This is a genomic window from Nonomuraea turkmeniaca (genome assembly GCF_005889735.1).
Taxonomy (GTDB): Bacteria; Actinomycetota; Actinomycetes; order Streptosporangiales; family Streptosporangiaceae; genus Nonomuraea; species Nonomuraea turkmeniaca.
Genome location: NZ_VCKY01000053.1, coordinates 1 through 50,307, shown reverse-complemented (window position 1 = coordinate 50,307; position 50,307 = coordinate 1). Strand labels below are relative to the sequence as shown.

At 69.4% G+C, this 50,307-nt stretch carries 42 protein-coding genes and 1 pseudogene; 25 read left to right on the top strand and 18 right to left on the bottom strand.

The window, feature by feature from the left end:
- Positions 1-261 precede the first annotated feature (261 nt).
- The 3 genes from ETD86_RS17930 to ETD86_RS17920 all read right to left on the bottom strand — a co-directional run bounded on the left by ETD86_RS17930 (position 262) and on the right by ETD86_RS17920 (position 2,722).
- On the bottom strand, positions 262-747 hold the full coding sequence (locus ETD86_RS17930) for a hypothetical protein (RefSeq protein WP_246147976.1): 486 nt from the start codon (positions 745-747) through the stop codon (positions 262-264).
- Positions 744-1,262: an RNA polymerase sigma factor gene (locus tag ETD86_RS17925; protein WP_138667297.1), complete on the bottom strand. Its 519-nt coding sequence runs from the start codon at positions 1,260-1,262 to the stop codon at positions 744-746. Before ETD86_RS17925 ends, ETD86_RS17930 begins: the two co-directional genes overlap by 4 nt.
- 443 nt (positions 1,263-1,705) lie before the next feature.
- Positions 1,706-2,722: a calcium-binding protein gene (locus tag ETD86_RS17920; RefSeq protein ID WP_170223134.1), complete on the bottom strand. Its 1,017-nt coding sequence runs from the start codon at positions 2,720-2,722 to the stop codon at positions 1,706-1,708.
- Here ETD86_RS17920 and ETD86_RS55190 point away from each other — a divergent pair.
- Positions 2,706-3,017, top strand: coding sequence for a hypothetical protein (locus ETD86_RS55190; RefSeq protein WP_170223133.1), 312 nt, complete (start codon positions 2,706-2,708; stop codon positions 3,015-3,017). The genes ETD86_RS17920 and ETD86_RS55190 overlap by 17 nt on opposite strands.
- Before the next feature lie 74 nt (positions 3,018-3,091).
- Here the strand turns inward: ETD86_RS55190 and ETD86_RS17915 are convergent.
- Positions 3,092-3,391: pseudogene (locus tag ETD86_RS17915) on the bottom strand (VOC family protein); the annotation flags it as partial.
- 327 nt (positions 3,392-3,718) lie between these two features.
- Between ETD86_RS17915 and ETD86_RS17910 the strand changes: the two are divergent.
- The gene (locus ETD86_RS17910; protein WP_138667295.1) at positions 3,719-4,558 is read left to right on the top strand and encodes a hypothetical protein; all 840 of its coding nucleotides are present in this window, start codon (positions 3,719-3,721) and stop codon (positions 4,556-4,558) included.
- 382 nt (positions 4,559-4,940) lie between these two features.
- Positions 4,941-10,460 carry an ATP-binding protein gene (locus ETD86_RS17905; RefSeq protein ID WP_138667294.1) on the top strand — a complete coding sequence of 1,840 codons (5,520 nt, stop codon included), beginning with the start codon at positions 4,941-4,943 and terminating at the stop codon, positions 10,458-10,460.
- A 162-nt stretch (positions 10,461-10,622) separates the two neighbouring features.
- On the opposite strand, the gene ETD86_RS17900 is transcribed toward ETD86_RS17905, so the two are convergent.
- A complete protein-coding gene (locus ETD86_RS17900; protein ID WP_138667293.1) occupies positions 10,623-10,841 on the bottom strand; it encodes a helix-turn-helix domain-containing protein in 219 nt (72 codons plus the stop codon).
- On the bottom strand, positions 10,841-11,455 hold the full coding sequence (locus tag ETD86_RS17895; protein ID WP_138667292.1) for a DUF2975 domain-containing protein: 615 nt from the start codon (positions 11,453-11,455) through the stop codon (positions 10,841-10,843). Before ETD86_RS17895 ends, ETD86_RS17900 begins: the two co-directional genes overlap by 1 nt.
- A gap of 403 nt (positions 11,456-11,858) precedes the next feature.
- On the opposite strand from ETD86_RS17895, the gene ETD86_RS17890 reads away from it, so the two are divergent.
- Together ETD86_RS17890 and ETD86_RS17885 are read left to right on the top strand one after the other, a co-directional pair.
- Entirely contained in the window at positions 11,859-12,269 is a 411-nt protein-coding gene (locus ETD86_RS17890; protein ID WP_138667291.1) for a VOC family protein, read from the top strand.
- 196 nt (positions 12,270-12,465) lie between these two features.
- On the top strand, positions 12,466-12,930 hold the full coding sequence (locus ETD86_RS17885; protein ID WP_138667290.1) for a helix-turn-helix transcriptional regulator: 465 nt from the start codon (positions 12,466-12,468) through the stop codon (positions 12,928-12,930).
- Between the two features lie 12 nt (positions 12,931-12,942).
- On the opposite strand, the gene ETD86_RS57015 is transcribed toward ETD86_RS17885, so the two are convergent.
- Complete coding sequence (locus tag ETD86_RS57015; RefSeq protein ID WP_211370120.1) at positions 12,943-13,089, bottom strand: hypothetical protein; 147 nt, start codon at positions 13,087-13,089, stop codon at positions 12,943-12,945.
- Positions 13,086-13,721 carry a TetR/AcrR family transcriptional regulator gene (locus tag ETD86_RS17875; protein ID WP_138667289.1) on the bottom strand — a complete coding sequence of 212 codons (636 nt, stop codon included), beginning with the start codon at positions 13,719-13,721 and terminating at the stop codon, positions 13,086-13,088. Before ETD86_RS17875 ends, ETD86_RS57015 begins: the two co-directional genes overlap by 4 nt.
- 190 nt (positions 13,722-13,911) lie before the next feature.
- Between ETD86_RS17875 and ETD86_RS17870 the strand changes: the two genes are divergently transcribed.
- Positions 13,912-14,259, top strand: coding sequence for a nitroreductase family deazaflavin-dependent oxidoreductase (locus ETD86_RS17870; protein WP_246147975.1), 348 nt, complete (start codon positions 13,912-13,914; stop codon positions 14,257-14,259).
- A 164-nt stretch (positions 14,260-14,423) separates the two neighbouring features.
- Here ETD86_RS17870 and ETD86_RS17865 read toward each other — a convergent pair whose 3' ends face one another.
- Complete coding sequence (locus tag ETD86_RS17865; RefSeq protein ID WP_138667287.1) at positions 14,424-15,125, bottom strand: tetratricopeptide repeat protein; 702 nt, start codon at positions 15,123-15,125, stop codon at positions 14,424-14,426.
- A gap of 744 nt (positions 15,126-15,869) precedes the next feature.
- Between ETD86_RS17865 and ETD86_RS17860 the strand changes: the two genes are divergently transcribed.
- The 4 genes from ETD86_RS17860 to ETD86_RS17845 all read left to right on the top strand — a co-directional run bounded on the left by ETD86_RS17860 (position 15,870) and on the right by ETD86_RS17845 (position 23,718).
- The gene (locus ETD86_RS17860) at positions 15,870-19,598 is read left to right on the top strand and encodes an nSTAND1 domain-containing NTPase (RefSeq protein ID WP_138667286.1); all 3,729 of its coding nucleotides are present in this window, start codon (positions 15,870-15,872) and stop codon (positions 19,596-19,598) included.
- 325 nt (positions 19,599-19,923) lie between these two features.
- Positions 19,924-20,961 (top strand): ABC transporter substrate-binding protein, encoded by a 1,038-nt coding sequence (locus ETD86_RS17855; protein ID WP_138667285.1) that lies wholly within the window; start codon positions 19,924-19,926, stop codon positions 20,959-20,961.
- On the top strand, positions 20,958-22,625 hold the full coding sequence (locus tag ETD86_RS17850) for a sugar ABC transporter ATP-binding protein (RefSeq protein ID WP_211370119.1): 1,668 nt from the start codon (positions 20,958-20,960) through the stop codon (positions 22,623-22,625). Before ETD86_RS17855 ends, ETD86_RS17850 begins: the two co-directional genes overlap by 4 nt.
- Positions 22,618-23,718: an ABC transporter permease gene (locus ETD86_RS17845; protein ID WP_138667284.1), complete on the top strand. Its 1,101-nt coding sequence runs from the start codon at positions 22,618-22,620 to the stop codon at positions 23,716-23,718. Before ETD86_RS17850 ends, ETD86_RS17845 begins: the two co-directional genes overlap by 8 nt.
- 134 nt (positions 23,719-23,852) lie before the next feature.
- On the opposite strand, the gene ETD86_RS17840 is transcribed toward ETD86_RS17845, so the two are convergent.
- Both ETD86_RS17840 and ETD86_RS17835 read right to left on the bottom strand, forming a co-directional pair.
- The gene (locus ETD86_RS17840) at positions 23,853-27,593 is read right to left on the bottom strand and encodes a WD40 repeat domain-containing protein (RefSeq protein WP_138667283.1); all 3,741 of its coding nucleotides are present in this window, start codon (positions 27,591-27,593) and stop codon (positions 23,853-23,855) included.
- A 250-nt stretch (positions 27,594-27,843) separates the two neighbouring features.
- Entirely contained in the window at positions 27,844-28,203 is a 360-nt protein-coding gene (locus ETD86_RS17835; RefSeq protein ID WP_138667282.1) for an ArsR/SmtB family transcription factor, read from the bottom strand.
- A gap of 151 nt (positions 28,204-28,354) precedes the next feature.
- Between ETD86_RS17835 and ETD86_RS17830 the strand changes: the two genes are divergently transcribed.
- A complete protein-coding gene (locus ETD86_RS17830) occupies positions 28,355-30,238 on the top strand; it encodes a heavy metal translocating P-type ATPase (protein WP_211370118.1) in 1,884 nt (627 codons plus the stop codon).
- Positions 30,239-30,665: 427 nt separating this feature from the next.
- Here ETD86_RS17830 and rpsR read toward each other — a convergent pair whose 3' ends face one another.
- Together rpsR and ETD86_RS17820 are read right to left on the bottom strand one after the other, a co-directional pair.
- Complete coding sequence (gene rpsR / locus ETD86_RS17825) at positions 30,666-30,893, bottom strand: 30S ribosomal protein S18 (RefSeq protein WP_138667280.1); 228 nt, start codon at positions 30,891-30,893, stop codon at positions 30,666-30,668.
- On the bottom strand, positions 30,890-32,020 hold the full coding sequence (locus ETD86_RS17820; RefSeq protein WP_138667279.1) for a CobW family GTP-binding protein: 1,131 nt from the start codon (positions 32,018-32,020) through the stop codon (positions 30,890-30,892). Before ETD86_RS17820 ends, rpsR begins: the two co-directional genes overlap by 4 nt.
- Positions 32,021-32,136: 116 nt before the next feature.
- Here ETD86_RS17820 and ETD86_RS17815 point away from each other — a divergent pair, with 116 nt between their 5' ends.
- Genes ETD86_RS17815 through rpmF form a run of 4 tightly spaced genes read left to right on the top strand, consistent with a single transcriptional unit; the run spans position 32,137 to position 33,000 of the window.
- Positions 32,137-32,295 (top strand): 50S ribosomal protein L31, encoded by a 159-nt coding sequence (locus ETD86_RS17815; protein WP_138667278.1) that lies wholly within the window; start codon positions 32,137-32,139, stop codon positions 32,293-32,295.
- Positions 32,295-32,531 carry a 50S ribosomal protein L28 gene (gene rpmB, locus ETD86_RS17810; protein ID WP_138667277.1) on the top strand — a complete coding sequence of 79 codons (237 nt, stop codon included), beginning with the start codon at positions 32,295-32,297 and terminating at the stop codon, positions 32,529-32,531. The genes ETD86_RS17815 and rpmB overlap by 1 nt, the downstream gene beginning before the upstream one ends.
- Positions 32,531-32,830, top strand: coding sequence for a 30S ribosomal protein S14 (gene rpsN, locus ETD86_RS17805; RefSeq protein ID WP_138667276.1), 300 nt, complete (start codon positions 32,531-32,533; stop codon positions 32,828-32,830). Before rpmB ends, rpsN begins: the two co-directional genes overlap by 1 nt.
- A gap of 2 nt (positions 32,831-32,832) precedes the next feature.
- Positions 32,833-33,000, top strand: a complete 168-nt coding sequence (gene rpmF / locus ETD86_RS17800; protein WP_138667275.1) for a 50S ribosomal protein L32 — start codon at positions 32,833-32,835, stop codon at positions 32,998-33,000.
- 128 nt (positions 33,001-33,128) lie between these two features.
- On the opposite strand, the gene ETD86_RS17795 is transcribed toward rpmF, so the two are convergent.
- The 5 genes from ETD86_RS17795 to ETD86_RS17775 are packed head-to-tail and all read right to left on the bottom strand — an operon-like array spanning position 33,129 to position 39,638.
- On the bottom strand, positions 33,129-34,886 hold the full coding sequence (locus ETD86_RS17795; protein WP_138667274.1) for an ATP-binding cassette domain-containing protein: 1,758 nt from the start codon (positions 34,884-34,886) through the stop codon (positions 33,129-33,131).
- Positions 34,883-36,640, bottom strand: coding sequence for an ABC transporter ATP-binding protein (locus tag ETD86_RS17790; protein ID WP_170223131.1), 1,758 nt, complete (start codon positions 36,638-36,640; stop codon positions 34,883-34,885). The genes ETD86_RS17795 and ETD86_RS17790 overlap by 4 nt, the downstream gene beginning before the upstream one ends.
- An 11-nt stretch (positions 36,641-36,651) precedes the next feature.
- A complete protein-coding gene (locus ETD86_RS17785; RefSeq protein ID WP_138667272.1) occupies positions 36,652-38,253 on the bottom strand; it encodes a nucleotidyltransferase family protein in 1,602 nt (533 codons plus the stop codon).
- A 27-nt stretch (positions 38,254-38,280) separates the two neighbouring features.
- Entirely contained in the window at positions 38,281-38,889 is a 609-nt protein-coding gene (ribA, locus tag ETD86_RS17780; protein ID WP_138667271.1) for a GTP cyclohydrolase II RibA, read from the bottom strand.
- The gene (locus ETD86_RS17775) at positions 38,886-39,638 is read right to left on the bottom strand and encodes an SDR family NAD(P)-dependent oxidoreductase (protein ID WP_138667270.1); all 753 of its coding nucleotides are present in this window, start codon (positions 39,636-39,638) and stop codon (positions 38,886-38,888) included. Before ETD86_RS17775 ends, ribA begins: the two co-directional genes overlap by 4 nt.
- A gap of 262 nt (positions 39,639-39,900) precedes the next feature.
- On the opposite strand from ETD86_RS17775, the gene ETD86_RS17770 reads away from it, so the two are divergent.
- The 10 genes from ETD86_RS17770 to tmk are packed head-to-tail and all read left to right on the top strand — an operon-like array spanning position 39,901 to position 49,096.
- Entirely contained in the window at positions 39,901-40,842 is a 942-nt protein-coding gene (locus tag ETD86_RS17770) for a dihydroorotate dehydrogenase (protein ID WP_211370117.1), read from the top strand.
- A 45-nt stretch (positions 40,843-40,887) separates the two neighbouring features.
- Positions 40,888-42,126: an MFS transporter gene (locus ETD86_RS17765; protein WP_138667268.1), complete on the top strand. Its 1,239-nt coding sequence runs from the start codon at positions 40,888-40,890 to the stop codon at positions 42,124-42,126.
- The gene (locus ETD86_RS17760; protein ID WP_138667267.1) at positions 42,123-42,917 is read left to right on the top strand and encodes an IclR family transcriptional regulator; all 795 of its coding nucleotides are present in this window, start codon (positions 42,123-42,125) and stop codon (positions 42,915-42,917) included. The genes ETD86_RS17765 and ETD86_RS17760 overlap by 4 nt, the downstream gene beginning before the upstream one ends.
- A 56-nt stretch (positions 42,918-42,973) precedes the next feature.
- Entirely contained in the window at positions 42,974-43,408 is a 435-nt protein-coding gene (locus ETD86_RS17755; RefSeq protein WP_138667266.1) for a type I phosphoribosyltransferase, read from the top strand.
- Positions 43,409-43,410: 2 nt separating this feature from the next.
- Complete coding sequence (locus ETD86_RS17750; RefSeq protein ID WP_138667298.1) at positions 43,411-44,691, top strand: Zn-dependent hydrolase; 1,281 nt, start codon at positions 43,411-43,413, stop codon at positions 44,689-44,691.
- Positions 44,684-45,526: an iron-sulfur cluster-binding protein gene (locus ETD86_RS17745; RefSeq protein ID WP_138667265.1), complete on the top strand. Its 843-nt coding sequence runs from the start codon at positions 44,684-44,686 to the stop codon at positions 45,524-45,526. The genes ETD86_RS17750 and ETD86_RS17745 overlap by 8 nt, the downstream gene beginning before the upstream one ends.
- Entirely contained in the window at positions 45,519-46,823 is a 1,305-nt protein-coding gene (locus ETD86_RS17740; protein WP_138667264.1) for a dihydroorotase, read from the top strand. Before ETD86_RS17745 ends, ETD86_RS17740 begins: the two co-directional genes overlap by 8 nt.
- On the top strand, positions 46,820-47,632 hold the full coding sequence (locus tag ETD86_RS17735; RefSeq protein WP_138667263.1) for a hypothetical protein: 813 nt from the start codon (positions 46,820-46,822) through the stop codon (positions 47,630-47,632). Before ETD86_RS17740 ends, ETD86_RS17735 begins: the two co-directional genes overlap by 4 nt.
- A complete protein-coding gene (gene pyrF / locus ETD86_RS17730; RefSeq protein ID WP_138667262.1) occupies positions 47,629-48,465 on the top strand; it encodes an orotidine-5'-phosphate decarboxylase in 837 nt (278 codons plus the stop codon). The genes ETD86_RS17735 and pyrF overlap by 4 nt, the downstream gene beginning before the upstream one ends.
- Positions 48,455-49,096: a dTMP kinase gene (gene tmk / locus ETD86_RS17725; RefSeq protein ID WP_138667261.1), complete on the top strand. Its 642-nt coding sequence runs from the start codon at positions 48,455-48,457 to the stop codon at positions 49,094-49,096. Before pyrF ends, tmk begins: the two co-directional genes overlap by 11 nt.
- Positions 49,097-50,307: the final 1,211 nt, after the last annotated feature.

The window sequence follows — 50,307 nt, the reverse complement described above, 5'->3', positions numbered from 1 at the left end:
GGGCATGAGGAGCTGGTGGCGGCCGGGGGGACGTACGCGGCTCTGTGGCGGTCGTGGCATGGGGATCGCGCAGGTTCGGCTCATTGAGAAACCGGCTCTGGCGTGCCGTCGGGCGTTGGCTCCTACCAGGTGGGCCTGACGGCCGGCCGCACGGGCGGGACCTGCGCCAGCGGCACACTGCGGCGTGGCAGCGCGGGCGGCGCGTCCGAGGGACGGAACGGGCACACCGCTTCCAGCCACGGCAGTAGCCGCTTGGCGCGTTCACTCCTCCGCCCCTCCGGTCAGCTCACGCTTGCGGCGCAGCAGCGCGGCTCGGCGGGCATGGGCCCGTACGACCAGCACCAGCGCCACCCCGGCGAAGAGCCCTCCGGCCACCAGCACGAGCCCCAGCCCGGCGCCACGCTGGACGGCGACGACGGCCAGGACCGCGGTCGTGACGGTGGAGGCCACCAGGCCGATCCAGCCCGCGATCACCCGATCGGTCGCGAACAGCGGCACCCGGCGCGTCACCAGCCACCCGCCGTAGCCGGCCCACGTCAGGCAGAACACTGTGAACAGCGCGAACGCCAGATGAGTACGGCCCGGCAGCGGCCCCGGCTCACTCCCCCACAGCGCGGCCACGAACACCGCACCGGCAAGCCCCACCACCAGCGCCGCCACCGCCCGCACCCGCCTTCCCGGCGACAGCGACGACTCCAGCCGGTCGATCATCTCCTCAGCCGACAGGCGCGGCTCTTCTTCGGTCATGGCCGGTATCCCTTCTCCTCCAGATGCTGACGCAGCAGACGACGGGCTCGGTTGAGCCTGGACTTGACCGTGCCGACGGGGACCTGGCAGATCTGCGCACAGTCCTCCACCGACAGGTCCTCCAGGTAGAACAGGACGAGGATCTCCCGCTCCAGCACCGGCAGGCCCGACAGGGCGCTCACCAGGTCGGCACGATCCACCATGGCCTCGACCGGGTCGTCGACAGCGAGATCGCCCAGCTCGGCCGTTTCCTCGGCGTACTCGCTGCGCAGCCGGTCCGTCACCGACCGGCGGGCGATCGTGAACAGCCAGGGCGCGAACCGGCCGGGCTCCCGCAGCCGCGGCAGCCCACGGATCACGGCCAGCCAGATCTCCTGGGTGACGTCGTCAGCCCGCCCGGCATCCAGCATGCGCCGCACGTACGTCCACACCGGCGCCTGCCAGCGCGCCACCAGCTCGGCCACGGCCGCGCGCTCACCCAGTTGGGCCCGCACCACCAGCAGCTCATCGGTCATCTCGTCCTCCTGTCACCCTGCACAGTCGGAGAACAAACCGATCAGGTTCACGCACAGCCCAGGCCGCCCAGTTATGGTCATATTGACGATAAACCGGCGCGCACCTGGTTCTGTTCACTCAGATGTTCCTCACCGGCTGTCCCGTGGAGGATCCGGCGCTCCGCTCCCCCTCGCGGACGCCTCGATCGCCACGCTGGAGCAGGTGGCCGCCCGACTTCGGCCGGGACCGCCGCCTGCCCATCACCAACCGCCGGCGCGACACCACCTAGAGTCCTGCGCCTGAAATTCGCCATGGGCTCGTGTGCTGACGTATGTGGCGCATCCGGACCGCCCGCGGCGGAGATCCACCTGACCGGAGCCCGGGCCGTTCATGCCGCACTCCCCCGCCCGGGGCACGTCTCCTCGCTTGCCAGGGGCACCATCAACGCTTGCCGCAGACCCTACTAGGGCACGTTCGAGACGATCTCGCAGCGGGCTGCGATGTCGACGCCCGCCTCCCCATCGCAGTCGTCCGGGGCATCGGGGCCGCCATCGAGGTAGTCGTTGTGAGGGCCTGCCCTGAGCGTGTCAATACCGTCGCCACCGTCGAGGAGGTCGTTGCCGCCTGCCGTCCCGACGGTCATGGTGACGTTGAAGTCGGTGTTGTCGCCGAACAGTGAATCGTTGCCCGCACGGCCGGAGATCACATCCCGGCCGGCGCTGGTGACGGTGGCATCCACAACGGCGCTGTCGCCGACGAGAAAATCATCCGCGCTACCGCCGATGATCCGGTCATTGCCCGAGCCGATCGCCCTCCCGCCTGCGGGGTCATTGATGTTGTGGTCCCCGATCGCCGCGAAGCCGCCGTCAGCGCCCACGTCCAGGAGGTCGTCCCCGCCGTTTCCGCTCGCGTTCTGGGCAGCGTTACTGTCACCGATCAGGAGTTCGAGGCCAGGCCCACCCAAGATGATGTCGTCCCCGGCGCCCGCGGCGTCGCCGACAGTTGAGCCGGAGTCGCCTACCAGGTGTTCATCCCCGGTGCCGCTGTCGGCGCCGCCGTCCAAACGGTCCCTACCGCCACCGGATGCGCTGCGCCCCCGGCTGTCGCCCGTCATGAGGTCATTGCCGTCGCCACCGTACAGGCCGTCGTTCCCACCGCCCGTGGCGGTGCCGTTGGGGGCGTAGCTGTCGCCGTTCATGAGGTCGTTGCCGTCGCCGCCCACCAGGCGGTCGTTGCCGCTACCGGAGGCGTTCCCGGCCGAACGGAACATGTCGCCGTGCACGCCGTCATCGCCGATACCGCCGTCGAGCTGGTCGTTGCCCAGTCCGCCGGCGAGAATGTCGTCTCCGGCCATGCCGCAGATCAGGTCGTTGCCCAGCTGCCCGTCGATGACATCCGCACCCGCGGTTCCGACGATCACATCCGGGCCCGGGGTTCCGCTGGTGGGCGTGTTGGGTGCCGCGATGATCGTGGCCGGCACGCCGAAGCATGTCGGCGGCTGCACCCTGGCGGCGGCCATCCCGGAACAAGCGATCATCGCCGTTGTGAGGACGCTGACCAACCCGGCTGCGGCGATCGACCTGGGCAGGCGCCCCGATCCGGCGGATCCCGCCGCCTTCGAATGGTTTGCGACGTATGTGTGGTGTTGCGCGGTCGTTGCCTCATATCCTTCTGTCACAATTAGCAGTCTTAACATCACTAAACGGATACGAAGTCGCGCCACACCGTCGATCGTTTTGCAGTGGATCACGGATCCATCGCCTGGTCTCCGTTGATCGGTCTGGTGTTGTCCGTCAGCGATCCAGCCCCGGACAGCCTGCTCCACACCTGCGCGTTAACCGGCTCTGGTTCAGCACACGTACTGGCCGGCGTACTCCTCAGAGGGTGCGATGGGGGTGATGACGTCGATCAGGACGCCGTTGGGGTCGGCCACGACGAAGTGCCGCTGCCCGAAGTCCTCGCTGCGCAGCTCGAGCTCGGGTCGCAGCCCTTCCCCCGCGACGAGCCGTTCCCACTCGGCATCCACGTCCTCCACCTCGAAGTTGAGCAGCAACCCCTGCACAGGAGCGCGATATCCCTCGGGCAGCGTCGGGTGCCGGTAGTCGAGGAGCGCGAGCTCGTACGACAGCGGCCCCGGCCGCCGCAGGGTTTGGACTGCTCGTCATATTCGCTATGAAAACCTAGGTGTCTGCACTGATCTCATGGTGGCGCTCGTTCGGGTTGGCGGTGACGGCCAGGCCTCGGGGGCAGGATCACTTTGCCAGGCCAGTGCGCGTCAGTGAGACGCCCCGCCGATCTGGTTGCCTCGTGAGAACCCCGAGCCTTGCACGCCCGCGACGTAACGGGCCGGTTCTGGCCAGGCAGGTAAGGGCGAGGCGGGCATCAAATCGTTCACATGTTCTACCCGGCAGGGCCAAGTGTTGGTAGTCTTTTGGTCACTGACCGTGAAAGCCGGAGCCGGGGCGGGGGTGGATGCATGAGCAAGCTCACCGCGACGGCGACCTGCACTGCCCATGGCGCGATCGTGGAGCAGACAGGTCAGGTCGTCCCGCAGCCGCTGCTGGCCCAGCGGGTGGCCTGGCTGACCGGTCTGGCGCGGGACCTGACGGCCGAGATCGTGGCCGGCCGGTGGAGTGCGGCGGATCTGGACGCGCTGGCGTGCGGGGTGGGGCTGGACGGGCGGGCGTTGCCGGCCAAGGGCTGGATGGCCCTGCGGAGGCTGGGCTGGAGTGTAACCCCGGCCCCGGGCGTGCATGTCTGCGATCGGGTGCTGCGCTGCGCCCAAGAGCAGGCTGCCCGCCTGTTGCGGCTGGCTTTGCACCGCCGCGAGCTGGTGGCGGCGATCCTGGCGGCCTGGCCGCGCGATGCGGGCAGGCGCACCGACGCCGAATGGGCGGCGTTGCGGGCGGTGTTGCCGGATGGGGTGGGCGCGGCGGAGATCCGCAATCGCAGCCGGCAGATCCGCGCCTACCGCGATGCGCAGGACGGCGTGCTGCCGGTGGATCTGACCGAGCTGGAGGGGCCTCCGGCGTGTGCGGCGCAGATCGTGCTGGCCGCGGCCGACCGGCAACTGGCCACCCTGGAGCGCACCGGCGAGCACTGCGCCCGGCTGCGGGTGAAGCTGCCCCTGACCGCCTGCCCCGCCTCCGCCAGGGACTGGGCCTGGCACCTGCTGCCGATCGCCCTGCCGCCGACCGTGGCGCCGGAGGCGAAACTGTGCGCCCCCACCCTGCGCGTGCGCCACGGCCGGGTGCGCGTCGATCTGCCGTCCAGACGCCGATCGGCAACTCGCCGACCTGCGCAAGCTCCTCGATGACCCGGAGGTGCGGACGGTTCGGCTGGCCGACGTCGCATTCGACCTCGGCGAGATCGGGTACGGGTAGCGGTCTTCGGCGGGCTCAGCGGCGATCCGCGCCCTGTTCAGCGCCATCGGGGTCACAGAGGCGCGATCGTCGCCTGGCACCGCCCCCTCTCCCGGACGATAGCCTCATGTTTGTGGCAGACCTTGCGTGAAACGGCGGCTGGGAGGTGTGGTCGGGTCGCTCCTTTTGTGGGATCCCCACAACGCAGCAGCCCAGCCATGAGCGATGCGGACATTGGTGTATCTGCCGGCAATCGAGCAGGGTTGAAATAGGTGCAGGCGACGCTCCGGAACCCGGACGTCGCCTTCTGCGCGTAGGTATTGGGAGGCTCAGCCGGTGTTCAGTCGTGTCGCCATCGTCAACCGTGGAGAGGCCGCGATGCGGCTCATCCATGCCGTCCGAGATCTTTCGGCGGAGACCGGGGCGCGGATCGAGACGGTCGCCCTCTACACAGACGCCGACCGCAACGCGACCTTCGTCCGAGAAGCGGACATCGCCTACTCGCTGGGCCCCGCCTCGGCCCGGCCGTACCTCGACCACGCCGTCCTGGAGCAGGCGCTGACGGAGACCGGGGCCGACGCCGCGTGGGTCGGCTGGGGGTTCGTCGCCGAGGACCCGGCGTTCGCCGAGTTGTGCGAGAAGATCGGCGTCACCTTCGTCGGGCCGAGCGCGGAGGCGATGCGCAAGCTCGGCGACAAGATCGGCGCCAAGCTCATCGCCGAGGAGGTCGGCGTCCCGGTCGCGCCGTGGAGTCGCGGCGAGGTCGCGACCCTTGAGGACGCGTTGCGCGCCGGAGACGAGATCGGCTACCCACTGATGCTCAAGGCGACCGCGGGCGGCGGCGGGCGTGGCATCCGCATGGTCGCTTCGAAGGAGGGCCTGACCGACGCCTACGAGCGCACCAGCCTGGAGGCGCTGCGCGCGTTCGGCTCCGGCGTGGTCTTCCTCGAGCGCCTGGTCACCGGCGCCCGGCACGTCGAGGTCCAGGTCATCGCCGACGGGCAGGGCACCGCGTGGGCGCTGGGCGTCCGGGACTGCTCGGTGCAGCGGCGCAACCAGAAGATCATCGAGGAGTCCGCCTCGCCGGTCCTGTCGATCGAGCAGACCGCCGAGCTGAAGGCGTCGGCCGAGCGGCTCGCCGTGGCCGTCGGCTACCGCGGCGCCTGCACCGTCGAGTTCCTCTACCACCCAGGCGAGAAGCTGTTCGCCTTCCTCGAGGTCAACACGCGGCTGCAGGTCGAGCACCCGATCACCGAGATCACTACCGGCACCGACCTGGTCCGGCTGCAGTTGCACGTGGCGAACGGCGGGAAGCTGGAAGGCCCCCTGCCGGGCGAGGCCGGCCACGCCGTCGAAGCCCGGCTCAACGCCGAGGACCCCGACCGTGACTTCGCGCCCGCCCCGGGCCGCATCGCCCGCCTGGTGCTGCCCACCGGGCCCGGCATCCGCGTGGACACCGGCGTCAGCGAGGGCGACATCATCCCGGCCGACTTCGACTCGATGATCGCGAAGATCATCGCCTATGGTCGTGACCGCGCGCAGGCGCTCGGCCGGCTGCGCCGCGCGATGGCCGAGACCACAGTGATCATCGAGGGCGGCGCCACCAACAAGAGCTTCGTGCTCGACCTGCTCGACCAGCGCGAGGTGATCGACGCGAGCGCCGACACCGGCTGGATCGACCGTGTACGCGCCGCGGGCCGCCTGGTCAACCACCGGCACTCCGCGATCGCCCTGGCCGCCGCCGCGATCGAGGCCTACCAGGACGAGGAAGAAATCAGCATCCAGCGGCTGCTGTCCACCGCGCACGGCGGGCGCCCGCAAGTGCAGCACGACTCGGGCCGCCCACTGGACCTCAAGCTCCGCGGCGTCGGCTACCGGGTGAGCGTGGCGCGGGTCGGGCACAGACGGTTCCGCGTCGGCATCTCCGCAGGCGGTGACGTGCACTCGGCGGACGTCGAGGTCGAGCGGTTCGACGCGCACAGCGGCCAGATCGTGGTCAACGGCCGCCGCTTCCGGCTGGTGTCGGCCACGCACGGGCCCATCCACCTGGTCGAGGTCGACGGCGTGACGCACCGGATCAGCCGCGACGAGGGTGGTGTCGTCCGCTCTCCCGCACCCGCGCTGGTGGTCGCGACACCCCTGTCAGTCGGTGACGAGGTCGAGTCGGGCGTGCCGATCCTGGTGCTGGAGAGCATGAAGATGGAGACGGTGCTGCGCGCGCCGTTCCGCGCCCGCGTCCGTGAGTGCCCGGTGTCGGTGGGCAGCCAGGTGGAGACCGGGGCGCCGCTGATGCGGCTGGAGCCGCTGCCCGACGAGGGGGCCGACGAGGCGGACTCGCCCGCCGGAACGGTCGAGATCGTGCTGCCCGCGGAGCCCGCGGGGGGATCCGCGGCCGAGCGCGTCGAACGCGGCCTGCAGGACCTGCGCAGCCCGCTGCTCGGCTTCGACGCCGACCCGCACGACCGCGAGCGGGTGCTGCCGGCCTACCTGGCCGCACGCGCCGAGCTGAGCGAGCCGCCGATCGAGGGCGAGCTGGACCTGCTCACCGTGTTCGCCGACCTGTCCGAGCTGAGCCGCAACAAGCCGGGCGATGAGCTCGACGTGGAGCCGGACAGCCAGGTGCACAGCCCGCGCGAGTTCTTCCACAGCTACCTGCAGAGCCTCGACGTCGAGCGCGCCGGCGTTGCAGAAAGTTTCCAGGCCAAGCTCGGCAAGGTCCTCGCCCACCACGGCATCGCCGGCCTCGACCGCACGCCGGAGCTGGAGGCCGCGGTCTTCCGGATCTTCCTGGCCCAGCAGCGGATGAGCACCGGCGTCGCGATCGTGTCGCAGCTGCTGCGCCAGTGGCTGGCCGGCGCGCCGCCGCTCGAGCCACTCAGCGAGCGCGCCGGGCTCGCCCTCGAGCACCTCGTCGAGGCCACTCAGGTGCGCTTCCCCACAGTGTCCGACCTGGCCCGCGGCGTGGTGTTCCGCTGGTTCGCCCAGCCGCTGCTGCGCCGCAACCGCGCCAAGGTCTACGCCGCCGTGCGCAACGAGCTGCGTTACCTGGACCGCAACCCGGACGCGCCGGACCGCGCCGAGCGGATCCAGGTCATGGTGGCCTGCGCCGAGCCGCTGGTCCGGCTGATCGGTCAGCGGATCGGGCGGCCCGGCCGCGACCACGCGCCGCTGCTGGAGGTGCTGACCCGCCGCTACTACGGCAACCGCGGGCTCGCCGACGTCACCGCGGTCGACGCCGCCGGCTGCCGGTTCGTCACCGCCGAGCACACCGGCCCGGACGGGGTGACCCGCGTGGTCGCCACCGCCGCCGACATCGCCGCCCTGCCCGACGCCGTCGGCGCGGTCGGCACGTTCGCCGCCGACGCCGCCGACGTCGCCGAGCAAGGGCTGGTCGCCGACCTCTATGTCACGTGGGAGGGCCAGCCGGACGCCGATGCGATGGCGGTGCGGCTCGGCCAGCTCCTCGCCGAGCACGCGCTGCCCGCGGGCGTCCGCCGGATCACCGTCATCGTCGCCGGCACCAGTGGCGCCGTGATACACCACCACTTCACCTTCCGGCCCGACGGAGCTCGTGGCGCGGGCTTGGCAGAGGACCGGCTGATCCGCGGCCTGCACCCGCAGATCGCACAGCGCCTGCAGCTGCAGCGGCTGCGCCATTTCGACCTCACCCGGCTGCCGTCCGCGGACGAGGAGGTCTACCTCTTCAAGGCCGTCGCGAAGAGCAACCCGGCCGACGAGCGGCTCATCGCGATGGGTCAGGTCCGGGACCTGACGCCGCTGCGTGAGGCCGACGGCAGGTTGGTCGCGCTGCCCGCGGTGGAGGACGCGCTCACCGCCGGTCTGGACGCGATCCGCAACATCCAGGCGCAGCGACCCCAGAACAAGCGGTTCGACACCAACCGCATCATGATGTACGTCTGGCCGTCGACCGAGCTGACCACCGACGAGCTGAACGCGCTGGTCCATCGCATCCTGCCGACCACAGCGGGCGCGGGGCTGGAGGAGGTCCAGTTCGTGGCCCGCCAGCGCAACGCCGCCGGCGAGCTGAGCGAGGTCTCCGTACGGATCACCCTCGACCCGGGCAACGGCGCGAGCCTGCACGTCGGCAAGCCGTCGACGGAGCCGGTGCAGCCGCTGGACGACTACCGCCAGAAGGTGCTGCGCGCGGCCCGGCGCGGGAACGTCTACCCGTACGAGCTGACCAGCCTGCTCGCCGGGCCGGAAGGCGGCTTCGTCGAGCACGACCTCGACGACCATGGCGTGCTCGTGCCGGTGGACCGGCCGAAGGGGAAGAACTCCGCGGCGATCGTCGCGGGCGTCGTCACGACGCCGACCGAGCGGCACCCCGAAGGCGTCACCCGCGTGGTCCTGCTCGGCGACCCGACGAAGGCACTGGGCGCGCTGTCGGAGCCGGAGTGCTCGCGGGTGATCGCCGCGCTCGACCTCGCCGAGCGGATGCGGGTCCCCTTGGAGTGGTTCGCGTTGTCGGCGGGCGCGCGGATCTCGATGACCTCGGGCACCGAGAACATGGACTGGGTCGCGGCCGCCCTCAAGCGGATCGTCACGTTCACCCAGGACGGTGGCGAGATCAACATCGTGGTCGCCGGCATCACCGTCGGCGCCCAGCCTTACTGGAACGCCGAAGCGACGATGCTCATGCACACCAAGGGCATCCTGGTGATGACGCCGGACTCGGCGATGGTGCTCACCGGCAAGCAGTCGCTGGACTTCTCCGGTGGGGTGTCGGCCGAGGACAACTTCGGAATTGGCGGCTACGACCGCGTCATGGGGCCGAACGGCCAGGCACAATACTGGGCGCCCAACCTGCCGGCCGCCCGCGACGTGCTGATGGCGCACTACGACCACACCTACGTCGTGCCCGGCGAGACGGCGCCGCGGCCGGCCCGCACCGCCGACCCGGTCGACCGCGACGTCTCCGAGTTCCCGCACGCGATCGCCGGCAGCGACTTCACCACCGTCGGCCAGATCTTCTCGGCCGAGCACAACCCCGACCGCAAGAAGCCGTTCGACATCCGCACGGTGATGCGGGCCCTGTCCGACCAGGACCACCCGGTCCTGGAGCGCTGGGCAGGCATGGCTGACGCGGAGACGTCCGCGGTGCAGGACGTTCACATCGGCGGTTGGCCGGTCTGCCTGATCGGCATCGAGTCGCGGTCGGTGCCGCGGCGCGGCTTCCCACCCACTGACGGGCCGGACACCTACACCGCGGGCACGCTGTTCCCGCGGTCGTCGAAGAAGACCGCACGGGCGATCAACTCGGCGTCCGGCAATCGGCCGCTGGTGGTGCTGGCGAATCTGTCCGGGTTCGATGGCTCTCCGGAGTCGATGCGCAAGCTTCAGCTGGAGTACGGCGCGGAGATCGGCCGGGCGATCGTCAACTTCGACGGGCCGATCGTGTTCTGCGTGATCTCCCGCTACCACGGCGGCGCGTTCGTGGTGTTCTCCAAGGCGCTCAACCCGAACATGACCGTGCTGGCGCTGGAGGGCTCGTTCGCCTCGGTGCTCGGCGGCGCCCCGGCGGCTGCCGTGGTGTTCTCGGGCGAGGTGAACAACCGCACCGCGACCGACCCGAGGGTGACCGAGCTGCAGACACAGGTCTCGGCAGCCAGCGGTGCCGAGCGGGCGGCGCTGCACGTCCAGCTCGCCGAGGTGCAGTCCGCCGTCCGGGCGGAGAAGCTGGGGCAGGTCGCCGCCGAGTTCGACCGGGTGCACAGCATCCAGCGCGCGGTCGAGGTCGGCTCGGTGGACGCGATCATCAGCGCCGCCGAGCTGCGGCCGCGGATCATCGAGGCGATCGAGCGCGCAATGATGCGGCGAACGTCTGCTGGGTCGTGATCAGGCGCGGCAGGCAGGCGGGTGCTGTCGGTATGGGGGGACGGACATCGGAAGATGATGGAGAACCCAGCCGAGTGGCTGTCGTGGACGGAATAGCCGGTGGCGAGGTTCACGACCCGGGGCCGGGACGGCGGGCGAACCATTCACGTGCGTGTCGGCGCGCTACCCGTGGTGGAGGAGGTCGCCGGGCTGGCAGTCCAGCTCGCGGCAGAGCGCGGAGAGCGTGGAGAAGCGGATCGCCCGCGCACGCCCGTTCTTCAGTATCGACAGGTTCACGATCGTCACGCCGACCCGGTCGGCGAGCTCGGTCAGGGTCAGCCCACGCTCGGCCAGCAGCTTCTCCAGGTGGACGGTGATGTGGTGGTCGTCTTCTGGCGGCATCAGACCAGGCCCTGGACGTCGTGGCGAAGCCGGCTGCCCTGGCGGAAGAATTCGGCCAGGGCCAGGACACCGAAGCCGACGATCCATGCCCAGTTGTAATCCTCCGCGGCGTGCAGGGCCGCTCCTTGCAGCGGGGTGCCGGAGACCAGTGCTTGCAGGATCCACTGGTCCACCCCTGGGATCGCCGCGACGCAGAGCAGGAGTATGCCGATCGCGGAGAGCCTTCTCGCGTTCTTCGGCGTGAAGGGATCACCCTCGCGGAAGCTGCGCAACAGCAGCAGGAGGAACACCGCGACGGCGCAGAGCACCAGCATGAGCAGTAGCTCGGGCAGGATCAGAAGGAAGCTCTGCCAAGGGCTCGGCTTGGCGATGGTCAGCGTGGCGTGGAAAGCGGGCTCGACGAGGCTGACCGTGCCCGGCGGGCCGGTGGGCGTGGGCGCCGGATCGTCAGCGGTGGTGGCGGTCGCGTAGGGGTTGACGGAGACGTAACGCGTGTTGGTCCTGGACTCGCTGAAGACGGCGTAGAGGCTGAGCACGAGCCCGATCAGAGCGACACCGAGCCCCAGCCACACGGTCAGTTCGAGGATGCGGATGCTTGCCTGCGGTCTGGCCACGGCCGCTCCCTAGTCAGGATATCGATTTTCGATAACAACGATAAACGATAAGGGGAGAGCGGGCAAGCTTGTCTCGCCGCGGGGCCAAGGCGGGCGCGGGTGGCAGAGCTTCGTGGGATGGTCCACCAAGTCGATCAACGAACTGATCGAAAGCCACTGGGACCGGAGCTGACCGCCGAGGCGGACCGACGCTTCCACCGCCTGCACACCGAGGCGGTGGACACCTGAGGTTCGTCCACGGCACTCACTCCCGCGCAGTGGCTGGAAGGTCCCGGCACCGTTGCACGGTCAGCGGCGATACCTGTACCTGGGAGGCGGCCGAGGGGGATCTTAGTGAACAGGTGGCCGGACTGATCAGGATTCGAGAAGCACTGGTCACCGAGCCGTGGATAACGTGACGGACATGGACATCACCATTCATACGAGCTTCCTTCCGCACGACGACCCGGACGCCGCCCTGGCCTTCTACCGCGACACCCTCGGCTTCGAGGTACGCAGCGACGTCGGACACGGCAAGATGCGCTGGATCACGGTAGGCCCTGCCGACCAGCCCGGCACGTCCATCCTCCTCGCGCCGCCGGCCGCCGACCCCGGCATCACCGAGGACGAGCGCCGCACCATCACCGAGATGATGGCCAAGGGCACCTACGGCTGGATCCTGCTGGCCACCCGGGACCTCGACAGCACCTTCGAGCAACTGCAGGCCGGCGACGCCGAGGTCGTCCAGGAGCCGACGGAGCAGCCGTACGGCGTTCGCGACTGCGCCTTCCGCGATCCCGCGGGCAACCTGGTCCGCATCCAGGAGGTTCGCTGAGCCGTTCAGTAATCGATTTGGCCCTTGGCCGCGGCGGAGAATGCGGCGGCCGGCGCTTCCAGGCCCCTGTCCTCGACTCACCCTCGACGGCGGCCGGGGCGTCCTCTTCGAGGGCACACCAGCTGACCTCGCCCCCACCGGCGAGCACCTCGCTATGTAGCCCAGGTGCTCGCGCATCGATGAAAGGAGTTCTCTCATGTGTCATCCCGCATGGGGGCGCGCACGTACAGAGGCACAGCGCCGGAACGACCTTGCGCGACTGCGCCGCGTCCGTGACCGGATCGACCGGGAGTACGCGCAGCCGCTGAACGTCGAGGCGCTCGCTCACAGCGCGCACATGTCGGCCGGGCACCTCAGCCGGCAGTTCCGGCTCGCCTACGGCGAGTCGCCGTACGCCTATCTGATGACACGTCGCATCGAGCGCGCGATGGCGCTGCTGCGCCGTGGCGACCTCAGCGTCACCGAGGTCTGCTTCGCGGTCGGCTGCTCGTCGCTGGGCACCTTCAGCACCCGCTTCACCGAGCTGGTCGGCATGCCGCCCAGCGCCTACCAGCGCCGCGCCGCGGGCACCGCGGCGGGCATGCCGTCGTGCGTGGCGAAACAGGTGACCAGGCCGGTCAGGAATCGAGAAGCGCCGGTCGCCGAGCTGCAACCAGCGTGACGGACGTCGTCCCTATGGACGGCACCGGCCCATGCTCGGCAGTGATGCCGGATCAGACACCGACCCGGACGGGTTCGGGGTGAGGACGGTCTCCACGAGCTCCAGCGCGCCCCGTTCTGCGTCGGTGAAGTAGTTCGCCCACGACAAGGTGAGTCTCACGTGGCGATGTCGGGGCTCTGCCTCCTGCGTGCTTCGAGCGCGTCCAGAATCAGCTCCAGGCCGTAGCCGAACTCGCGTGTGTGGTCGTAGCCCGGCTGCAGGGCGTGCTCGACGATCATCTCCGTGAGGTACGGCAACTCGTCCGCCGGCAGGTGCTCGAGGATGCCTCCGGCCACTTCCTCGACATCGTCCGGCGTCTTCATCGGCAGGCTCGCCTCCTGGAGGACGTACCCGCTGATGTAGCTGTCGATGAGCGAGACAGCGTGCGCGGCCATGGGCAGCGTGAACCCCGCCTCCCGGAGGACGCCGAGGACGGCGTCGTGGTGGCGTAGCGTCGCCGGTCCCGGGTTGCGACGGGAGTCCATGAGACCGAGAGCCCATACGTGCTGCGACAGGACCGCACGAGCGGAGGAAGCGCGTGCTCGGATCGCGTCCCGCCAATCGCCGCACTCCGCACTGGGCAGCTTGATCGCCGCGAACACCACATCCACCACGCCGTCGAGGATTGCGTCCTTGTTCGGTACGTGGTGGTAGAGCGACATCGCCTCCACGCCCAGTTCCTGCGCCACCCGTCGCATTGTGATCGCCTCCACGCCGCCCCGATCCGCGACCCGGATCGCGGCTTCCAGCACGCGTCCTTTGCTGAGCGGTTGCCGTGGTGGTTTCGGTGGTGATGGCAGTGGCACGACGGCTCCAGAGTACGGGTGGGTTGACAATCTTACATGTGTAAGTCAGCCTTACGGGTGTAAGTGTGTCTGTTTCACGACGCGCCCCTCCGGGCGAGAGGAGATCTCGATGCCGATGCCGAGGTGGTGGGGGCACGTGAACAAGCGCGTGTTCAACCCCCGCGCGATCGCGGGCGGGAAGTGGCCGGTGCTGACTCACGTCGGTCGCATCTCTGGCGCGACGTTCCGCACGCCGCTCGATGCGTACCCTGTCGACGGCGGCTACCTGTTCGTTCTGGTGTACGGATCGGGCTCGGACTGGGTGCAGAACGTCCTCGCGGCCGGCGGTGCGCGGCTCCGGGCCGAGGGGAGGGAGGTGGAACTCGCCGCCCCACGCCTCGTCGGGGAAGATGAGGCGTTCCGGTCCCTCTCCGATGAGGTGGCACGCCCACCGAGGTTGCTCCGCATCACCGAGTTCCTCCGTATGGACCTGGTCGCAGGCTGACGACCGACGTCCAGCGCGGAGCCTCCACCACCGTTACGAACATCGCACTGAGGACAGCATCGACGTCCCGCAGAGTGTCGTTCGCCAAATCTTCGATCCAACGATTTCTGTCCGTTCAGCCGGATCGCGGATCTCGATCGGCGCCATCATGGAAGCCGCCGCGGCTACCGCTGTGGCGGTGAGGAGTCCACACCGCCGGTAGCCGGCCGCGATCGACGTGCCTCTTCGTCGCGGCCGAGCGCCGAGAGGACGACGCCGAGGCCGGCCAGGGAATGGGCGAGACCGGCGCGGTGCCGCTCAGGGGAGGCCGCGGCCAGTTCCCGGCGAATGGTGACCGCCTCTTCCGCCAGGGGCAGCGCTTCGGCCGGCAGGCCGCGTTCGGTCAGGGTCACGCCGAGGTCGGCGAGCACCTCTGCGAGGTCGGCCAGGTAGCGGCCGGGGGAGGCCGCGGCCAGGCCGCGGTAGACGGCTACCGCTTCCTGCTCGGCGCTCAGGGCCTCGGCCGGCCGGTCCAGCTCCGCCAGAGTCGTCCCAAGGTTGATGAGGGCATCGGCGAGGTCGGCCAGGTAACGGCCGGGGGAGGCCGCGGCCAGGCGCCGGTAGAGAGCTACCACTTCCTGCTCAGCGTTCAACGCCTCGCCAGGCCGGTCGAGCTCGGAGAGGGTCACGCCGAGACTGGTCAGGCAGGTGGCGAGCTCAGGCAGGTAGAGCTCGGGGGAGACCGCGGCCAGGCGTCGGTAGAGGGCGATGGCCTCTCGCTCGGCGCTCAGGGCGTCGGCCGCGCGGTCCAGCTCCCCGAGATGCACCGATTCCATGAGCGACCGAGCCCGCCTGCTCCCGTCGCCCTCGTCCGGGACTTCCGCCACAGCTCATCTCTCCATCGACATCAGGCGGCAACCGCTGCGGTGCCGCTCTTTGCTGAAAGGCGCTGGTTCCCTACGCGCACTGGGTTGTCGTCGGCCCGGTCGAGGGGGATGGCATCGCCGGCGCGCAGCCATAGTTCGTGCAGACCTGCGGTGAGGCGGCCACGGCGGGCGCCGCGGTCACCGTGGCGAAGGCCACGGTCGCGGCGGTTACGAGCCCCAGAAGAGAGATGCCGCGTCTCATGGCGTTATGCCTTGTCGCCCCACGCCACGAGTGACGGGTTGCTCGGTTCATCTGTCCTCCGAATTCGGCGGTCTTGAAGCTCGTGCGCACGGATGTCCCTTCGCAGGGTGGCCGATCAACGGGTACGGGATCACGGGACTGGCCGCGATCATCAGCGGTCGCCGAGCCCGATCGGCGAGCAGGCCGGGACAGGTCACACGTCCGTGTGACCGTCCCGGCGGTTCCCAGTGGCAAGCGGTCCCCGTGGCGCTTGCCCGCCGAGCCCCGCGGCACCAGGATCGTGGCGGCAAGATTGTTCGGCACCCCTCATCAGGCAGGCAAACAATGCTTTCTCGGCGCATGGCTCACGTCCGCGCCTCCCCAGCCAGTGGCGGCGGTCCTGACGCCGACCGGCATTCAGGCCTGCAACGCACGCGATCGGCGAGCGGGGAGTCAACAGTTTGATGTAATCAGCGGGCACGTCTGAACCGTCTTCGTCGTCTGGTGAATGGAGTCCCGTAACGGTGGTGGGCCGTCGTGAAAGTCCGGTGGATCCGGCAGCGGGACCGGTCCAACGCTTTGCCTCCGAGTTACGCAAGCTGCGTCAGGAAGCGGGCGGCCTCACCTATCGGGCCATGGCCAAGCGTGCCGGCTATTCGGTCACCACGCTGTCGCAGGCGGCGGCAGGTGAGCGGCTGGCTTCACTGCCCGTCGTTCTCGCCTTCGTGGAAACATGCGGCGGAGACGTCTCCGAATGGGAGCGCCGCTGGCAGCAGGTCGCTCATGAAGTGGCCCGCGAGCGGGCGGACGATGACGGTGCCGCCGGACCGTACCTTGGCCTGGCCCCCTACGACACGCAGGATTCCGGACATTTCTTCGGACGGGATCGGCTCGTCGAGGAATTGCACGAGCTGCTTCGACGGCATCGTTTCGCCGCGGTGTTCGGCCCTTCGGGCAGTGGCAAGTCGTCCCTGTTGCGCGCCGGGCTCGTGCCTGCCGCACGCGGGGAGACGACGCCCACCGGCGAATCCTTCGGGCAGAGCCGGATACTCACACCAGGCGAGCACCCGATGCGGCACGCCGACCAACTCCTCCCGGGCGAGGGCGACTCCGACACGCTGATCGTGGTCGACCAGTTCGAGGAGGTGTTCACGCTCTGCCAGGACCAGCCCGAGCGGGGGCAGTTCATCGACCTGCTGCTCAACGCGCGGCAACCGCACAGCCAGATAAAGGTGGTCATAGCGGTGCGCGCCGACTTCTACGGGCGATGCGCCGAGCACCGCGAGCTCACCGGAGCCCTGCGCGAGGCCAACCTGCTGGTGGGGCCGATGAACCAGGAAGAGCTCAGAGAGGCGATCGTCCGGCCGGCCATGGCCGAGGGCTTGACCGTGGAGCGAGCACTGACGACCGCGATCCTCGCCGACGTCGCCGACGAGCCCGGGGCGCTTCCACTGATGTCGCACGCGCTGCGGGAGGTCTGGCGCCGCCGTACGGGGAAGATGCTGACCTTGGACGCCTACGAGAGCGTGGGCAGAGTTCACGGGGCGATCAGCCATACCGCGGAGGAGCTCTATGCCGGCCTGTCGCCGGCACAGGCGAGCATCGCCCGGCGGATCCTGCTCAGGCTGATCAATCCGGGCGAGCAGGCCCAGGACACCCGCCGTCCCGCCGCCCGGGCCGAGCTGGACCCGTACGAGGAGTCGGACACCGCCCTGGTCATCGAGCACCTGGCCAGGGCCAGGCTGCTCACGCTGCACCAGGACACCGTGGAGCTCGCGCACGAGGCCTTGATCGAGTCGTGGCCGCGACTGCGTGGATGGGTGGACGAAGGACGCGATCGCCTGCGCGCCCATCGGCAGTTGACCGACGCGGCCAAAGCATGGGAGGCGCATGGCCGGGATGCCGGGCTCCTCTACCGGGGGGCCCGCCTGGCCGTCGTCGACAAACTGTTCATCGAGCCGGGGAACCGCGACGACCTCACACCCCTGGAACGGACCTTCGTTGACGCAAGCGCGGCACTGGCCCGGCGCACGTCCCAGAGGCGGGTCGCCGTCTCGGCCGTTCTGGTGGTCTTGCTGGTCGCCTCCATGGTCGCGGCGGGAGTCGCCATCCGGCAGGCCGGCCTGGCCGACGATCGGCTGGAGGAGGCGACGGCCCGGCTGGCCGCCAGGCGCGCGGACGTCCTGCGGATGAGCGACCCGAAGCTGGCTCGCCGATTGAGCGCCGCGGCCTGGCGGATCGCCCAGGTCCCCGAGGCCAAGAGCGAGCTGATCAACTCGATGGCGCTCCCCTTGGCAGACGTGGTCACCGCCCCGTACAGCGCGACGGACCTGGTGCATGGGCTCAGCGTGGATGGCACCATGCTGGCCGTCTACACACCCGGTACGGCGGTCGAGCCGGGCGCACTGCGCGTGCTTGACCTGGCCACGAAGAAGGAGGTCGCGAGCGCGAGATGGACGGGGCAACGTGTCTCGGAAGTGGTGTGGAGTCCTGACGGCCGTACTCTGGCGGTGGACGACGGGACCAACGCACAGCTGTGGACCGTCGGCGCCGGAGGCCTGACGGACCTCGGCGTGGCATTCCCCCACCTCGACCCCACGAAGTTCAGCCCGGACGGGCGCTTTCTCCTCGGGGTCCGCGATGGGACGAACGAAGCCTTGAGCATCGCGGACCAGACACGCGTGCTCGACCAACCGGTCAGTGCCATCAGCCCGGACGGCCGGCTGGCCCTGGTCATCCCGGCGAAGGCCAAGGAATCCACGAGCACCCCGTCGGCCCCCGGCAGCAGGGCGAACTCCGGGCGGAGGGTGGAGCTCTGGGACATCGAGCAGCGCAAGCCGCTCCGGGCCCCCTGGCTACCGGAAACCGCCACGGAAGGCGTGTTCAGTCCAGACGGGAAACGCCTGGCCGTCTCGACCGACGACGGTGTCCGGCTGTGGGAAATCTCCTCGGGCAAGGAGGTCCTGAGCCCCCTGCTTCCGCCTGCGGAACGTGTGGAGTTCAGCCCCGACGGCCGGTTCCTGGCCGGGACGCGGGGTGGGGGATGGGTGCTCCTGTGGCGGGTGGACGACGGCACACTGTTGATGAGCTCCTCGGTTCTCTCCGGAGTTGTGGGAGCCGATCCCCGTATCTCGCCGGATGGCCGGGTTCTCCGGGTGATCGGCCAGTTCGGCACGGTGAACGTCCTGGACATATCCCCCTACACCCGTTCTGAGGTGCTCGCTCCGGGGAGCGCCAAGCGGCTGTTCAGCCCTGACGGCCGCTTCCTGGTGACGGCGAATCACCGAAAGGGCAGGCCGGAGGTGCGCATTTGGGATGTCGCCGCGCGGAAACCCGTGAGCGGCCCGCTACCCGTCGACGATCTCCCCGAAAAGGACCCTACGGAGACGGCGTACTCCCCGGTGTTCAGCCCCGATGGGCGCACGCTCGCGCTCACCCACACCGCGTCCCCCGTGGTGACCTTGTGGGACGCCGCGAACGGCCGCAACATCGGCGCATTGCGCGTCCGGAGACAGGGAGCCGTCGGAGTCTTGTCCGTGGCCTTCTCCCCCGACGGCAGAACCGTCGCGGTCGCCCCCCTCAGCGCGAACCCAGACACCGAAGAGGCGGTCGACGGCCTGGAGTTCGACGACCTGGAGTTGTGGGACGTGAGAGCCACACGATGGATCCGCACCGTCTCCGGTGCGGGATCAGGGGTTCTGCTCTTCGAGCCGGACGGGCGCCGGTTGCTCGTCGACGGATCCGGCAAGGGGCGAATCCTGGTCGACACCACCACTGGAGAGATGCTCCAGCACCCATCCGACGCCCGCGCCGCGGGAGAGATTCTCCTCATCGAGAACAGGGCCGCGATCGGCGACATGGACGGACGTTTGACGTTCTGGGACAGGGAGTTGCGCAGGCCCCTGGCCCCGCCGCAGATCGCGCACACGGCATCGATCAGCGCTCTTGTCCCTTACCCGCAGGGCGGACTCCTCGCCACCGTCGCCGGCGAAGGCGAGTTCGGCATCCAGCTATGGGACTGGCGGGGATATCAGCGGATCGCCTCACCGATCAGCTTCAACACCCGGTCCGTACCGGCCGTGGCCTTCAACCGGACCGCTCTCCTCGTCTCATCCACCGACGGGGCCTTACGGGAGATCACCGTCGATCCCGGCACCGCCACCGCCGTGATCTGTCACCGGGACGGCGGCCTGTCTCCTGCCGAGTGGCGACAACACATCCCAGAACTGGCCTATCAAAAGACCTGCCACTGACGATGCCCGGCGTCGGACGGGCGGGGACCAACTGAAGGCCGACATCACCCGCACCGCCGACGTAAGCCGCAGAGTCGCTGAAACCGCTCCTTCTCCGGCGCTGTTGTAGTGGGTGGCAGATGTGAGTAATGAGTTCTTTTCTCTTTGTTAGTTTCCAACCAGTAACTTGCCGGGCTTTGCTGGAAGAGACCGACTGTTTGCGTCCTTGTTGAATGAGGAGTTCTCCGGGGGCCGCACCTCACCGCCGTTGGCGCTTGTCCATCATCAGGCTCAAGAGACACGACCGAGCGTGACTGCCGTCTGAGACATCCTTCAGGAGGCCGTCATGGCTCGTTCTCGTATCGTCTTCTCGCTCTCGCTGGTCGCGGCCATCGCGCTGGTGGCGCTGGTGCTCGGAGTGGTGGGTGGCCGGGCGACGAGTTCGGCCGGGCAGGCAACGGGCGGCGGCTCGGGCGGCGCGGCGAGCGGCAAGAAGATCGACGTGATCATCAAGGCGAGCGACTCCTCGTTCTGGCAGACGATGATCGCTGGGGCGAAGCAGTCGGGCGCGGATTTCGGTCTCAACGTGAGCACCTTCGGTCCGACGTCCGAGACGAACATCGACCAGCAGGTGCAACTGGTGGAGAACTCCATCTCCCGGGGCGTTGACGGGCTGGTCATCGCACCCAACTCCTCCAGCGCCCTGAACTCGGCGATCGACCGGGCCCGCAAGGCGGGTCTCAAGGTCATCACCGTGGACAGCCGCGTTACCACGGACTCGGAGGGGTTCATCGGCACCGACAACGTCAAGGCCGGGACGCAGGCGGGCAAGCGCATGTGCGAGCTGCTCAAGGCGCAGAACAAGACGAGCGGCAGTGTCATGATCGAGTCTTCGGTGGCCGGCATCCAGTCACTCGTCGATCGGGACGCCGGCTTCAAGCAGGGCATCGCGAACAACTGCCCACAGGTCAAGGTGGCGCTGCAGCGCTACAACAACAACGACATCAACACCGCGGCGGCGCAGGTCAACGATGCGCTGACCGCCAACCCGGACCTGGCGGGCGTGTTCGCTGACAACAACACCTCAGGTGTCGGCGCGGCTCGGGCGATCCAGGACAACCGCGCCACCGAGACCGTCCCCGTCGTGGCGTTCGACTCCGACCCGCAGGAGAACGCGGCGCTGGCCGCAGGCACCATCGACGCGCTGGTGGTGCAGAACCCCTACTTCTTCGGTTACCAGGGTGTCCTGGCGGCCGGGATGGCCACGGTCCAGCGCATCCCGCCACGTGACATCGATCCTGGAGCGGTCGTGGCCGACAAGAGGAACATGACAGAGCCCGATGTGAAGCAGCTGCTGAACCCGCCCACGATGAAGGCGGAATGATGGTCCGTCCAGTCGTCGAACTGCACGGCGTCTCCAAGGCCTTCGGCCCCGTCCAGGCCCTCAGCGACGTCTCGCTCGGCCTGGTCCCCGGCCAGGTGAACTGCCTCGCCGGGGAGAACGGCGCCGGCAAGTCGACCCTGATCAAGGTACTGACGGGTGCGCTGCGGCGGGACAGCGGCAGCTACGAGATCGACGGTCGGCCGGTCACCGCGCCGAGCCCCGCATCCGTGCGCGCGGCCGGCGTCCAGGCCGTCTACCAGGAGCTCAGCCTGCTGCCCCACCTGTCGGTCGCGGAGAACCTGTTCATGGGCCGCCTCCCGGCGCGTACCGGGATCATCGCCAGGAGCCGGCTGCAGAACCGCGCCAGGAAGGCGCTCGACGAGGTCGGCCTGACGGATCTCAGCCCGCAGGCGATCGTGGAACGGCTCCCGGCCGCCACGCGCCAGCTCGTGGAGATCGCCAAGGTGCTGACCGCGGACTCCGTCAAAGTGATCGTCTTCGACGAGCCCACCACGGCGCTCACCGAGGCGGAGTCCGAGCGACTCCTCCAGCACATCCTGCGGCTGCGCGAGCGCGGTATGGCGATGCTCTACGTGACCCACCGGCTTGAGGAGATGTTCGAGATCGGCGACTGGGTGACCGTCCTGCGGGACGGGAGTCTGTCCGAGGCCGGGCCGATCAGCGACTACGACGAGGACCGGCTGATCACCGCCATGGTCGGCCGGGAGATCAGCTCTCTCTATCCGGAGACCCACCGGCAGGCAGGAACGCCCGCGCTGCGTGTCCGGGGGCTGCGCCGGTTCGACCGCTCGCCGAGCATCGACCTCCACGTCGGGAGCGGGGAGATCCTCGGCATCGGAGGGCTGCTGGGAGCGGGACGGAGCGGGTTGCTGCTGTCCATCTTCGGCGCCGCTCCCATCGTGGCCGGCCAGCTGGAGGTCGGGGGCAAGCCGGTGAAACCGTCAGGACCATGCGCGATGATGAACGCCGGGGTAGGGCTCCTCACCGAGGATCGCAAGGTGCTGGGACTGCTGCCGGAGCTGTCGATCCGGGAGAACGTCACCATCGCGAGCCTGCGCAGCGGCTCCCGCCGTGGTCTTCTGCCCGGCCGCGAACAGGTCGAGGAGGCGGACCGGCTGCTCGACAGCCTGCGGCTGCGTGCCGGTTCCTACGACCAGCCGGTGTCGACACTGTCCGGCGGCAACCAGCAGAAGGTGCTGCTCGCCCGATGGTTGCTCACCAAGCCGAAGGTACTGATGTTCGACGAGCCCACGAAGGGCATCGACGTCGGGGCCAAGGGCGAGCTCTACACCGTCATCGGGGACCTGGCGGCGAGCGGGCTGGGGATCATCGTGGTCTCGTCGTACCTGCCGGAGCTGCTGGGGCTCGCCGATCGTATCCTCGTGCTGCGCGACGGGGCAGTCGCGGGCGAGCTTCCCGGATCCGCCACCGAGGAGGACGTGCTCCGCCTGGCGAGCGGTAGCGGAGGCGCCGAGCCCGCCGCCGAAGACGGGAGTCCGGACGGTGGCCCATCGCTCTCGGACGAGGTCCCGGCCTCTGAGCGCACGATTCCACCGACGATTCCACCGACGCCTCCACCGACGCCTCCATCGACGCCTCCACCGACGCCAGACGACCCAGGAGGGGTGAGCCGCGATGCCTAAGCTGATCTGGCGCGAGCCGATCGAGACCACCACTATCACGAACAGGCCCCCCGGCGGCGAGACGGACGATGCGTCGGCACTGGAGACGGTGCCGCAGCCCCGGCAGGCGCTCGAGCCGAAGGGCGAGCCGAGGCGACGGGTCATCACGCTGGGAGACATCGCTGGACGGGAGAGCGGTGGGCTCGTCGTGCTGCTCGTGGCGATCGGCGCCCTCACACTCGCCAGCGACGAGTTCCTCACCGGCAACAACCTGTCCAACCTCGCCCGTCAGGTCGCCATCTTCGGGATCATCGCGGTCGGCCAGCTCCTGGTCATCCTGACAGCGGGGATCGACCTGTCGGTCGGGTCGATCCTCGGCCTGTCAGGCGCCTCCACCGCGCAGCTCCTGGTCGCAGGCGTGCCGATCCTGCCGTCGATCCTGCTCGGAGTGGGGATCGGCACGGCGCTCGGGATCGTCAACGGCCTGTTGGTGACCCGTGCCCTGCTACCGCCGTTCATCGCGACCTTGGGCATGCTCGGCATCGCCCGCGGAATGGTCCTGGTCAGCACCGACGCCCAGACCATTCAGGGCGTACCGGAGGCATTCCAGGTCATCGCCAACGGCACGGTCCTGGGAGTCCCCAACCTCCTCATCATCGCCGCCGTGGTCACCGCCGTGATGTGGTTCGTGCTCACCCGGACCGTCTTCGGCCGCTACATCTACGCCGTCGGCTCGAACCCGGAATCGGCCCGTCTCGCGGGCGTCCCCGTCCGCATGGTGACGATCTCGGTCTACATGATCTCGGGCCTGCTCGCCGGTCTCGGCGGGGTGCTGCTCGCCTCCCGGCTGGGAGCAGGAATCCCCACCGCCGGCACCGGCTTCGAGCTCAGCGCGATCGCCGCCTGCGTCATCGGCGGCGCCAGCCTCTTCGGCGCGAAAGGCAGCGCGATCGGCGCCGCCACCGGAGCGCTCATCATGGGCGTGCTCAACAACGGCGGCAACCTCCTGGCGATCAACGCCTTCTACCTCCAGATCGCCATCGGCGTGCTCATCCTCGTCGCGGTCGGATTCGACCAGCTGAACACCAGGCGGTCGGCCGCAAGCGGCGGTTGACACGGGCGTCCGCGCCGAATGACCAGGCTCCCGACGTGGGGATGATCACGAACGTGCTCGAGTGCCCATGCGGCTCAGGGCGCGGTCTCGCCTCCTGTCGCCCGAGCCAGGCGGGCCCCACCGAGGCGGAGTGGCTACAGCCGCAGGTCGACCCGGAGTTCGGGGCGGTCGAAGTAGTCGTCGGCGAGGTCGATGGCCATCATCCCCATCAGTCCCGACACGACGATCCGCGACTCGCCGGCCGGCACGATCCACCAGATCGGACCGCCGACCTCGATGATCCGCGCGATTGAGCCGTCAGGAGTCCAGATCGCGAGCGCCCCCGCGTAGCCGCCGGACAGCACGCAGTCCCGGCCGACCAGCCGGGCGACGCGGACGCGTCCCAGCGCCATGGCGTGACCATCGTGGAGCGTCCCGGAGACGTCGAGGCGGCCGGTTTCCCCATTCCACACGTCGACGTGCGAGAATCCCCCGGTCAGCACGATCACGGGACGGTCGCCGATGCTGCCCAGGCAGTAGCCGGAGTTGACAGGGTCGTGGCGATCGTGGCGGCAGGCCTCCAGTTCCGTCGCGCGCGAGGCGTCCTCCACGTTCCACAGAAGAGGAGCGGCCTCGCCGTCCGCCCAGGTGACGGCGTGGGCCACACCGCCGACCGAGCCGTACGTGAAGAAGAACGGGCCGGTGTGACAGCGGAGGGGGGGCCGCCACCAACGCTCGTCGACGACGTCCCACAGGTGCAGGGTTCCGTCGGACCAGGCAATGGCGAGCGTCGACCGGCCGCGGATCTCCATCAGGCCCAGGTCGGTCCATTCCCCGGTGTCGGAGACTTGCGGGGAGCCGAGTGGGCTGCCCGTTTCGAGGTCCAAAACCCTCAGGCCGCCCTTGCGCAGCCCAACGGCCAGGCGAGGGAGCGGCGCCAGGTGGACCACGCGATCAGCCTCGCCGAGCGGCCAGTCCATGACGTGCTCGCCGGTGGCCAGGTCCCAGGAACGCAGCACCGCAAGGTCGGGCTCCCGCCCAATGACCAGACGTAACCCGGCCACCTCGGCGACCGTCAGGTCGTGCACATACGGTCCGGTTTGACCGGCGACGAAGAGGTCGGCGGCGAGCGGCCACCACCTGACCAGCCCGTCGCGCCCGCCGGAGACGATGGCGGGCCTGCCGTCGAGCTCGGCGAACAGCACGTGGTCGACGGCCCCGTCATGGGCGTGCAGCGGCTGGCCGGCCAGGCCGCCGGCCGGCCACTCGAAGCACCGGATCGTGCCGTCGCCGCCACCGGTGCAGAAAAGGCGGCCCCGCTTCCACGGGATGACGTCCACGGTCCAGGAACCGATCTCATGCCCCTCGAACGGCTCTCCGAGCGGCACATTCCGCTCCGGATCCCAGAGCAGGCAGGGGTGCCAGTTCCTGCCGGAGAGGAACACGACCGGACGGCCGTCCGTCTCGATGATCAGCGCGTGCCCCGTGGCTTCCCGCCCCTCCTCCACGTCGGTGCCGTAAGGGGCGAAGGCGGGTCCGACCGGCTGATGCGAACGCAGGTCCCAGACCTGCACGTAGGCGAGGTCGGACATCAGCACCACGACCAGCGCCCGGCCGCCCGCCAACCCGCCGCCCAGGAGGCTGTGGGCCTGCTTTACCCGGAACGGTTCGGCGATGAGGTCGCCGGTGGCGAGGTCACGCACGCGGATAGTCCCGTCAGCGCCCATGCTCGCCATGACCCGGGCGTCGCCGCCGAGCGAGAAGATCTTCAGCGAATCGTCGTCGCCCCCCGGATCGGTGGCGAACCCGGGGCCGGACCGCGCCTGCGTGCCCAGATCCCAGTGGAGCACCGATCCGTCCTCGTGGACGGTGGCGACCCGGCCGCCGTCGGGGAGCGCGGCCAGGCGAATGATCGGGGAGGGCCAGTCGCCCGGCAGGTCCGCGACGAGTTCCCCCGATTGCACGTCGTGCGCGTGGACCGCTCGCGCCGCCGCGGAGACGATCACCTGTCGGCCCCGCAGCCGGGTGATCGCCAGCCCCTGGACGTAGCCGTCATGGCGGGCCAGCACCCGGCCGTCCGCGATCCGCCGCCAGTGCGCCCAGGCGACCGACCAGGGCCGGTCGGCGGGCAGGGCGCGGATGCCGTCGGCCAGCTCCGCCAGACCGCTCTTGCGCGCGGCCATCTCCAGGTACGACGCGCGCTCGGCCGCGGGTCTGACCAGCAGCTGAGCGCTCACCCGCTGGAGCGCGAGCAGCACGGCCCGGTTCTGCGGCGACCGCGCCGCGTCGAGAGCCTGGAGCAGGCGGCCCGGGTCGGAGGCGACGAGGAAACCCGGATCCCTCAGGAGGGGATCGAGCACCGCTCCTCTTGCCGCATGGGTGACCAGGTAGTGGCGGGTGTAGTGGTCGGCCTCCTGCCAGTCGGACGGAGCCAGCTCCACCAGGGTGCCCGCCATGCTCGCGTGGATGTCGCGAGGGTCCCGCTCGTCCTCGATCAGCGAGCGCAGGTGCTCGTCCAAGGCGGCGTGGAAGAGACGGTGGTGTGCCGAGCCCGCCAGTGCGGTACGCCGCAGGAGGTCGGTGGCGAGGGTGTCGCGGAGCAGCCAGGAGACGTCGGCCTCGGTGTAGGAGGCGGTTCCCAGCGCGGTGGCCATCCTGGCCCACGCCGTACGATCAGCCAAACCCGGGCCCTCCGCCCACGCCAGCGGCATCAGCAGGTCCCGAGCCCGCCGGCGGTGGGCGCCGAAGCGGTCAAGATACTGGTCCATTGCGGAGCTGACCGTGGCAGGGAAACGATCGCTCCAGCCGGGCGACTCCACATCGACGGCCCGCTCGGCTCCCGCCAGCGACAGGCTGGTCAGCTGGGCGACCAGGAAGCTCTGCCCCGCCCGCGAGGCGACCGCGGCCGCCACCGTCGCGGCGAGGTCCGGCCGGTCGCGGTAGGGGCTGGGCACGTCCGGGTCGTCCTCGGCCATCAGGCAGCGCCGTACGTAGGTGACGAGGTCGCCGAGCTCCGAGTAGTCCGGATTGTTGAGGTCCAACTCGATCGCCGCGTTGCCGAACCTGCGTACGAGGTGCCGGTCGGTTCCGGGGCGGGTTCCGACAAGCAGCCGGACACCCGTGCGGGCAGCGCCGGCGGCCAGCGGTTCCAGGAGCTCGTAGACCAGCTTGGCCGGCTCGAGCGCCTCGTCGACCGCGTCGACGACGATGCCCGCGGGCTCCAGTTCGCGCTCGGCGAGTGCCGCGGCCAGCTCGGCCGGGGTGCCGGCGCTCAGCTCCAAAGCGGCCGCGATCTCGGTGGCGACCTGGGCGGGCGTCTTGCCCTGCGCGTTGACCGCGGCGCGGACGCAGCCGACCGGTGGCAGCGTGCCGGGCGGGGCCTCGGCCAGTACCTGCAGGGGCACCGCGGGTCGCAGGGCAGGGTCGGAGAGCGTCACGATCCTGCCGAGCACCGCCGACTTGCCAGAGCCGGGATCCCCGACGACGAGCCTGGCCCGATGGTCGGCGCCCGGCGCAGCCGCCAACCACCCGGTCAGCTCGCGGAGGACGCGCTCCCGCCCGGTGAAGTACCAACCCCGCCTCGGCCACGAGGGCAGGACACCCTGCCCGCGCGGCTGGAAGTGAGTCCGCAGCTCGGCGAGCCGGCGGCTGTCTTCCGCCGACCGGCCCGTCAGCTCCAGGCGGCGCTCCCTTGCCCCCTTGACCAGCTCGAACAGCCCCATCGAGACAGCCGTGACCATCACCGCGCCCCAGAGGGCGACCGTCGCGGGTCCGGGGGCGTCGATGCCGGACAGTTCGGCGGCGGCCGTGAGCACTCCGAGCAGGACAGGGAGGATCACCAGCCATCTGAGCCCGGCCCAGCGACGCGGGACCTTGTCCTTCGGGAGATCTGGCATGGGTTCCGCGTTCCTGGTGACGGGGAAGGGTCTCGCCAGAAAGATGCTCGTCCAGTACGGCAGGCGTCAAGGTCTCCTACCGGATGCGGTCGCGGAGCGCTTGCCTGACGCCGCCCGCGTGCGTACGCGACTCCAGCCGCCCAGGGCCGGCAGAATGCCGCCGACAAGGACGTGACGGTGAAAACGACACCGAGCACCGGTGCCAGACCAGCCCCGGCAGTTCGCCGCCGTGATCACAGGAGCGGTGAGACTACTCGTGATGTGAGGTTCGGGCGGGCCTGGGAGCCTCGTCGCGATCGATGTGGTCGGCGTGGTAGAGGCCCTGGACCAGCAGTCGGCGTACGTGCTCGTCGGCGGCGGTGTAGTACACGAAGGTGCCCTCGCGGCGGCCTTTGACCAGCCCGGCCAGGCGGAGTTTGGCCAGGTGCTGGCTGACCGCGGTGGGGGCGGCGTCGGCGAGTTCGGCGAGACAGGCGACGGAGGACTCGCCCTGGAGCAGCGCCCAGAGGATCTTGATCCGGGTGGGATCGGACAGGAGCCGGAAGGACTCGGCGGCCAGATGTACCTGCTCCTCGGTGGGCATGTCGAAATCCGGCAGCGACGTATGCATGCTCACCAGCATATCTCCGAACAACGCTGCTTGCGTATCTGCGTGTATACGCATATACGATGCCAGTGTGCCAACTGATCTGAGAACGTCCTCGTCTCCGCGAACTGAGCCTGCGCCCGCCGGCAGGAGGCGACCGTCGTGGTGGACCGGTATGTGGTCGTTGCGCGAGGTCCGCTGGGCCGGCGCCGCGACCGCGCTGTTCGCCTTCGGCGGGATCGCGCAACTGGCGGGCGCCGCGCCCTGGCTGTGGTGGACCCTATACCTGTTCAGCTATGCCGCTGGAGGCTGGGAGCCTGGCTGGTCGGGGCTGCGGGCGCTCCGTGAGAAGACGCTGGACGTCGACCTGCTCATGGTCGTCGCGGCGATCGGTGCGGCGGCCATCGGGCAGGTGTTCGACGGTGCTCTGCTCATCGTCATCTTCGCCACCTCTGGTGCGCTGGAGGCGATCGCCACCAAGCGCACAGAGGATTCCGTGCGCAGCCTGCTGAGCCTGGCCCCGGAGCGCGCCACCCGCCTCACCGAGGCCGGCGAGGAGACGGTGGAGGCGGCGCTCCTCCAGGTCGGCGACGTGATCCTGGTCCGGCCCGGGGAGCGGATCGGCGCTGACGGGCAGGTTGTCGGTGGTGCCGGCGAGGTGGATCAGGCGAGCATCACCGGCGAAGCACTGCCGGTGAGCAAGCGACCCGGTGACGAGGTGTTCGCAGGCACCCTGAACGGCACCGGCGCGCTGCGGATCCGGGTCACCCGTTCGGCCTCCGACACCGTGATCGCCCGGATCGTGTCCATGGTGGAGCAGGCCGGCGCCACCAAGGCCAGGACGCAGTTGTTCATCGAGAAAGTCGAACAGCGTTACTCCGTGGTCATGGTCGCGGCCACCGTCGCGGTGTTCGCGATTCCGCTGTTGTGGGGGGTGAGTCCGCAGGACAGCCTGCTCCGGGCGATGACCTTCATGATCGTCGCGTCGCCGTGCGCCGTGGTGCTGGCGACCATGCCGCCGCTGCTGGCCGCGATCGCCACCGCCGGACGCCATGGCGTGCTGATCAAGTCCGCCGTGGTGATGGAACAGCTCGGCGCGGTCACCCAGGTGGCCTTCGACAAGACCGGAACCCTGACCGAGGGCCGCCCGCACCTCACCGGTCTGCACACGTTGCCCGGTGCCGACCTGGACGAAGAGGAACTGCTCGTCGTGGCAGCGGCGGCGGAACGGAACTCGCAGCATCCCCTTGGCGGCGCCATCGTGCGGGCGGCACAAGAGGCCGGCCTCCCGCTGCCCGCAGCCGAGGACTTCGGGTCGATGCCGGGACGCGGTGTCCGGGCTCGCGTCAACGGACGACACATCGAAGTCGGCAGTCCCGACCGCCTGATGGCAGATCACCCGGCATACGACGTCGTCGCCGAACTCGAGAGCGACGGACAGAGCATCGTGGCGGTGCTGGTGGACGGAGCTCCGGCCGGTTTGCTCAGTCTGTCCGATCGAGTGCGGCCGGATGCGGTCGGCGCCGTCGCCCGCTTGAGCACCTTGACGGGAACGGTGCCGGTGCTGCTCACCGGCGACAACCCGGTGACCGCGCGCAGGTTGGCCGAGCAGGTCGGCATATCCGATGTCCGTGCGAGCTTGCTGCCCGAGGACAAGGCCGGCGCGGTGCGCGACCTTCAACAGGCAGGCGCCCGAGTGGCGCTCATCGGCGATGGCGTCAACGACGCCCCCGCACTCGCCACCGCCCACACGGGCATCGCCATGGGCGGCACAGGATCCGACCTGGCCCTGGACACCGCCGATGCCGTCATCACCCGCGACGAGCTGGCGGCCGTGCCCGCCGTGATCGCCCTCGCGCGACGGGCGCGGCGCCTGGTCGTGGCCAACCTCATCATCGCCGCCACCTTCATCGGCGCCTTGGTCGCCTGGGATCTGTTCGGCGAACTGCCTTTGCCACTGGGCGTGGCCGGACACGAGGGCTCGACCGTCATCGTCGGGCTGAACGGGTTGCGCCTGCTACGCGATGCCGCCTGGCGACGAGCCGTCATGGATTCATGACCCCGATGCGCGCGAGATGCCACTCATTCTCGCGAGCGGATGGCACGGTGAACCCGGTCAGCCGGACGGGGTCCTGCCCGCCGGGGATCGGCCGGGGTTGCCCCGGGCGCGGCCGGCGAACTCCCCGATGCTCGGCACGTTCACGCGACCGCTCTTCAGCGGGGCGCCGGCGCCATCCGCGTGCGCAACCGACTCCAACGCTGCAGTGAAGCCTTCTTGCCACAACGGGAGCCAGGCCGGTCTGCTGTGCTTCATGGGCCGATGGGACGCAGTCTGAGCTCTTGGCCGGCGGCGAGTCCGACGTCCACGGCATGGCCCTGGGGCTCCGCGTGGCGCCTCGGCGAGTGCTGGTCCCAGGACCGTCCAGTGGGGCGCGAGCATCGCGTCGACGAACTCGGCGGACCGCTCGTACTGATCCGTCATGTGATCACCTGGCCTCGCGGGAGGAGTAGGGGAGCAGGGCCATCTCCCGGGCGTTCTTGATGGCGCGGGCGATCTGCCGCTGCTGCTGCACGGTCACGCCGGTCACCCGGCGGCTGCGGATCTTGCCTCGGTCCGAGATGAACTTCCGCAGCAGGCCGGTGTCCTTGTAGTCGATGTGGCCGATGCCGAGCAGCGGGTTGGTCTTCTTTCTGGGTGTACGGCGGGGCTTCACGCGCTCTCCTTCAGATCCAGCATGGGGGCGAACGGGTCGTCGTGGCCGGCCCACTCCGCGGCGCCGGGCAGGGCGTCGTCGTGGTCGATCAAGCACGAGTCGAGCAGCGAGACGATGCGGTCGCGGTCCAGGTCTGGGCCGGTGAAGACGAGGTGCTGGACGCGGTCGCCGATGATCGGGTTCCAGTCCAGCGCGGCGGCGGCGCGGCGGGCGGGGGCGACCAGGTCCCAGGCCGCCTCGGGCAACGCGGCCAGCCACGGCCCGGCGTCCTGCACGGAGACCGCCCCGGCCACGGCGTCCCAGGCCAGCATGCGCGGGTGCCGGTTGGCCAGCCAGAACCGGCCGCGGGAGCGGACCGTCGTGGTGACCAGCTCGTCCACGGCGTCGAACAACCGGATCGGGTGCAGCGGGCGCAGCCGGTGCCAGGCGAGTGTGGTGATCTCGCCCGTCTGCGCGTCGGCGGGGAGCTGGGCGGTGGCCGGGTCGACGCGCTCGGCCAGTTCGTGCACGCACCATGCGGCGTCGGAGATCTCGGGTCCGGTGAGGATCGGCGTGTGCGGGGCCAGGTGGCCGAGCACGGCGGTCGCCAGCTCGGTGCCCTCGGCGTCGCCGCCGTGCAGGGACAGGCTCGTGGCGTACTCGATCTGCCGGGCCAGCACCTCGGCCAGGAAGCGCTGGTCGCCTCCGGCCGCCTGGCCGGTCTCGCTGAGGCGGTCGCCCCGGCAGATGTCCACGGGCATGTGCTCGGCGTCCAGCGCGGTGTGCACGCAGGCCAGGCGAAGCCGGCCGGACGCCTCGGGCCCGGCCAGGGCCTCGGCCACCGGGCGTGGCTCGGCCGAGTCCCACAGGTCCACGATCAGCAGGGACGCCGTGGTGGAGCGGCGCAGCAGCTCGGCAAGGAGATCCTCACGGACGGTGCAGGTCATGCAGCCGTGCGCCAGGCGTATCTCGGCGCGGTCCAGCGTGCCGGAGACGTCGCGGACCACGCGCTGGATGCGCCCTGCGTCGATGGGGCGCAGATCGTGGTGGATGGCGACGGCGCCGGGATGACGCCGCAACAGCCGATCGACCGCGGCGGCCCGGGCGCTGGCGTGCAGGCCCGCGACCAGGGCGACAGGGATGGGCACAAGACCTCCTCAATACAAAATGAAAACCATTGTCGTTATCATGGCATGATTCGCAAGTGGAAAGGAACCGTTTTGACCAGACCATCCGCCAGCACGTCCTGCTTGCAGGAGGAGCGATGAAGAAGGGCATCCACCCCGGTCACCGCCGGGTCGTCTTCCGCGACCCGGGCGTGGACTTCGCCTTCCTCGCCCGCTCCACGATCACGAGCGACAAGACGATCGAGTGGACCGACGGCAGCGTCGAGCGGTTCGACCAGCGCTACGGAAGGACCTGATGTCCGCGCACTGCCAGCTCACCGGCGTCAAGCCGGTCTTCGGCAACAACGTCTCCCACTCCCACCGGCGCACCCGCCGCCGCTGGAACCCCAACATCCAGAGCCGCCGCTACTGGCTGCCCAGCGAAGGCCGCCACGTCCGGCTCACACTCAGCGCCCGCGCGATCAAGACCATCGACAAGATCGGCATCGAGCAGGCCATCGCCCGCATCCGGGCCCGAGGAGAGAAGATCTGATGGCCAAGAAGAGCAAGATCGCCGCCAACGAGCGGCGCAAGGCCGTGGTCCAGCGCTATGCGGAGCGGCGTGCCACGCTGAAGGAGATCATCCGCACCGGCACCCCGCAGGAACGGGACCAGGCCATGCGCGAGCTCGCCCGCCAGCCGCGCGACGCCAGCGCCACCCGCGTGCGCAACCGCGACTCCGTCGACGGTCGCCCCCGTGGGCACCTCACCAAGTTCGGCCTCTCACGCGTGCGCTTCCGCGAGATGGCCCACCGCGGCGAGCTGCCCGGCATCACGAAGGCGAGCTGGTAGCCGTGGCCGTACCCAAGCGCAAGACGTCGCGCAGCAACACCCGGCACCGGCGCAGTCAGTGGAAGGCCACCGCACCCGATCTCGTCCCGATCACCGTGAACGGCCGGCAGCTGCTCGTGCCCCGGCCGCTCGTTCGCGCCTACCAGCGGGGACTGATCACGACCGACTGAGGCGAACCGCCACCGGGCACCAGCCGTGCGTGGACAGCGCACATGGCAGCACGGCAGGATGCCCGGTGGCCGCTCGGCCGGGAGGACTGATCACCACCCGCCAGCCGCGGCAGTGGTTTCCGCCTGGGTCAGTGGTAAGCGAGGGCCTGCAGTTGGTAGAGGTCCGCGTATTCGCCTCCGGCGGCCAGGAGCTCGGTGTGGGTCCCGCTCTCGGTGATCTGGCCGCCGGACAGGACGATGATGTGGTCGGTCATGTGGACGCTGGAGAAGCGGTGGGAGACCAGCACGCTGATCGCGCCGCGCGATGCCTGTGCACGCGTCTGGTCGGCGAACAGCTCGAACAGTTCGTGCTCGGCCTGGGGGTCGAGTGCGGCGGTGGGTTCGTCGAGTAGCTGGAGCAGGGGGTTTTCGCGCATGAGGCCGCGGGCGAGTGCGAGCCGCTGCCACTGCCCGTGGGAGAGTTCGACGCCGTGGAAGATCCGGCCGAGCTGGGTTTCGAGGCCGTGGGGGAGACCCGCGATGAGGGCGGCGGCGCCCGCTCGGTCGATCGACTCGCGGATCCGGTCCGGGTTTGCCAGGTCACCGACGCCGACGGCGTCGCGTACAGGCGTCTGGAGCTTGAGGAAGTCCTGAAAGGTGCCGGTGCACACCGACGCCCAGGAGGACGGCGAGATGTCCCGCAGGTCGACGCCGTCCACCAGGATCTGGCCGGAGGTGGGCGTGATGACGCCGGTAAGGAGCTTCACCAGGGTGCTCTTCCCCGCGCCGTTGATCCCGACGAGTCCGACCGAGGCGCCGGCCGGAATGGACAGGGTGATGCCCTTCAGCACCTCGACGTCTCCGTAGGAGTAGTGGACGTCGCGGAGCTCGATCCCCCTGTTCAGGACCGAGGGCGCGGCGGCTCCTTCGTCCGAGGCGGGATAGTCGAGGAGCCAGCGGTGGTGGTCGGCGACTCGGCCGCCGTCGGCGACCTTGGTCAGGGAGTCGACGGCGAACCACAGCTGTGTCCGCAGTTCGGTGGCGAGCGAGATGACCAGTACGGCGTCGCCTGCGGTGGCCTGGCCGCTGCGCAGCAGGTGCCCGACGAGCAGGAGTGTGCCGGCCAGTACGCCGAAGAACAGAGCCCATCCGGCGAGTTGGCCGCCGAGGCCGCGGAACCTCGCGCGCGCCTCCAGCCGCGCGATGTCGCGCCAGAGGAGGTTGGCTTTCGCGTCGAGGGTGAGGCCGTTGCCGGAAATCCACACCTCCTTGGCCGGTTCGGGCTTGAGCAACAGGTCGTGGATGAGGCCTTCTTGGCGCATGGGCTCGGCGGCGACGTCCATGGCGGCCCGTTGGAGGCGCTTGGCCCGGTTGGCCAGCGGCAGGATCGGTCCTGCGCTCACCGCGAGCAGCGCGAGCGCCGGGTGGATGCCGGTCAGCAGCCACAGGCTGAGCCCGATGCTGATCACGGCGGACAACGCGTAGGCGGCGGCCCAGCCGGTGTCGGTCAGTGCCTGCGCGCCACGCCGGAGCATCGTGATCCGGTTGAGGAAGTCCGGCCGTTCCAAATGAGCGACGGTGGGGATTCGTGCCGCTCGCTCGGTGATCTCCTGTTCCAGGGACATCATGATCCGGTTGCACAGGTCGTTGCGGTAGTTGTGGGAGACCCGTTGCACCACGAGCTGGAAGACATGTACGGCCACGCCGAGCGCTACGGCGGCCACCAGGCCGGTGACCAGTCCCGCACCCGCGGAGTCGACCAGCCACCGCTGCGCGGAGACCAGCCCGGCGATCAGCCCGGACTGGACCAGCACGCATACGCCGACGGCGAGTGTGACCCGGCGGTCGGCCCGAAGGCTCAGCGCCAGCGTGTGGCGGACCATCCCGGCCGTTTCTCTGACACTCATCGAGCGGCCCCTTCCGAGGTGAACCGGGATGCCTGGAGGCGGAAGAGCCGTGCGTACTCGCCGTCCTCGGCCATGAGCTCGTCATGGCTGCCCTGCTCGGTGACCCGTCCGTCGCGGAGAAGGACGATCCTGTCCGCGGGCCGTACCGTCGAAAGCCGGTGTGAGATCAGCACGACGGAGGCGGAGCCGACGCCGCCGATCACCCGCTCGTGGAACTCCGCCTCGGCCCGCACGTCGAGGTGGGCGGTCGGCTCGTCCAGGACGACCACGCGGCGGCCCTTCGAGACCGCGTATCTGACCCTGGCGATCGCGAGCTTCTGCCACTGGCCACCTGACAGGTCACGGCCGCCGGTGCCGGTACGCCACAGAACCGTGTCGATCCGGTCGACGACCTCGCGGGCGAGCGCGGAGATCTCCTCATCCGATCCAGACGCCTCCGGCGCGGCGAGCGTGATGTTGTCGCGTGCCGTGAGTGGATAGCGGACGAAGTCCTGGAACAGCACCGACAGCTGCCGACGCCATCCCTGAGGATCGAGGTCGCACAGGTCGACGCCGTCGACCAGGATCCGCCCGCTGGTGGGCTGATAGAGCCCGGCCAGCAGCTTGACCAGCGTCGTCTTGCCCGATCCGCTGATTCCGACGATGGCCAGACGCTCCCCGGCCCCGATCGTCAGGTCGACCCCGTCGAGCACGGGCCGCGGCATACCCGGATAGGCGAAGGAAACGCCCTCGAATCGGATCTCCGGCACACCGCCAGGAGCGGGAACGCCGGTACGCGGGCTGGAACGGCGGGACTCGAGCGCCCGCAGCGCGGTCACAGAGGTTCTCCCGTAGTCGATGTCGAACGCTTCCGGCCCCATCACCGAGATCGCGAAAACGCCCCACGCGGCGACCAGGCAGGAGGACAGCTCGCCCACGCTCAGCTCGCCGTGGAGGGCGGCGAGACCTGGAACGAGCAGGGCGAGCAGCGCGGCCACCGCGGCGAGCAATCCCGTCGTCCACTGCCTGCGCAGCACCCTGCGCCGGATCACCCAGTAGTCGGCCATCCAGGCGTAGTGGGCGGCCAGCCGCCGTTCGCTGACCCATCCTCCCAGGCCGAACACCCGGATCTCCTTGCCCGCCTCCGGTCCTGCGGCGATGTCGGCCCAGTAGTCGACCTTCCGCCGTTCGGGCGTGGCGGCGTCCTTCACCGACTCCAGATACATCCACTGGCGGCGGATGATCCAGCGGATGGCCAGCGAGACGCCGAGCAGGGTGAGGGCGAGGAACGGAAAGTAGGTGGCGAGGACCCCGGCGGTGGCGATCGTGGCGAGCATCCTGACCGTGATCTTGACTTGCCCTACGCTCGCCGCTCCCGGTGACCTGACGCGCCAGGTGATCCCCTGGTCCCCGGCGCGGGCCGCGAGGTCATGGAACGCGGGATCCTCCAGATGGGTGATGTCGCTCGGCGCCAGGGTGAGGCGGCGCACTCGTGAGCGGACCGCGCCGTCGATCTGCTTGCGGGCGACAGCGTCGACCGCTTCGCCCACGATCTCCCCGGCCTGGCGCAGCAGCATGACCCCCGCCAGCGCCGCGACCGGCCAGAGGTACGGCGCGCCCGACACCATCGCGTCGACCAGGTGTCGGACGAGGATCGCAAGGACGGGCGCGGCGGCCACGCCGATGGCGGCCAGTCCCGCGAGCACGGCAACGGTGAGTCCGCCCGCTGACCGGAGCAGCCGCAGCAGCGCCACCCGTTCCCTGGCAACCTCCATCACACGCTGCATCAGAGGGGCGGGACGAGCAGGAGCGGTGCCACGATCGAGGCGCTGCGTCCCAGGTCATCGGGCACGATGTCCTGCAGGCCGAGCATGAGCCCGATCTCACCGTCGCTGAGCTCAGGTTGGGAGGGCAGTACGGCGAGCGGCACCGTGGCCCGCATCGACAGGAGGCCGCCGCCCGTCCTGCTCCACTCCAGGTCGACGGCGTCCTCGACACCGGGCCCGCTCAGCCCCCGGTTGCGGACCCTTTGAGTGGCGTACGGGGCGCCGCGGTAGAACTCGAACGCGGGGTCGCCGAAGTTCACGAGCACGCACACGTCACCCCAGAACGCCGAGTCGTCGATCTCCATCGTCAGGGTGAGCGTCTCCTGGCCCCAGACGATCGATGCTGATGCTCGCAGGTGCCGCCCCTGCAGCCGGTGGGAGAACGATCGCGACTCCGCATCACCCAAGAGGAACGGTGTGGCGTCAAGCCGGGTGGCGCCGAGCTCGCCCGCCAGGTCGCGCATCCCGGTGGTTCGCCAGATCTGGTCCTCGACGTCGCCCAGTACCGCCGGTGTCTTGAGAAGAACAGGGTAGTGATCCCGGCTCCACAGGGTGTGGTGGGGAATCACCCGCGTGGTCGAAAGCCGGCGCAGGATGTCAGGCGCGTGTCCCAGGTGATCGATCAGTACCCGGGTCGTGAACGAGACCGAGTCGTGGGCGGACCACCGGTCCACGAGGGCGCGGAACTTCCCGCCGTCGAAGCCGGGCATGGTCACGAGCGTGACGATCTCCGCGAGGTGGCCCAGATGGACCCGGAGGGGCGTGGACCAGTGCGGTTTGACGTAATCCCGGAAGGCGTTCGCGCATCCGATGACGGCGGTGAGCTCCGGGCCGAGTGTGGTGATCGGGCCGTACTGGGTCTCGATGACGTGGGCGTTGTCGGCCATCTCCCGCCAGGAGATCATCGCCTTGTCGGCGGGGCCGCAAACCCCGTTGGGATCGATGTGAATCGGTCCGGGCACGTCGAGGTCGACCGTGTCGAGCGCGGGATAGCCCCAGACGGGGAACGCGTGATGAATGTCGAGGGCGAAGGTGAATTCCTCCCCGCCGTCGCGCCACGTGTGCCGACCGCCCTTCCCCGTGTAGCCGAAGTGGCCGGCCTCGTGCAGCCCGCAGGGGTGATCGGGGCGTGAGGCGTATCCCAGCTCGGCCAGCGGGCCGACCAGACGGGCGACGTCGCGCCGGGTGAGCCCCTCGACGACGAGGTCGATGTCGGCGCCGAACCGCTTGGGCGAGACGCCATCGGTGAGCAGTTGAGCGGCGCAACCCTTGACGAGGTAACTGTTGATCCCGTGGTCGTGCAGGTGGCGCTGGATGAGCGCCGTCTCCTCGAGACTCGCCTCCCAGCGGGACTCCGTGGCCTGTTGCGCGGTCAGGATCTCGGCGGTCAGGGTCTGCGGGGCCTCGATCGTCCCGTCTTTGACCATCATCGCGGCCTGGCCGGTGAGCCGGTGCCGGCGCAACGCCTCCACAGTCCGGTCCGGTGGCTCCACCACGTGGATCCGGCGGTCTTCTGTGGTGGGCGTGGCGCCGACCCGGCGGAGGATAGTGCCGATGTCCACATGTTCTCCCGGAAGAGGGTTACTCGGTCAGGCACGTTCGATCAGGTGGCCGAACGCTTCCGCCTTGCTGTTCAGGTATCGGCGCCACGCCGGGTTGTGCCGGCCGATCACGCGTTCTGAGGCGGTGACCCTGATGCCGGCCATGACGAGCGACTCGATCTTGTTCGGGTTGTTGCTCAGCAGCTCCACCTCGTCGATTCCCAGCGCTACGAGGATCGCCGTGGCAGCGCTGTAGTCACGGCTGTCGGGCGGCTCCCCGAGTGCGGTGAACGCTGCTGCCGTGGTGAGTCCGTCGCGGTCCATGAGCGCATACGACTGGATCTTCTGGAACAGGCCGGCGCCGCGTCCTTCGTGGGCGGGGTGGTAGGTGAGGATGCCCTGGCCGCGACTGACAAATCGTTTTAATGACTCCCACATTTGCCACGCGCAGTCGCACCGGTTGTCCTGGAGCACTTCGCTGGTCAGGCAGGCCGAATTAATGCGCATGGGCACAGGGGCTGTCAGGTTGCCGTGGGTGAGCGCAAGGTGGGTGTCGACGCGTTGCCCCTCGGCGATGAGATAGGCGGTGAGCGCGAACTCTCCGAGCGCATTGGTGACCTGAACCGGCTGGCTGACTTCGAGTATCCGTGCGTTCATCGCCTGACGAGCCCTCCGTCGACATCAAGTACGGTTCCGGTGATGGCAGGGGGCGCCTCGGTGAGCAGCCAGACCGCCGCTGCGGCGACCTCCAGCGGCTCGGTGAAGCGGCCGATCGGTATGGTCGACTCGTAGTGTCGGCGCCGCTCATCGCCCATGACCTCGGCCATGGTCGTGTTCGTCGGGCCGGGGCTCACGATGTTGGCGGTGATGCCGTGCCGGCCGTACTCACGTGCCACGCTCTTCACCGCGGCGACGCACCCGGCCTTGGCCGCCGCGTACACGGCGTCCGTCCCCCCGTTCACCGACGCCTGGCTCCCGACGACCACGACGCGGAGGGGGGAACGCTGCTCCACGGCCGCGGCGACCACGGTCCTGAGGGCAACGAGCAGGGCGGTCAGATTGGTGTCGAGCACCGTGCGCATCCTGACCGTCCCGTACTCGGTCAGCGGGCGACGGTCGTAGACCCCGATGCACCACACGAAGAAGCGAGGCAGGCCGTGGTTCCTGAAATGGTCCTCCAGCCAGGTTTCCAGGCCGGGTTGTGTGACATCCAGGGCCCATTCATTGATGCCATGGGCAGACATTTCAGCACGGTCGATTCCGTGCACGTTGATGTCTTTGTGTGAAAGAATTCTGGAAATCTCTGAGCCGATTCCGCCACGGCTGCCGAATACAAGTCCGTGGCCCTTTTTCTGGCCTTCTTCCGGCTCGTTCCTGGCTGCATTGCGTAACGCTGTGCTGGACATATAACCCCAACGACAAATCAGCGATGAATGCCGAAAAACTAAGTGTTAACTCCCTGGTTGTCAAGGCCTTGCGGCCGGGCGGTGGAATTTCCGTCGACGGAAGCCAGGTGCGATCCTTCCGTCTCGTGAAAGGATTTACCTGAGGAATACACGTGTTACGTTCTTGTTAACTGCTTTTTGTGGGTTGACGCTCGAGCGAGTCGTCACGCATTGTGGATGCCTTCAAGGAAGGGGTGCACATCCCCAAATGTGGAGGCATTCTGTGAACGAGGATCACGGTTCGGTGGTCGTTCAGGGCGTAGACCTCGGCGTGACCGTCGGCGAGTTGCGTCTGGACAACCCGATAATGCCTGCCTCCGGCTGCTTCGGCCCAGAACTCTCCGAGCTCATCCCCGCGCACCGCCTGGGCGCGGTGGTCACAAAGACGATCTTCTCCGGTCAGCGGGCGGGAAACCGCGCTCCTCGGCTGACGGAAAGCGCGAACGGGATGCTCAATTCCGTGGGGATCCCGAGCATCGGGGTGCATCGATTCCGGCGCGAGGTGTTGCCTCGCTACCAGCGGATCGGCGTCCCTGTGATCGTCAGCATCGGGGGGTTGCGCCCGTCGGAGTACTGGGAGGTGGCCGAGGAGTTGCCGCCCGCCGAGTACGCGGCGCTGGAGGTCAACGTCTCCTGCCCCAACCTCGACACGGACGGCTCGCAGCTGGGCGTCGACCCCGAGTCCGTCGCCCGCGTCACCGAGGGGGTCGTCGCACGGACCGACCGCCCCGTCATCGTCAAGCTGACGCCGAACGTCACCTCGATCGCGGAGCTGGCAAGCGCCGCGGCCGCGGGCGGCGCGTCGGCGGTCACCGTGGCCAACACCGTCAAGGCCATCGCCATCGACTGGTCCACGCGGCGTCCCGTACTCGGACACAATTTCGGCGGCCTGTCCGGGGCCGCGATCAAGCCCCTCGCGCTCCGCCTGGTGTGGGAGGCGGCGCAGGGGACGCACCTGCCCGTCATCGGGTGTGGCGGCGTCACCCGCGCATCGGACGTCGTGGAGTTCCTGCTCGCAGGCGCGAGCGCGGTGCAGGTCGGTACCGCGACGTTCACCAGGCCCGACACCATGATCCGCATCCTTGACGAGCTCGGGCCGCTGGCCCGCGACCTCGACGTGGGACGCGTGAGCGAGTTCACCCGCGGCCTGCTCATGAACGAGTAGCGCTCATCCCCCATCAGAACCCCCGTGATCTCCCTGGAGAGCTCGATGAGTGAGTCACTGTCAGAACAATCCCGCCCCACTTCCACGCCATCGAGTCCGGCCAAGGAGCAGAGCGCGACCAAGGCCGTCGTCACGGCCGTGGTCGGCTACGCCATGGACGGGTTCGACATGCTGATCGTCAGCGTGGTGCTCGCCGCGGTAACCGCGCACTTCGCGCTGAGCCCTGGCGAGGCCGGCGCGATCGCCACCTTCACACTCGTCGGCGCGGTCGTCGGCGGCATAGTCTTCGGCATTCTCAGTGACCGCTACGGCCGGGTACGCGTGCTCACCTGGACCATCCTGCTGTTCAGCCTGTTCACCGGCCTGAGCGCACTGGCGCAGAGCTACGAGCAGCTGGTGTTCCTGCGGTTCGTCGCCGGGATCGGTCTCGGCGGTGAGTTCGGCATCGGCATGACACTCGCCGCCGAGGCCTGCCGCCCCTCGCAGCGCGCGCGCACGACCTCGCTGGTCGCGCTGGGCTGGCAGTTCGGCGTGCTCCTCGCGGCACTGGCCGGCATCTTCCTCCAGCCGCTCATCGGCTGGCGCGGAATGCTCGCGCTCGGCGTGCTGCCCGCCCTGATCGCCTGGGCGTTCCGCAGGAAGGTCGGCGAGCCGCAGATGTTCGTCGAGGCCGACAAGCGGAGCGCGCCGATCAGGATGTTGTGGCGCGACGCCGCGACGACGAAGAGCAGCATCGCGATGATCATCCTCACATCGGTGCAGAACTTCGGCTACTACGGCGTCATGGTCTGGCTGCCCACCTACCTGTCGACCCAGCTCGGATTCAGCCTGACCAAGTCTGGGTTGTGGACGGTGGCCACCGTCCTCGGCATGGCCGCCGGGATCGTGATCTTCGGCCAGTTCGCCGACCGGGTAGGCCGCCGACCGGCGATGGCGACGTTCCAGGTCGGCGCGGCACTCTCTGTTCTCGTGTACAGCCAGCTCACCGACTCGACTGCGCTGCTTGTGGGTGGTGTGGTGATGGGCCTGTTCGTCAACGGCATGCTCGGCGGGTACGGCGCGCTGATGGCCGAGCTCTACCCCACCCAGGCGCGTGCCACCGCCGAGAACGTCCTGTTCAACATCGGCAGGGGCGTCGGCGGGTTCGGTCCGTGGCTGATCGGCCTGATCATCGCCCAGTACTCCTTCAGCCTCGCCATCGGGCTGCTCTCGCTCATCTACCTGGCGGCCCTGGCCACAACCCTGACGCTCGTCCCGGAGAGAAAGGGGATGGAGCTCGAATGATTCCGGTGCGACAGGCGGCCGGCGAGGTGGGATCCGGCCGGATGCAGACCCTGGTGCGGGCACTGCGCGTGCTTCGCCTGTTGAGCGAGGATCCGGCCGGGATGACGCTGCAGGAGATCTCCGATCGGCTCGACATCCCGCTCGCCAGCACATATCGCCTGCTGAGCACCATGGTGCAGGAGGAGTTCGTCGTCCGTACCTCGCGCACGCGACGCTACTTCGCGGGCCCGGGTGCGCTCGCCCTCGGCGAGGCGGCGCGCAGGGAGGACCGGCTCCGTCACACCCCACCCCCGCTCCTGGCGCAGGCGGCGATCACGGCGGGCGAGACCGCCTTCGTCACCGAACTCGTGGACGACCGCGCGATCTGTGTCGCCATCGCCGAGGGCCGGCGCCCGCTCCGGCTGTTCGTCCGGCTCGGCCAGGAGATGCCACTCCACGCTGCGGCGGCCGCCCGCGTCCTTCTGGTCGACCGTGAGGAGGACGACGTACTCGAACTCCTCGGCCCCTCGCTCCCGCGCTTCACCTCCGACACGTTGTGCTCGCACCAGGCGGTTCTCGATCACCTGAAGGAGGTGCGCGCTCTCGGCTACGACACGTGCGTGGGCGAGCTCGACGAAGGTGTGCGGGCGGTCAGCAGCGCGATCAGAGACGCGGAGGGGCAGGTGCGGCAGAGCCTGACGGTCGCGGGCCCGGCCCAGCGGATGCGTCACCCCGCCAACTGGAATCTGGTGGTCAAAGTCGTGCGTGAGACGTCAGCGGCGCTCTCCGCCGATCTCGGAGGACTCGAATGAATCGCGAAGCAACACTGACACTTTTGGCTCGCGGTGGATTGGACCGGGCAGACGGCGTGCCACAGGACGAGCTGCCACAGTACAGCGGCCTGGTCGATCCTTCCGGCGTCGAGCGGCTCGGTTGCGCGCTCGCCCGGCTGGCGGCCTCCACAGGGGCGGACACCGTGCTGGTCTGGGAGCCGCCCGAGGACCTCGTCCTGGCCCACGTCGTGGCGCGGGAACTGGGCGCCACTGTCGCTCGAGCCTGCGAAACCGCAGGGATCGTGCACATGATGGACGCACTGCCCGCCGGGGCACGCGTGCTCCTGCTCGGCGACGCCTTCCGCAGGCCCGCCGTACTGAAGGGGATGACGACGGTGACCAGGCACCACGGCGCCCACGTCGTCGGCGCCGCCGTTCTGATCGAGACCGCAGCGCTGGCCGAGCTTGGTGACCTGCCTGTCTTCTCGCTGCTGCCGATTCCTGCGGATGACGGAGCTGACCTCTCGTGACGATGGAGCCTACGGGCCGCGCTCTGCCGCGGCCCGACGCCAAACGCCTCGGCGCCATGCTGGATGACCTGGCCGAGCTGAGCGACACTGACGACGGTGTCACGCGGCTCGCCTACAGCACGACCGAGCGCGCGGCGCACGATCTTTTCGCGAGCTGGCTGCGCGGTTTAGGGCTCGACGTGCGCGTCGACGCGGCAGGCAACACCATCGCCGAGCGCCCTGGGTCGGACGCATCAGCGCCGGCCATCGCAACCGGCTCACACCTGGACAGCGTGCCCCACGGCGGCAGATTCGACGGAATCGCCGGGGTCGTGGCCGCGGTTGAGGTGGCCCGCCTGCTGGTGGAGCACGATGTCGAGCACCGCCATCCCTTCAGGTTCGTCGCCTTCGCCGCGGAGGAAGGCGCCCGCTTCGGCCAGGCTTGCCTGGGCAGCAAGGCGGTCGCCGGCCTGCTCACTCCGGCGGACCTGCACACCTACCAGGACGCAGGTGGGGTGAGCGTGGCGGCCGCCATGGAGGCCGTGGGTCTCGAGGCCGGCTCGATCGGGAAGGCGCGCTGGCAGCCGCAGGACTGGGCGGCGTTCGTCGAGCTCCACGTGGAGCAGGGGGACCGGCTTGAGCGGGCGGGGCTGCCCGTGGGGATCGTGGATGTGGTCTCAGGCAGCACCCGGCTGGCCATGGAGATCACCGGGCGGGCCACCCACAGCGGAAGCACCCCCATGGATCATCGCTCCGACGCCCTGGCCGCGGCCGCCGAGATCGTTCTCCTGGCGGAGCGTACGGCCAGCGACGAGGACCACGCGGAAACCCGCGCCACCGTCGGCGTGCTGAACGTCCAGCCGGGGAGCATCACCACCATCCCTGGCCGGGCCACTCTGACGCTTGACGTCAGGGACGTCGAGGGCGTCCGCCAGCGCGCGACCGCCGCGGAGATCGTCCGGACGGCCAGGGACATCTGCGCCAGGCGCCAGGCATCGGTGACGAGCAGGCCCATCGGCGACTCCGCGCCCGCGACGCTGTCACCCCGGCTCCGCCAGATCATGGTGGACGCCTGCCAGACGCTTGGCCTGCCGTACATGACGATGCCCAGTGGCGCCAGCCACGACGCGCAGATGATCAACCACGTCGTGCCCACCGCCCTGATGTTCGTCCCGAGCCGGGCCGGGCTGAGCCACGTTCCCGACGAGTGGACCAGCACGACAGATCTGGCGGTCGGTGTGGACCTGCTGCTGCGCGGCTTGCTGGAAATCGACCGTATTGGTGGGGAGTCGGCCGATGGGTAGCCCCATTTCTACCGCAGGCCGGCTGCTACCGGTGGAGGGACAGCCCGCGCCGGCGCCGCGCGCCGGCCTCGCGCTCGTGACGAGCAACACGCATCTGTCCGATCGCTACTGGTCACTCCGCCTGCAGGCGCCGGAGATCGCGGCCGGCGTACGGCCTGGGCAGTTCGTCATGGTGACGGTGGCGCGCGGGACCGACAGTCACCCCGCGCTGCCACGGCCGATGGCGATCTACGACTGGGACGCGGGCGACGGCTGGATCGAGATCGTCTACGGCGTGGTCGGGGCGGGCTCGCGCCTGATGACCGGCCTGGCAGCGGGAGAGCGGATCACTGTCGTCGGACCGCTCGGCCAGGGATTCACCGTGAACGACGCCGAGTCGATCCTGACCGTCGGGCGTGGCATCGGATCATGCTCGCTCGCCGGGGTCGCCCTGGCCGCCGCCCGCAGGGGCGTCCGCGTCCGCGCCGTGCTCAGTGGCCGTCACCCCGGCGCGCTCGTCGGCGCCGAGGCATTCGTCAGGGCGGGCGCGGATCCACTGCTTCTGGTCCACGACGCCGACGCCTCCAGCGCCCCGGCCCGGATCGGCGCGCAGCTGTCGCGTCTGCTGGACACGCAACCGCCGGACCGGATCTACACCTGTGGCTCCCGGCGGCTCCTCGATCTGTGTGGCGACCTGGGCCGCGCCTGGGGCGCCGAGGTCCAGGTCTCGCTGGAGGCGCACATGGCCTGCGGGCTCGGGTACTGCCACGGGTGCTCCTCATCCCTGCCCGGCAGCTCGAGCGAGGAGCCGCTCGTGTGCGCCGACGGGCCGGTGTTCCGGTGGGCCGATGCGTAGCGGGCTGCTTCTGGAAGGCGTGCGCCCGCTGGGCGGGCCACGGCAGCGGATCCTCATCAAGGAAGGCCGCATCGCGGAGGTCGGGGAGCACGTCGGCGACCGGGCCGCGGTCCGCGTGGACTGCACGGACCTGGTAGCCCTGCCCGCCCTCGTTGACCTGCACACCCACCTGCGCCAGCCCGGCGGAGAACACGCCGAGACGGTCGCGAGCGGGACGCGGGCCGCCGCGGCAGGCGGGTACGGCGCGGTCGTCGCCATGGCCAATACCGATCCCGTCGCCGACAGCGTCGCCGTGGTGGAGGAGGTGGCGCACGCCGCGGCCGGCGCCGCGTGCGCGGTACTTCCCGCAGGCGCGGTCACCCGCGGGCTCGGAGGAGAGGCGCTGGCCGACATCCGCGGCATGGCCGCCTCACGCGCAGCCGTACGCGTGTTCTCCGATGACGGCCGGTGCGTTCACCACAGCGCGCTCATGAGAGACGCGTTACGCCAGATCGCCGCCGTGGGTGGCGTCCTGGCCCAGCACGCCGAGGACCCGTTGCTGACCGTCGGCGCGCAGGTGAACGACGGACGGATCGCCGACCTGACGCGGCTGCCAGGATGGCCGGCCGCGGCCGAGGAGTCGATCATCGCGCGTGACTGCGTGCTCGCCGCGCACGAAGGCGCTCGGCTCCACGTGTGCCACGTGTCCACGGCCGGGGCGGTCGAGGTCCTGCGCTGGGCGAAGGCGCGGGGAATCGCGGTCACCGCCGAGGTCACCCCGCACCACCTGCTGCTCACCGACGATCTGGCGCTGACAGGAGATCCCCTCTACAAGGTCAACCCGCCGCTCCGTGCCCCGGAGGACGTTGCCGCGCTGCGCCGCGCGCTCGCCGAGGGAATCATCGACGCGGTCGCCACCGACCATGCGCCGCACGCCGCGGCCGACAAGACGCCGCCCTGGTGCGGCGCCCGCCCAGGCATGCTCGGCCTGGAGACGGCCCTGGCCGTCGTCGCGGAGACACTCGTGGAAACCGAGGCCATGGGCTGGGCCGACGTGGCCGACCGGATGGCGGTCAGACCCGCCCACATCGCCGGGGCCGGGCGGCGCTTCGGCCGGCCGCTCCAGCGCGGAGAACCGGCCAGCCTGGTGCTCATCCAGCGCCTGCCCTGGCAGGTACGGCCAGCGGACTCACTCAGCCTCAGCCGCAACGTCCCCTACTCAGGACGATCATTCACTCACCGGCCCGTCCTCACCATGCTCGACGGCCGCATCACCCACGACCACCACGGACTGCTGAATGGAGCTGGACCGACGTGACCGTTGACGTTCATCACCCCACGGAGGGAGACCTCGCCTCTCCCTCCCTCTTCTGGCGAGTGCGCGACCACCTCGGCACCATCACAGAAGAGGGGTCGGACAACGAGGAGACGCTGCTGCGCGCCGGCGGGGCGCTCGCCGACCATCTGGCCGACCCCCATGCCATAGCGCGCTTCCTCGGCGGGTGGATGTCGGTGTTGCAGTCGGGCGAGCACGCCGAGACCCTGGACAGGGGCAGGTCGCACCTGCACGCCAACGGGTTCTCGAAGATCTCCATGATGCGCCTGGGCGCCGCCGAGAAGTGGAACCTGCGACTGCACATCTGGTGGGGCACCGCGAAGGACTCGTGGATTCACGATCACCGCTGGTCGTTCAGCTCGATGGTGCTCACGGGGCGGATGGAGGCGTGGAACTTCCGCCCCATGACCGATGAGGCCACCGACGCGGGGCAGCGCAGGATCCGCCTGTACGACGCGGACGCCAGCGGCGCCAAGCGCGTGCAGGAACTGCCTGCGTGCCCGCTGCGGACCATCGCCCACTACACCCTCAGGACGGGAGATACGCACTTCCTGCACTTCGACGAGCCGCATCTGGTGGCCAACCCGGTCGACAGCCCGCTCGCGACCTTGATGCTGTCGGCCCCTCCGGCACGCTCGTTCTCCCACCGCTACGGCGAGATCCAGTCCGGTAGCCTCCAACAGGGCAACCTCGCCCCCACCAGGACCCTGGACGCGGGAGACTGCATCCGCGAGTCGCGGCTCCTCCAGACCCGGGTCGTGAACGGCGAGCGCGAAGGGCTGGAACGATGACCTCCACCTTCGGCGAACGCCTTTCCAGGAGCATCGGCAAGTACGGCCCGCTCTGCGTGGGGATCGACCCCAGCCCGCGGCTCCTGGCCGACTGGGGACTCCCCCTCCGCGACTTCTCTTTCACGGTGCTGGAGGCCGCCAGGGGCGTCGCCGGGATCGTGAAACCGCAGATCGCCTTCTTCGAAAGGTACGGCGGGCGCGGTCTCCTGGTGCTGGAAGAGTTGTGCACGGCAGCCATCGAGCAGGGCTTCGTCGTCATACTCGACGCCAAACGCGGCGACATCGGCAGCACCAACGAGGCCTACGCCAGTGCTTACCTCTCCACCGACAGCCCGTTCGCGATCGATGCCATTACGCTCAGTCCGTACCTGGGCGTGACGAGCATGCTCCCGCTCCTCGACGCCGCCGACCAGAGCGGACGCGGGGTGTTCGTCCTCGCGCGGACCTCCAACCCCGGAGGCGAGGACGTGCAGTGCGCGACGTCCGCGACCGGGCAGACGGTGGCACAGGACCTGCTGGACGCGATGTCCCGCCGCAACGCCGAGGCCGCGCGTCGTGGCGTTCTCGGCAGCGCGGGAGTCGTCTTCGGCGCGACGGTGCCGACCGACGGCCATGACCTGCGAGCGATGAACGGCCCGATCCTGGCGCCCGGACTCGGGGCGCAAGGTGCCACCCCGGCCGACCTCGCCAAGCGGTTCGCCGGATGCGGGGATCGCGTGGTGGTCACCGTATCCCGCGCCGTCCTGGAAGCAGGTCCTGACCCGGCATCGCTGGCCAAGCGCATCAGGCTCCTGTCCGACGAATGCAGAGAGGCGTTGGAACATGTCGCGTAGGGGCTACTTCGTCGCCGTCTGCGGCATCGACGGCAGCGGTAAGACCACCCAACTGGAGACGGTCGCGAACTACCTCTCGTCCGAAGGCGAAGTCGTGCGCACTCGGCAGCCTTCTGACCTCTACCGCGGCGATCCGGCGGTCCGGGCGATGCTCGACATGGCCGACCCGGGCCCGCTCGCCGTACCCGAACTGGCGGTCTTCGCCGCGTTCGACCGCCTGCGCCACATCAGGACCACCGTGCTCCCCGCGCTGGAACGCGGCGCCTCCGTCGTCACGGACCGGTACGTCTACTCGACCTACAGCTACTTTCTCGCCCGGGGCGTCGACGACCTCGGCTGGCTGATGGAGCTCAACCGCTACGCCCCCGAGCCGGACCTCACCCTCTACCTCGACGTGCCCACAGACGTGGCCGCCAAGAGGATCATCGCCAGGGACGGATCGTCGCGCAAACGCGAAGAACTCGATCTGGACCGAATGGACCGAGTACGCCACAACTTCCGCACCCAGCCATGGGGCGCCTCCCCGCGATACGTGACCATCGACGGCACCCAGGCGCTCGAGTCCGTCCGCGACCAGGTGATCGGCGCACTCCGCGAACACGACCCAAGGCGAACCCAGCTGACCGCGTGACGGTCCGCCGCACTTTCTGAACGAGGAGGCGAGCGGTAGAAGATCACCACTCGCTTCCCTTCAGGGAGTCCGGACCACAACCTGCTCACGGCGTACGGCCAGTGCTCGGCTCCGCTCGGTGCGCTGATCGCCCTGTTTGTGCCGTGACGCCTGGCCCAGCGAGCTACAACGAGAACGGGCGCGCGAGTTGATGTCCCTTTGATCGCTTGCGCTGCAGAGGAAGGCCGGTCAAGGGGCTCGTCGCCGGGCTGTGGATGCGGCTGAGCGAACAGTCCCGGCTTGCTCTCCGCGAGGATGCCCAGGCGGCCAGGCGCTTGAGCTTGGCGCGGTGTTGTCGATGTTCTTACGCGCTAGAGGGCAGGCGCAGGGCCAGGCAGAGGTCGCGCGCTCGTGTGGGCCGGCCGGTGTTGGCCAGGGTGAGCAAAGTCTTGCGGGTGATCCGCAGGTGATCGACTGGGCATGGCAACCGTTACCCGGCCCCGCTACCTGGCCCGCGTCCTGGGCAAGGCCGCCGTCCTAGCCGGACGCAGCGACACCTTCCTGGGCGAGCGTTACCGGCGGATCGCCCGCCGCCGGGGCAACAAACGCGCCATCGTCGCCGTCAGCCGTTCTATCCTGACCGTCATCTGGCACCTGCTGTCGATCCCGAGGCCCTTTCATCGACTTGGGCGCCGACTTCTACGCCAACCGGCTCGGCCCCGAGCGCAAGAAACGCAACCACATCCGCCAGCTGGAAGTCCTCGGCTACCGGGTCATCCTCGAACCAGCCGCCTGACACCCGAGCGGATCGTCAACCCCGAAGCACCGTCGTACGCCGGAGTTCGCTGCCGCATGCCCGGGTGACTGACCGATTTCGGACTAGTCGCTGGCATACGGCTTGCGCTCACTCATCCGGTCATCCCAGCACATCCATGCCGACCGGCCAAGCATAACGCTACAGATCCGCTCGATCACACTGTGACATCAGAGGCGTAGACCCGCGAACCGCCCTCTGATCAGCGTCGATCCTCAGGAACACCTCGTTGACGGGCAAGGTCGCGCACTTGTGATGGGCAATGACGACCTCGGCCTTCTCCACGTCGGTCATTGTCGCGGGATGACCATCGACGTCGCCACGAGTTTCGCGCGCGACCGCCTAATGGGCCAGCCAGCGCAGCTTTCCTTCGGTGGTCAGGAGGGCCAGCTCACCGTCCGCGGTGTAGGCGGCCGAG

Excerpts from the sequence above, each read along its gene's own strand:
- ETD86_RS17835 (WP_138667282.1), bottom strand. The coding sequence starts at position 28,203 with ATGCATACGTCGCTGCCGGATTTCGACATGCCCACCGAGGAGCAGGTA.
- ETD86_RS17795 (WP_138667274.1), bottom strand. The coding sequence starts at position 34,886 with ATGAGTGTCAGAGAAACGGCCGGGATGGTCCGCCACACGCTGGCGCTG.
- ETD86_RS17930 (WP_246147976.1), bottom strand. The coding sequence starts at position 747 with ATGACCGAAGAAGAGCCGCGCCTGTCGGCTGAGGAGATGATCGACCGG.
- ETD86_RS17765 (WP_138667268.1), top strand. The coding sequence starts at position 40,888 with ATGAGTGAGTCACTGTCAGAACAATCCCGCCCCACTTCCACGCCATCG.
- ETD86_RS17745 (WP_138667265.1), top strand. The coding sequence starts at position 44,684 with ATGGGTAGCCCCATTTCTACCGCAGGCCGGCTGCTACCGGTGGAGGGA.
- ribA (WP_138667271.1), bottom strand. The coding sequence starts at position 38,889 with ATGAACGCACGGATACTCGAAGTCAGCCAGCCGGTTCAGGTCACCAAT.
- ETD86_RS17900 (WP_138667293.1), bottom strand. The coding sequence starts at position 10,841 with ATGCCGCCAGAAGACGACCACCACATCACCGTCCACCTGGAGAAGCTG.
- ETD86_RS17790 (WP_170223131.1), bottom strand. The coding sequence starts at position 36,640 with ATGGAGGTTGCCAGGGAACGGGTGGCGCTGCTGCGGCTGCTCCGGTCA.
- ETD86_RS17750 (WP_138667298.1), top strand. The coding sequence starts at position 43,411 with ATGGAGCCTACGGGCCGCGCTCTGCCGCGGCCCGACGCCAAACGCCTC.
- ETD86_RS17840 (WP_138667283.1), bottom strand. The coding sequence starts at position 27,593 with ATGCCAGATCTCCCGAAGGACAAGGTCCCGCGTCGCTGGGCCGGGCTC.
- ETD86_RS55190 (WP_170223133.1), top strand. The coding sequence starts at position 2,706 with ATGATCGTGGCCGGCACGCCGAAGCATGTCGGCGGCTGCACCCTGGCG.
- tmk (WP_138667261.1), top strand. The coding sequence starts at position 48,455 with ATGTCGCGTAGGGGCTACTTCGTCGCCGTCTGCGGCATCGACGGCAGC.
- pyrF (WP_138667262.1), top strand. The coding sequence starts at position 47,629 with ATGACCTCCACCTTCGGCGAACGCCTTTCCAGGAGCATCGGCAAGTAC.
- ETD86_RS17740 (WP_138667264.1), top strand. The coding sequence starts at position 45,519 with ATGCGTAGCGGGCTGCTTCTGGAAGGCGTGCGCCCGCTGGGCGGGCCA.
- ETD86_RS17850 (WP_211370119.1), top strand. The coding sequence starts at position 20,958 with ATGATGGTCCGTCCAGTCGTCGAACTGCACGGCGTCTCCAAGGCCTTC.
- ETD86_RS17775 (WP_138667270.1), bottom strand. The coding sequence starts at position 39,638 with ATGTCCAGCACAGCGTTACGCAATGCAGCCAGGAACGAGCCGGAAGAA.
- ETD86_RS17760 (WP_138667267.1), top strand. The coding sequence starts at position 42,123 with ATGATTCCGGTGCGACAGGCGGCCGGCGAGGTGGGATCCGGCCGGATG.
- ETD86_RS17830 (WP_211370118.1), top strand. The coding sequence starts at position 28,355 with ATGTGGTCGTTGCGCGAGGTCCGCTGGGCCGGCGCCGCGACCGCGCTG.
- ETD86_RS17885 (WP_138667290.1), top strand. The coding sequence starts at position 12,466 with ATGTGTCATCCCGCATGGGGGCGCGCACGTACAGAGGCACAGCGCCGG.
- rpmB (WP_138667277.1), top strand. The coding sequence starts at position 32,295 with ATGTCCGCGCACTGCCAGCTCACCGGCGTCAAGCCGGTCTTCGGCAAC.
- ETD86_RS17925 (WP_138667297.1), bottom strand. The coding sequence starts at position 1,262 with ATGACCGATGAGCTGCTGGTGGTGCGGGCCCAACTGGGTGAGCGCGCG.
- ETD86_RS17890 (WP_138667291.1), top strand. The coding sequence starts at position 11,859 with ATGGACATCACCATTCATACGAGCTTCCTTCCGCACGACGACCCGGAC.
- rpsN (WP_138667276.1), top strand. The coding sequence starts at position 32,531 with ATGGCCAAGAAGAGCAAGATCGCCGCCAACGAGCGGCGCAAGGCCGTG.
- ETD86_RS17910 (WP_138667295.1), top strand. The coding sequence starts at position 3,719 with ATGAGCAAGCTCACCGCGACGGCGACCTGCACTGCCCATGGCGCGATC.
- ETD86_RS17845 (WP_138667284.1), top strand. The coding sequence starts at position 22,618 with ATGCCTAAGCTGATCTGGCGCGAGCCGATCGAGACCACCACTATCACG.
- ETD86_RS17855 (WP_138667285.1), top strand. The coding sequence starts at position 19,924 with ATGGCTCGTTCTCGTATCGTCTTCTCGCTCTCGCTGGTCGCGGCCATC.
- ETD86_RS17815 (WP_138667278.1), top strand. The coding sequence starts at position 32,137 with ATGAAGAAGGGCATCCACCCCGGTCACCGCCGGGTCGTCTTCCGCGAC.